At 48.8% G+C, this 57671-nt stretch carries 43 protein-coding genes and 1 pseudogene (1 of these 44 only partly in view); 33 read left to right on the top strand and 11 right to left on the bottom strand.

Annotated elements, in window-relative coordinates:
• Positions 1-230: 230 nt before the first annotated feature.
• Complete coding sequence (locus tag BWI97_RS23255; RefSeq protein WP_094812180.1) at positions 231-830, bottom strand: cysteine hydrolase family protein; 600 nt, start codon at positions 828-830, stop codon at positions 231-233.
• Between the two features lie 501 nt (positions 831-1331).
• On the opposite strand from BWI97_RS23255, the gene BWI97_RS23250 reads away from it, so the two are divergent.
• The gene (locus BWI97_RS23250) at positions 1332-2255 is read left to right on the top strand and encodes a hypothetical protein (RefSeq protein WP_233207976.1); all 924 of its coding nucleotides are present in this window, start codon (positions 1332-1334) and stop codon (positions 2253-2255) included.
• 103 nt (positions 2256-2358) lie between these two features.
• Here the strand turns inward: BWI97_RS23250 and BWI97_RS23245 are convergent, their stop codons facing one another.
• Together BWI97_RS23245 and BWI97_RS23235 are read right to left on the bottom strand one after the other, a co-directional pair.
• Positions 2359-2676, bottom strand: a complete 318-nt coding sequence (locus BWI97_RS23245; RefSeq protein WP_233207975.1) for a putative quinol monooxygenase — start codon at positions 2674-2676, stop codon at positions 2359-2361.
• Positions 2677-3015: 339 nt separating this feature from the next.
• A complete protein-coding gene (locus BWI97_RS23235; RefSeq protein WP_158242826.1) occupies positions 3016-4431 on the bottom strand; it encodes a glycosyltransferase in 1416 nt (471 codons plus the stop codon).
• Between the two features lie 1289 nt (positions 4432-5720).
• Here BWI97_RS23235 and BWI97_RS23230 point away from each other — a divergent pair.
• Positions 5721-6110: a hypothetical protein gene (locus BWI97_RS23230; protein ID WP_102203010.1), complete on the top strand. Its 390-nt coding sequence runs from the start codon at positions 5721-5723 to the stop codon at positions 6108-6110.
• Between the two features lie 68 nt (positions 6111-6178).
• Here the strand turns inward: BWI97_RS23230 and BWI97_RS23225 are convergent, their stop codons facing one another.
• Entirely contained in the window at positions 6179-6838 is a 660-nt protein-coding gene (locus BWI97_RS23225; protein WP_199182075.1) for a recombinase family protein, read from the bottom strand.
• 551 nt (positions 6839-7389) lie between these two features.
• Here BWI97_RS23225 and BWI97_RS23220 point away from each other — a divergent pair.
• The 7 genes from BWI97_RS23220 to BWI97_RS23190 all read left to right on the top strand — a co-directional run bounded on the left by BWI97_RS23220 (position 7390) and on the right by BWI97_RS23190 (position 21008).
• Complete coding sequence (locus tag BWI97_RS23220) at positions 7390-7977, top strand: Crp/Fnr family transcriptional regulator (protein ID WP_094812109.1); 588 nt, start codon at positions 7390-7392, stop codon at positions 7975-7977.
• Between the two features lie 137 nt (positions 7978-8114).
• Complete coding sequence (locus tag BWI97_RS23215; protein WP_102203009.1) at positions 8115-9182, top strand: SDR family oxidoreductase; 1068 nt, start codon at positions 8115-8117, stop codon at positions 9180-9182.
• Positions 9183-9822: 640 nt separating this feature from the next.
• Positions 9823-12879: a T9SS type A sorting domain-containing protein gene (locus tag BWI97_RS23210; RefSeq protein ID WP_102203008.1), complete on the top strand. Its 3057-nt coding sequence runs from the start codon at positions 9823-9825 to the stop codon at positions 12877-12879.
• A gap of 928 nt (positions 12880-13807) precedes the next feature.
• The gene (locus tag BWI97_RS23205; RefSeq protein WP_233207974.1) at positions 13808-16957 is read left to right on the top strand and encodes a TonB-dependent receptor; all 3150 of its coding nucleotides are present in this window, start codon (positions 13808-13810) and stop codon (positions 16955-16957) included.
• A 10-nt stretch (positions 16958-16967) separates the two neighbouring features.
• Complete coding sequence (locus BWI97_RS23200) at positions 16968-18923, top strand: RagB/SusD family nutrient uptake outer membrane protein (RefSeq protein ID WP_102203007.1); 1956 nt, start codon at positions 16968-16970, stop codon at positions 18921-18923.
• Positions 18924-19049: 126 nt separating this feature from the next.
• Positions 19050-19745, top strand: a complete 696-nt coding sequence (locus tag BWI97_RS23195) for a DUF1080 domain-containing protein (protein ID WP_102203006.1) — start codon at positions 19050-19052, stop codon at positions 19743-19745.
• Between the two features lie 174 nt (positions 19746-19919).
• Complete coding sequence (locus BWI97_RS23190) at positions 19920-21008, top strand: Gfo/Idh/MocA family protein (protein WP_102203005.1); 1089 nt, start codon at positions 19920-19922, stop codon at positions 21006-21008.
• A gap of 513 nt (positions 21009-21521) precedes the next feature.
• Here BWI97_RS23190 and BWI97_RS23180 read toward each other — a convergent pair.
• The gene (locus BWI97_RS23180; protein WP_102203003.1) at positions 21522-25586 is read right to left on the bottom strand and encodes a two-component regulator propeller domain-containing protein; all 4065 of its coding nucleotides are present in this window, start codon (positions 25584-25586) and stop codon (positions 21522-21524) included.
• 523 nt (positions 25587-26109) lie between these two features.
• On the opposite strand from BWI97_RS23180, the gene BWI97_RS23175 reads away from it, so the two are divergent.
• The 5 genes from BWI97_RS23175 (at position 26110) to BWI97_RS27765 (ending at position 32923) form a co-directional block, all read left to right on the top strand.
• On the top strand, positions 26110-28671 hold the full coding sequence (locus BWI97_RS23175) for a glycosyl hydrolase 115 family protein (RefSeq protein ID WP_102203002.1): 2562 nt from the start codon (positions 26110-26112) through the stop codon (positions 28669-28671).
• Between the two features lie 56 nt (positions 28672-28727).
• Entirely contained in the window at positions 28728-29795 is a 1068-nt protein-coding gene (locus BWI97_RS23170) for an endo-1,4-beta-xylanase (RefSeq protein WP_233207998.1), read from the top strand.
• Between the two features lie 20 nt (positions 29796-29815).
• Positions 29816-31309 (top strand): MFS transporter, encoded by a 1494-nt coding sequence (locus BWI97_RS23165; protein WP_102203000.1) that lies wholly within the window; start codon positions 29816-29818, stop codon positions 31307-31309.
• A gap of 1 nt (position 31310) precedes the next feature.
• Positions 31311-32327, top strand: coding sequence for a glycoside hydrolase family 43 protein (locus BWI97_RS23160; protein ID WP_102202999.1), 1017 nt, complete (start codon positions 31311-31313; stop codon positions 32325-32327).
• A gap of 446 nt (positions 32328-32773) precedes the next feature.
• Positions 32774-32923, top strand: a complete 150-nt coding sequence (locus BWI97_RS27765; RefSeq protein ID WP_158242825.1) for a hypothetical protein — start codon at positions 32774-32776, stop codon at positions 32921-32923.
• Here the strand turns inward: BWI97_RS27765 and BWI97_RS23155 are convergent.
• The 4 genes from BWI97_RS23155 to BWI97_RS23140 all read right to left on the bottom strand — a co-directional run bounded on the left by BWI97_RS23155 (position 32920) and on the right by BWI97_RS23140 (position 38790).
• The gene (locus BWI97_RS23155; protein ID WP_102202998.1) at positions 32920-35988 is read right to left on the bottom strand and encodes a lantibiotic dehydratase; all 3069 of its coding nucleotides are present in this window, start codon (positions 35986-35988) and stop codon (positions 32920-32922) included. The two genes, BWI97_RS27765 and BWI97_RS23155, sit on opposite strands and share 4 nt — an antisense overlap.
• Positions 35989-36175: 187 nt before the next feature.
• Positions 36176-36544: a hypothetical protein gene (locus BWI97_RS23150; protein ID WP_094812885.1), complete on the bottom strand. Its 369-nt coding sequence runs from the start codon at positions 36542-36544 to the stop codon at positions 36176-36178.
• Positions 36545-36838: 294 nt separating this feature from the next.
• Entirely contained in the window at positions 36839-38023 is a 1185-nt protein-coding gene (locus BWI97_RS23145; protein ID WP_094812887.1) for a sensor histidine kinase, read from the bottom strand.
• A gap of 2 nt (positions 38024-38025) precedes the next feature.
• Entirely contained in the window at positions 38026-38790 is a 765-nt protein-coding gene (locus tag BWI97_RS23140) for a LytTR family DNA-binding domain-containing protein (protein ID WP_102202997.1), read from the bottom strand.
• Positions 38791-38953: 163 nt separating this feature from the next.
• Between BWI97_RS23140 and BWI97_RS23135 the strand changes: the two genes are divergently transcribed.
• The 16 genes and pseudogenes from BWI97_RS23135 (at position 38954) to BWI97_RS23070 (ending at position 48937) form a co-directional block, all read left to right on the top strand.
• Complete coding sequence (locus BWI97_RS23135) at positions 38954-39247, top strand: helix-turn-helix domain-containing protein (RefSeq protein ID WP_094812891.1); 294 nt, start codon at positions 38954-38956, stop codon at positions 39245-39247.
• Between the two features lie 137 nt (positions 39248-39384).
• Positions 39385-39810 (top strand): hypothetical protein, encoded by a 426-nt coding sequence (locus tag BWI97_RS23130; RefSeq protein WP_146011005.1) that lies wholly within the window; start codon positions 39385-39387, stop codon positions 39808-39810.
• Positions 39811-40063: 253 nt separating this feature from the next.
• On the top strand, positions 40064-40333 hold the full coding sequence (locus tag BWI97_RS23125) for a hypothetical protein (protein WP_102202995.1): 270 nt from the start codon (positions 40064-40066) through the stop codon (positions 40331-40333).
• A 181-nt stretch (positions 40334-40514) separates the two neighbouring features.
• Positions 40515-40682, top strand: a complete 168-nt coding sequence (locus BWI97_RS27760; RefSeq protein ID WP_158242824.1) for a hypothetical protein — start codon at positions 40515-40517, stop codon at positions 40680-40682.
• 12 nt (positions 40683-40694) lie between these two features.
• Positions 40695-40901, top strand: a complete 207-nt coding sequence (locus BWI97_RS23120) for a hypothetical protein (RefSeq protein ID WP_102202994.1) — start codon at positions 40695-40697, stop codon at positions 40899-40901.
• Between the two features lie 4 nt (positions 40902-40905).
• Positions 40906-41028, top strand: a complete 123-nt coding sequence (locus BWI97_RS27755; RefSeq protein WP_158242823.1) for a ComC/BlpC family leader-containing pheromone/bacteriocin — start codon at positions 40906-40908, stop codon at positions 41026-41028.
• A 61-nt stretch (positions 41029-41089) separates the two neighbouring features.
• Entirely contained in the window at positions 41090-41227 is a 138-nt protein-coding gene (locus BWI97_RS23115; protein ID WP_094812899.1) for a class IIb bacteriocin, lactobin A/cerein 7B family, read from the top strand.
• Between the two features lie 73 nt (positions 41228-41300).
• Positions 41301-41438: a class IIb bacteriocin, lactobin A/cerein 7B family gene (locus BWI97_RS23110; RefSeq protein WP_094811999.1), complete on the top strand. Its 138-nt coding sequence runs from the start codon at positions 41301-41303 to the stop codon at positions 41436-41438.
• A 66-nt stretch (positions 41439-41504) separates the two neighbouring features.
• Positions 41505-41642 carry a class IIb bacteriocin, lactobin A/cerein 7B family gene (locus tag BWI97_RS23105; protein WP_102202993.1) on the top strand — a complete coding sequence of 46 codons (138 nt, stop codon included), beginning with the start codon at positions 41505-41507 and terminating at the stop codon, positions 41640-41642.
• Positions 41643-41824: 182 nt separating this feature from the next.
• Positions 41825-42370 (top strand): DUF3267 domain-containing protein, encoded by a 546-nt coding sequence (locus BWI97_RS23100; RefSeq protein ID WP_102202992.1) that lies wholly within the window; start codon positions 41825-41827, stop codon positions 42368-42370.
• Between the two features lie 305 nt (positions 42371-42675).
• Positions 42676-42813 (top strand): class IIb bacteriocin, lactobin A/cerein 7B family, encoded by a 138-nt coding sequence (locus BWI97_RS23095; RefSeq protein WP_094811999.1) that lies wholly within the window; start codon positions 42676-42678, stop codon positions 42811-42813.
• Positions 42814-42879: 66 nt separating this feature from the next.
• Entirely contained in the window at positions 42880-43020 is a 141-nt protein-coding gene (locus BWI97_RS23090; RefSeq protein WP_102202991.1) for a class IIb bacteriocin, lactobin A/cerein 7B family, read from the top strand.
• A 198-nt stretch (positions 43021-43218) separates the two neighbouring features.
• Entirely contained in the window at positions 43219-44397 is a 1179-nt protein-coding gene (locus BWI97_RS23085) for an HlyD family secretion protein (RefSeq protein ID WP_102202990.1), read from the top strand.
• Between the two features lie 44 nt (positions 44398-44441).
• Positions 44442-46705: pseudogene (locus BWI97_RS23080) on the top strand (peptidase domain-containing ABC transporter).
• Entirely contained in the window at positions 46686-48116 is a 1431-nt protein-coding gene (locus tag BWI97_RS23075) for a TolC family protein (RefSeq protein ID WP_102202989.1), read from the top strand. Before BWI97_RS23080 ends, BWI97_RS23075 begins: the two are co-directional and overlap by 20 nt.
• Before the next feature lie 404 nt (positions 48117-48520).
• Entirely contained in the window at positions 48521-48937 is a 417-nt protein-coding gene (locus BWI97_RS23070) for a response regulator (protein WP_094813761.1), read from the top strand.
• Between the two features lie 4 nt (positions 48938-48941).
• Here BWI97_RS23070 and BWI97_RS23065 read toward each other — a convergent pair whose 3' ends face one another.
• Complete coding sequence (locus BWI97_RS23065) at positions 48942-49370, bottom strand: response regulator (RefSeq protein ID WP_102203138.1); 429 nt, start codon at positions 49368-49370, stop codon at positions 48942-48944.
• Between the two features lie 265 nt (positions 49371-49635).
• Between BWI97_RS23065 and BWI97_RS23060 the strand changes: the two genes are divergently transcribed.
• Both BWI97_RS23060 and BWI97_RS23055 read left to right on the top strand, forming a co-directional pair.
• A complete protein-coding gene (locus BWI97_RS23060) occupies positions 49636-52794 on the top strand; it encodes a PAS domain S-box protein (protein WP_102202988.1) in 3159 nt (1052 codons plus the stop codon).
• Positions 52795-52900: 106 nt separating this feature from the next.
• Positions 52901-54469 carry an FAD-dependent oxidoreductase gene (locus BWI97_RS23055; RefSeq protein ID WP_102202987.1) on the top strand — a complete coding sequence of 523 codons (1569 nt, stop codon included), beginning with the start codon at positions 52901-52903 and terminating at the stop codon, positions 54467-54469.
• A gap of 130 nt (positions 54470-54599) precedes the next feature.
• On the opposite strand, the gene BWI97_RS23050 is transcribed toward BWI97_RS23055, so the two are convergent.
• On the bottom strand, positions 54600-56495 hold the full coding sequence (locus tag BWI97_RS23050) for an AAA domain-containing protein (protein WP_102202986.1): 1896 nt from the start codon (positions 56493-56495) through the stop codon (positions 54600-54602).
• A 135-nt stretch (positions 56496-56630) separates the two neighbouring features.
• Here BWI97_RS23050 and BWI97_RS23045 point away from each other — a divergent pair, with 135 nt between their 5' ends.
• Positions 56631-57671, top strand: the 5' portion of a protein-coding gene (locus BWI97_RS23045; protein ID WP_102202985.1) for a GNAT family N-acetyltransferase. The gene runs 15 nt beyond the window's last position; 1041 of the gene's 1056 nt are visible here — the first part of the coding sequence; its start codon is at positions 56631-56633; its stop codon lies beyond the right edge, outside the window.

Raw genomic sequence — 57671 nt, 5'->3', positions numbered from 1 at the left:
TAACGTAGCATTTCAGGTACCTTTTTCAGGTTTTTTGGAAAGTGCTCATGTTTCATAGCTCTTTATTCCTAAGGGAAAACCGAAAAAACAGGTACGAACAGAAACCCCGCCCGGTAGACCGGGCGGGGTTTCTGTTCGTAAAGAATGCTAATGGTAAAAAAACCTTGGTTGCCTGAAAAAAGGCCCTGGCAGTCAACGTAGACGTATATATGCCTTTACGTTCTTATGAATCACTGACGCAGCTTTCCCAGGTCCAGCTCAGTAGAGGGTGTTGTATCAGCCCGTACGCTGCGTTCGAGAAAATCCAGCGTAGTTTTCGTGAATTCTTCATTGCGAGCCGTCGTACAATCCGAAGGGACATATACTTCATAATCCCGCATATACGCATCCGAAGCAGTAAAGGCAATACAGGAATCCGTTGAAATACCGGTAAGGATTAAACGTTTGACCTGAAAATACTGCAAAAGCGTGGAAAGCGTAGTGGCGTAAAAAGCGGAATGTTTGGGCTTAAGGACAAAATAATCATCCTGATCCGGACGGAGCAGCTCGGCCAGCCGCTGGCCCCGCACCTGATCGTGGAGCACGTGCTCAATAACCTCGTTAAAGTCCGACCGCCAGCGTCCGAAGTTATCATTGGCGTAAATAACGGGAATCCGATGTTGCCGGGCCTGTTCCTTTAATCTTACAATATTGCGGGCTGCCTGCTCAGATGACTGAACGAATTCTTCTCCTTCGGGAAATTCCAGGTCATTGATCATGTCAATCACCAGTAAAGCAACGGGAGACTGTTCGAGGACATTGCCATGTAAATCGGCATTCTTTTCACTCATAAGGTTGGATGGATTGGTGGTAGAAATTACTCAAGGCCTAAATCAGGCGACTTGCGTGGTGTAAAACCGTTTGCTAACACTTTTTTGAACAAAAAGAATACCAGCCTGATTCATTTTCGTAGGTATGGCCGGAAGTATCAAAAAAGGGCCTGACGGAAACTGTTAGCCATTTTAAGGAGCAGGAGCAGAACGAGGCTGGGGAAAATAATACCTGCTCTTGGATCGGCTATACGTCAGCGAAACATTTGGTGAATCCCGATTACGGTTAGCTGTATACGACTCTGACTGTGTGCGTTTTGTATTTAGACTGGAAAGGCTAATGATAGGCGTACGTTGGCAGCTTCAGAAAACAGGTACAGTTTTTTAAAAAATATCATAAGTCAAACCTTCTTCAAATCAAATCTTCATCCGGTGTCTCTACACAATCAAGCAGTAACCGATCGAGGGTTGCTGAACCGTCGATCCTTTTTACAAAGGGCTAGCCTTTTAGGCTTGGGAAGTATGCTCCTGGATTCATGCCAGGTACTCGATGACGTATTTCCTAATAAACCGTCCAGTGTACCCCCACCAACCCAGATAGCGTGCTGGGGAGATTCACTAACCTTTGGCAAAGGAGGTACACCTTATCCAACGGTGCTGGCAAACGAATTACCCAATTATACCGTCAAGAATTTTGGAATTGATGGTCAGGTAAGTCGGGCTATTGTTGCCCGTCAGGGCGGAATTCCAGTCACGCTAAGCGTGGAAGGAAACGCATTTAACGGAGCAGGAGCCATAAAAGTAACCAAGCTATCGACGCAACTGCTGTCGACGGTTGCCAACAACCTGACCATGACATTAAAGGGTCGGGTAAACGAAGTGCCCTGTACACTGACCCGTACGGCGAAGGGCGGGGGAGAGGCTCAGGTAGAGAGCTACACCTTGACGCCCGCCGAAGCCAGTACCGTGTCCGTTCCCGCCGATTCGGTCTTTATTTCGGATGACGCCGTGGCTTATCAGTCGGCTCTTCAGGTCCTTTGGCTGGGAAGAAACGATGTACCCGATTTTGATGGGATTGTCAATCTGATCGACAATTGTATTAACTATCTGCCGAATCCTAAATTTTATCTGGTATTAGGCATTCTGATGAGTAATCAGGAAACGAAAGGTACGGCTGGTTACAAGCAGATTTCGGATTTCAATGCCTTACTCCAGCGACGTTACGGCAGCAACTTTGTGCCCATGACTCCGCCCACGGCCGACGAACTGAAAGCCGTAGGGTATACGCCAACTGCCCAAGATCAGGCTCAACTGGCTCAGGATATATTTCCAGCGGGCGTTCGCTCGGATTACCTGCACCTGAACTCGCTGGGCTATCAGATCATCGCCCGCCGAATCAAGGACAAGCTAGTAGCTAAAAACTGGTACGTTCAGCAGGCAAAATAGCTGAACTTTCAAAACAAGGTTTTAACACGAGCCCCTTCACAAGATCGTAAGGGGCTCGTGATTGTATGGTTATAAGAAGACAGAAGAAGCATCCGTCCAAGAATTACGCAAGTCCTTTTCCACCTAGTACGTTTACGGTCATGCCAGGTTCGGGGCGTTCGGCCAGCAAAGGCATGGCCCGCCCAATGAGTTCTCGTATGGCGGGTATCTGTAGAGAACGATCATGATCTTCCTTCGTATCCCAGACTTCAGTTATCCAAATCGTATCGGCATCTGTAACATCCGTACTGACCAAATACAACTGACAACCGGAGGCTGTATGCAGCAGCCGAGCCGCTTCCAGTAAAAAATCGGCTAGAGCTTGTCGCTGACCAGGCAGGGCTTTTAACTTTCCAAAAAGACCGTATTTCGTGATTGACATGTATAGGTAGATAAGTCAGCGGCCTGTGTAGCTCACTTTTGAATGTAAGTCCCTGGAAACATTTTTTTAAAATGGAAGGGAATACAGAAAAGCCGTTTGGAATCGTCCGTGGTATTACGTTTTCAACCATGAACATGAAGCGTACTAATCTGGCGGAAACCGAAGGCAATCCCGGCGATCAGATTAGTACACTTATCTTTCGTAATGTAGAGTGGATGGGGTACTCGGAAACTTTAAAAATAAGTATTGCAATGTTACATTTGAAAAGATAAAAGTAAACGCTACTGCTTTTGATGGTCAGTAACTATGTAAACTTTATCTTTTACTGAACATTGCTAGTTAGGGAAAGATTTCTTTATAAAAATCAGGCTTAAACAGCTTATAGAATAGTTTCCGGTACCATACGGAATAATACTTTCGTTTATACCGAAGAAAAGCGTGATGATTTTGCCGGTTCGCCCGGTATGAATCTAACAGGCGGGGAAGATCGAGGTGCATTTCACGGTATAAATCAATGTGTTTTTCGTAAATATAATGATAGTAAATAATGGATTTAGCGTGGAAATCGATATTATCCGTTAATGAATTTTTCTCGATGCGTTTACGATAATAATAAAGGGATTTATCAATTTTGTAAACATTTTTATTTTTTGATAACACCCGAATCCACAATTCCCAATCTTCAAGGCAAGGTAAATTTTCATCAAATTTCCCTGCCTTTTCGAAGGTTTCTGCACTAATCATAGCAAAAATGGGAATGGAATTCGAGATGAGTAAGTCATCCTTGTTGTAATCAATAATATGCCAGGGGCCAGTTCTTCCTTCGAAATATTCGGCGTTCGAATACACTAAATTGACATTCGGATGCTGAATAAAGGCGTTGAAATGTTCTTCAACAAATTCCTCGTGCAGCCTATCATCGCCGTCCAGAAACACAATAAACTGCCCGTTTGACCGATCAAAACCATAGTTGCGGGTAGCGGCCGGTCCGGAATTGGTTTTTGTATAAAGTTTGACGTTTTTGTTTGTACCCTGGATGTACTCAGAAATGATAGCGAAGGTTTGATCCGTAGAACCATCGTCTACTACAATGATTTCGACGTTTTTATAACTCTGTTTTTCAGCCGATTGAATGGCTTCTATAATGACCCGTTCGTTATTGTAACAGGGGATGATGATACTAATCAGGGGTTTAGTCGCTGTGTGGAACTGCCCGTGTGTATAATCCGTAATGGTGGCCAGCCAGTTCGTAAAGGAATATTTCGACCGGATTTTCTCGTCAATTTTTACGTAGGGACGAGCTAGAAAATCATCCAGTTCCTCCTTATTCTCTTCCGTTAAAATGAAGAAATTATTCGGATGATAAAAATCTTCGTCGACAACCGTAGCGTTCGTCGTAATTACTTTTTTCTGCAGCTTCAGTCCGTCAAAAATCCGGAAAGATAAGCCCTGGTGTTCATCAATGCGGAAATCCAGAATAATCTCCGTATTTTTTATCTGGACTAACTGATCTTCGTACGGATTAACTTTATGCAGGCAATGGAAGTTTTCTTTAACGTATAAAGGGACTTTATCTTCGTCGTATAAATTATAAACAAAATCGAATTGTACCGGACTTATCTTTCTGGTAATGAATTTGTGGAAATCGATAATCGCCTGGAGGCGGGAAGGATGGAATGAACTGATGTAATAGATTTTATTTTTGGTTTCAATATTGGGCAAATCGTCGGGATAATCGAAATAAAAGTTGGGCACGTATTGTACACCGTATTTCTGATATTTAACAACATCAGTTTTGTCAAAGGCGTAAAAACGATCGAATAAATGAACTTTAGGAAGAACTTCTGGATTCCTCGAAATACCGTCGTAATGAAATGAAATAAACTTATCACTCCTTTTTCTGGCTTCCAGTAGTAATTCTAAAGGGAAGAAATCCGCTCGGATTACTAATGTTACATCATAGTGATCGTACGTTTTTACGAGCGATAAACGCGTTTGTTGATTAAAATTATGCCGTAGGGTATTTTTATAGTTTCTATCTTTTAAGAAAGTCTTTCTAAAAAAGTTAGTCGTACGCTGACTGACATTTTTGTAGGTAAAAGGGTAAGAATTATTATGAATCACTACAACATCATACCCTAAGCTGATAAGATTTTTTTCAATCACCATGTATAATTGATAATCCCACGGTGCAATTAGTAAAAATCTTTTTTTTACGTTCATTTGAATGGGTGATAGGAATAAATGAGGATTTATATTTTCACTAATACCTGCGTATTAGTGAAAAATGAATTGAACTCCGGAAAATAAAGTAGCTACTAAGCGTATAGCATTACATAGAATACGTTGGGAGGAAAAGCGGAGTTGTAAGAGAACGTATCTGTTACTGGATAGGTCTTTTAGTAGCGAAATCATTTGTATGAGTAAAGTACGAAATACTTGCTTGAAATGAATTTTCCGAAGCGTTTCCCTGACGACACCTTTGCAAAAATGTATAAATTTATTTTTAGCCGCAAAACATTTGCATAAATAAGACCGGGCTTCAACCGATCAGTAGAATGCATGGAAGAAGAAGAAATCTGGCTGTACCTGTCTACTTAAAAAGGCTGGACAGGGTTTGTCTTTCAGTTGTTGCATCCTATTATAAATAGAGAAGGAGAGTTCTGGTAACTAGTGTTTCTATAACCTAACGCTTCGTAAGTCCCCACTATCGGTTCGCGTCATCCCACTTTTCCGCTCATCCTGACGAACACACCATTCATCCCTGAAATATTAAAAAACACGGCCCTGACTGCAACGCAGCCCTGATTCGCTGCATCCTTGGTGTGTAAATAAGGTCAGCCGTTTTGGAACGCAAACCCCGTCAAGCACCGCTCATCCAGCAACCAAGCCTTACATACTACTTTGTATTGCATAGTACCTGTTTTCAACCCAACTTTGAATCATCAATCAGGCCAGTCGCCTTTGATGAACGTACCCAAGCCATGATTTTCTAAACAACCGATTAGCTCACTTTTGCCTGTCAATCTCAATCGATAAAAGCCATGAAAACTTCCATTCAATCTCTGTTCGCTCTTGCTTTTGCTTTCGTTACCCTGAACAGCTTTGCTGCTCCTCGTCCAGCGGAAGATCCTAAGGAAACCGCAAGAACCTCCTATACCATGAATGTCTTTAAGGGACAGCAGGGTAAAGTCAACTTCATGCTGGAAAAAGTAGCGGGTAAGAAACTAACTGTTTCCCTGCGAAATGCCAAGGGCGATGTGCTTTTCAGTGAAAACATCAGTAAAAACGCTACCGGCTACGCCCGCCGTTTTGATATGAACGAACTGGCCGATGGTCAATACCACATTGAAGTGACTGATGGTGAAACTACCCTTAAAAAAGACATCAGCATCAATACCGATAAGCCCACTCGCATGGTATTTGTGAATTAATTCCCCCATACCTATTCGCTTACGTAAGTCCCGGGTTCTGAACCCGGGACTTTTACTTTCCGGGTGCTTCAGGCCTCGGGTCGCAGAATTAATCTGCGTACGGACATGGGGTGAAAAATCTGTCCCCTGCGGGTCCTGAATCCATTTGCATTAAGTTTTTCGGCAATGAGAGCGTAGGTGAGCCCCTGGTTTCGGTACAAACGAGCCAGTTCCGCTGCCTGCCGATTGGCCTGATGCATGCGGGCGTTAGCGATGCGTTGCTGACGGCCCTTATCAATCGCCTGCGAAGTCAGGTTCTCGGGTGAGCCCAGCGAATAGCCCTGACGTTTTTTTTGCTGAAGGGCATTGCGGGTTCGTTCCGAGATTAGCTCCCGTTCGTGTTGGGCCAGAACCGCCATAATTCCGATGGTAAGCGTATTGGCATCGGGAATATCGCAGGCCACAAAATCTACTTCCGCATTCCGAAGCGTAAAAATAAATTCGGCATTACGCGAGAGCCGGTCGAGTTTAGCGATCAACAATCGGGCCCGGTGTTGTTTGGCAAAAGCAATGGCTGCTTTTAACTGCGGTCGCTCCGATTTCTTACCCGATTCTACTTCCACAAATTCCTGAAGCAGTACTTCGCCTTCCCGAACGAAACGTCGTACAATTTCCTGCTGAGCGGCCAGACCCAACCCCGATTTTCCCTGAGCTAAGGTAGATACCCGGTAATAAGCAACGTACTGCATAAATCGATAAGAAAATCTGATGAGCGAAATAGTTGTAAAATTACGCATTTTTGCTTTTATAACCTTTTATAAACGGACGTTTATAAAAGGTTATTCATAAATCGATCATAATTAAATTCAATGATTTTTTGCTTCTCTTCAGATTAAGTAATGAAGATGGTTCCAAGGTTTGCTCCGCCCAGCATTTACTTGGCTTGCCACTTATGTAAGATTAGGGATCGTCGACTCATGAAGCAGTTAGTTTGATGCCACGGTTAAGCTGCTCTGCTCCCTGGGTAGCTGCGTTTAGAAAAGGGGTACAGCACTTGATTTTCGTAGGATAGGTACAGGAGATTTTCCAGCAAAGAAGTTTTTGCAGCTTTGGGTTGCAGGCGAGTAGGGGAACCTTAACCGAACCGTGCTGTTGATGGCTGAGTGTTCTGGACCGATACTATCGGACAGAAGCACGGAGGCGAAAGGGATCATTCTTCAGTAAATCGAACGAGAGCATCGCATCACCGTTCGTAAGAAACGGGGACGATTCAGGAAGGCAGATTCAAAACTGACAAGGCATGTTTGAAGTATTATTCGCTCATATCCAGGAAAAAGTAAAGCTAACCCCGGAGGAAAAGGAAGTCCTACAATCGTTCTTCGTGGTCAAAAAGCTACGAAAACGACAGTATCTACTTCAGGAAGGTCAGGTCTGTACGCATTTGTCTTTTGTAGTCAAAGGCTTGCTCCGCTCTTACAATGTGGACGAAAAGGGACATGAGCATATCAATCTTTTCGCTTGGGAAGGCTGGTGGGTATCAGATCTGGGAAGCTTTTTAAAAGGCGAAGCAGCTATACTCAACATTGATGCTCTGGAGAACAGTGAGTTATTAATGATTTCCCTGAACGACTACGAAGCTTTGATGACGAGCATTCCCAAGATGGAACGCTATTTCCGATTGCTTTATCAGAATAGTCTGGTTACGAAAGACCGACGTCTCATCAGTTCCATTACGCATACGGCCGAAGAAAAATACTGGCAACTGGCCGAAAACTTTCCCCAAATGATCCAACGCGTCCCCCAACACCTGATTGCTTCCTATCTGGGACTGGCTCCGGAGACTATCAGCCGTATTCGCAAAAACCGCATGATTCGGAGTCAGGACTAGTTGATCCAGATCAAGGCTATTTCTTGCCCAAGGTCAAGAGCCTGCTTTTTTACGAAAGGTACCTTTGTGGAAAATCTTTTCAGAGATGTGCAGAATTACGTGTCCGTCTCTGAAGCGAAACTAGCGGTATAACTAGCATGGAAAAGAAAGCATTGATTGTGGGCGTGAGTGGGATTACGGGAAGTAACCTGGCCCAGGAGCTGGTTGATCAGGGGTGGAACGTTTACGGGCTGGCACGCAACCCTTCCATAGGGGTAGAAAGCGTGGTGCCGGTGGCGGCGAATCTGTTGGATGAACAAGGCTTGGGTCAGGCGTTGGAAGGTATTTCGCCCACGCACGTTTTCATTACAACGTGGATGCGAAATGAAACCGAAGCTGAAAATATTCGGGTAAATGGAACTATGGTTCGTAACGTATTGAATGCCTTATCTGGAAAACAATCCGTTCAGCACGTTGCTTTGGTAACCGGGTTAAAGCATTACTTAGGGCCGTTTGAGGCTTATGCACAGGCGGGCAACTTACCAGAAACACCCTTGCGGGAGGAGCAGCCCCGATTGGCTTTTGACAACTTTTATTACGCTCAGGAAGACGAGGTTTTTGCCGCTGCGGCCCGAGATGGATTTACCTGGAGTGTGCACCGACCGCATACAGTGATTGGAAAGGCCGTTGGCAATTTAATGAATCTGGGGACTACGCTCGCCGTGTATGCGACCCTCTGTAAAGAAACAGGTCGTCCGTTTGTATGGCCGGGTTCGGAAGCTCAGTGGACGGGACTCTCTGACGTAACCGATGCCCGGATATTGGCTAAACAACTGGTTTGGGCGGCTACTACACCCGAAGCTTCTAATCAAGCCTATAACATTGTCAATGGCGATGTTTTCCGCTGGAGCTGGTTGTGGAAACAAATCGCGGACCATTTTACTATTGAAGCAGAAGGTTTTAACGGAAGTGTCCGGCCACTGGAGGCCGAAATGGCCGCGGATCGAGCGACCTGGGAAGCGATAGCCCAGCGGTATGGACTTCGCGAATCCAATTTGGACCGGTTGGCCTCGCCCTGGCATACGGACCTGGATTTAGGACGCCCCATTGAGGTAATGACTGATATGACCAGAAGTCGTACGCTGGGTTTTAACGCGTACCAGTCTACGCGAGCATCTTTCTTTGATTTATTTGAAGCCCTGAGAAAAGATCGGATCATACCCTGAAAAAATTTCGAGTACGTTTACTAAAAAAAGTCTGTAGTTGATCCCGGATCAGCTACAGACTTTTTTTAGTAAGCGTATGAACGTACTACTGGATAAATAACGGAAAACGGTGACCGAATGATGAATGTGTAGCTGTTCAGGCTGAGAACGGCGGTTGCAATCTGATCCGTCCAGAATGTAATGATATACCAGAGAACGTAATTGAACATTAAGACAATTCATTTGACGATTTGTAGCAGGCTTTTGCCGCTCAGGTCCGCTACATTTGTATCGATAAAATTATATTATTTATTGGTTCCATGCAGGTTTAATCGAGTGGTAACGTACCAGAAAGATTAAGCCACATGGATGAAAGCAGTTCCAATTACGTAAGGCCTCACTGAGCATCCGCTGGCAAAAGTGAATTAAAATTTTACCTAGACCAGACCGACCGTACCAAAGGGTACTGCACGGCAGAAGACCCCACCTTTCAAGCTAACACAATTCAAGCCAGGTCCGATGGCCTAAACGATGTGCCGGGAGGTTCACCTCCGGGTGTGGCGTGGTTTGCCCAAGCAACAACGAGCGTTCAGCGTTCTGAATGAACGGCCCCTGAACCATTAACCTCTGAGTACTAACAATTACTTACAATAAACCATCTATGAAAAAACCATTACTTGTTCTGGTGAGATCGCTTGTCTTGCTAGCCGTAGTCGCCATGTTTCACCATACCGTTCAGGCTCAGTCGAGAACGGCAACTGTGAAAGTAAACAAAGACCAGAAGTACCAGAAAATTACCGGTTTCGGGGGTTTTGTCAATAGTCCTCAGTTTGGTTACAACCACATGACCGAAGCTGAAATACGCAAGATGTGGGGAGCGGGCAGTGAGGCGGGCTACAACATCATGCGGATCTACATACCCATTGGCAAAGACAACTGGGGGCAGGCACTGGCAACGGCCCAACTGGCTCAGTCCCTGAATATTAAAATTTTTGCTTCGCCCTGGTCGATGCCCGCGGAGTGGAAAACCTACAATACCATTGCCTCCCGCTATCAGGATGCAAACGGAGCCTGGCAGCCGGTGTACCTAAAGCCGGAGCATTACGCCGACTACGCCAATTACCTCAACGACTTTGTCACGTATCTGCGGGAAAATGGCGTTGAACTGGAAGCCATCGCACTACAAAACGAGCCTGATTATCAGGTTGATTATGCCGGATGTATCTGGACTCCCGATCAGATGACCACCTTTCTTAAAAATCATAGGAATGTGATCAAGTGCAAAGTCCTGGCACCCGAGACGGTAGGTATTACCAATAATTACGCCAGTGCTTTCGCCAATGCAGAGGTGTTGCCGCACTTTGATATCTTCGCTGGTCACCAGTATGGGGGGATTCAGTCAGGTTTGCTGAATGTACAGGCTCAGGGCAAAGAGGTTTGGATGACTGAGTATCTCATTAACTGGAACACCAACGGAGTCTCCCGGGATTTCAACTGGTCCATTGACGGTTTTTCGTTTGCCAATGACTTAAATCAGGCCCTGCTGTCCAACGTCAATGCCTGGATTCATTATGCAACCAAACGGTATTACGGACCTCTGGGTGATGGAATATTTGGTACAACGACTGGAGTCATGACCAAACGGGGAAATATTCTTTCGCATTACGCCAAGTACGTTACCGGGTACACCCGCATTCAGAATAGCTGGAATGACAACACCAATGAGTTAAGAGGGTCTTCTTACCTTTCTGAAACGGGCGATAAAATCGTAGTTCAGGTCATTAATCCTTCTTCGAATACGTATAATCTGTCGGTGGATTTACCTTTTCTTTCCAACGAAGGCAAAGCCATCAGTACGACTCAGACGGAAAGTATGGTTGAAAGCAACGTGGATTTTACTCAGGAAACCAATCGGCCCAAGGTGACCGTCAAAGCCTCCAGTGTAACTACACTCGTTTTTTCCAAGAGCGGCGATTTCGAACCGTCTCAAATGACCAGTGAACTGATTAATTACGAGAAGCTTGACAACAAAACCCCCACTTCATCCGCGTTTGGTACCGGCTATAAGCTTAGTGGCAAGACCTTTACGTTCCTGAATTCATCACCATTGTTTAGTACCAATACGAATGCCAATAATGGGTATTTGCCGCTGGGAGGCAAGTTTAATCGGTTGGTATTTCAAGTAGAAAGCCTTTCCTCCAGCTTTAATTACTCTTCGAGCAACACGACGCTTTATTACGTAAACAAGCAGGGAGCTGTAAATTCCAAAAATTACGGCAGTATTGTTTTTGATAAAAGAAACGATTTCAACTGGGTGCTGAATATTTCCGAAGATGTACTGACCGATGGTTGTATGGGCATCATTGGGATTACCAGTGGCAATGCCACCTCCCGGCTGACCTTCAAATTCAAAGACGTATACGTGGCTTTGGGTACTGAGCGGGGCTACAAGTTCTCGGGCGTGTACAGTGCGGCAGATAGTTACTTGATGGATTGCCTGGAAGACATTACATATACCTCGCTTGATTTTACCAATGTAACCAATATTCCCGCTCAGACTGACTGGCACGCCTTGGCGGCCAATAAGAACAGTCTGTTTTATGTACAGACCAGTACCGTGAGTGATAAAACCAACGTAGTGAACGGACAAAGCTGTACGAAACTTGAACTCAGCGAAGGCAGAGGCGATTATTATGCTCCCCAGGGCTTTACGGCGATTTCGGCAACGTATCAGGGTACTTTGAACGGCGTGAAAATGCTGGTACTGCCCTTTGAAGCCGACATTCCGAACGGAGTCAAGGCCTATACGCTGGAATACACCGATTCTAAAGTGGTAGGAAGAGCGATTACCACCGGAAAAATTCCTGCCAATACACCCGTTCTGGTGAGTGGATCCGGAGCCATCGTATTTGAAGGCTCGGGTGCGATCGCTTCTTCAAAGCAACAGGCGGTAAACCCTTCACCCAACAAAAAAGAGGATCAACTGGCACTTGCCGTGCAGGCAGGCATCAGTACCGGCGTGTACGTGGGTATCCCGATTCCCCTGGGCAGTTACTACCTGACCAACACCAATGGGGTGGCCGCATTCAGTCGGGTTACGAGCGGTGCTCAACCCTCCGCAGCCGCTTTCAACGGGTACCTGAGCCCAGGCTTACCGACCACGGCAGCGAGTCTGGAACTGGAACTGATTGATCAGCCACTGCCCGTCAGCCTGGGTAGATTTACGGCTAAAGCGGTTGAAAACGGAATCCAGCTGGATTGGACAACCTATGCCGAAAAGAACAACTTTGGCTTTGAGGTACTGAGAAGTGAGGATGGAAAAACGTTCGAAAAAATCGGCTTCGTTGCTGGTAATGGTACCAGCGTACGGGAACTGAATTATCGACTGGTTGACCCGTCTCTTCTGGCAGGTACCCGTTATTACCGCCTCAAGCAAATCGATCTGGACGGAGCGTATCAGTACTCCGTGATTCGGTCCGTGCAACAGGCAACGCTAACATCCGTGAAAGTATATCCTAATCCGGTAAAGGATTTTCTAACCATTGATTTCAACGGAAATAAAGTAACCGGACAGCTCGTCATCATCGATGCAGTAGGACGAACCGTTTTGCAATCTTCGCTGGATCAAACCGATCAAAAGATTATTAACGTATCAAACCTGGCTCCGGGAATGTACCATTACCAGGCGAATCATTTGAAAGGAAAATTCATTAAATAAAGTGTAATAAAGGAATGTATAAAAAAGGGTAGGGCGATTCAATTATGAAAAGTCCTGCCCTTTTTTTTATTGTTTATTACAGAATCACGAGGAATTAAACAAACGAATGTAATCCTTCACAGTTGCTGATACTTTGGAAGCTAGTAGGTAAAAAACTTAATGCATATTCTGTGCCTGAAATTCAAAACTCTAATTCAGGTGAATGCTCTGAAACGTGAATGAGCTTTGGATATTCCGTCAGAAACTTCGCTGGTGTATACCATGCCATTACTGTGATTAGGGTATCGACCCCTTGGATGAGGGGCTTTTCGTTTCAGGTTCGTTTTTGGAAGATGCTAGTACGAAGTGAGAATTTTTACGACGATACCATAATTCAGGCGGCCTGACTGGTGATGTGGTACCGTATCGTCCAATTTTATAGTCTATTTTTTATGAAAATGACCACTTTTGAACATTTGTAGCATTTATTTTCACAAATCTTCTCCTGCAAAACTTCCGGATAGAACTACATTTGTTCAATGATTAGTTAAAAATTATATCAGAAAAGTTATGAAGTTCCCGGTGTGTTTAGCGGGGACATTCATTGCAAAAAATAAATTGTCATTTTGACAAATAATAGTGGGATTGATCAGAAGTCCCTGTAAGAATACATAAAATCAACGCAACCTATCCATCACTTTTATTTCGTGCTTATTAGTTACGTATACCGATGAAAGTTTTCGATTTAACCTGTACGAACGTATTAACTAAACCCATTGCTTCGATGAAATAATCTCGCTTTACCGCATTCATTGGGAGAGATAGCTACACAACGCTTTACTTTTTACCCGCACCTTTTACTGACGTTACAGAGACATTTTAACGAATGGAATGGCAGGGGAGATTTTGCTCTTTTAATCTGATGTGAACTAATTAAATCGTAAAAACTATGCATCATTTTTCTACAATTCATAATACCCGCAGCTGGAATATAAAAACCCTGGTGCTGCGAGTATTATTGATGGTTTTGCTGGCCCAGGTCAGTATGGCCGAACCCAATAGTCCAACGTATTTCAAGGTTACGCCTTTGCGTAAAAATACCGTAGATAGAGAAATCAGAGGAAAGATTACGGGTGACACGGGCGAAGGATTACCCGGCGTAAACGTGTTGATTAAAGGAACTACCCGCGGCACCACCACGGATCAGGACGGAAATTTTAAGCTCACGCTCCGGGACGGAGACACGGCCCTGATTTTCTCCCTGGTAGGCTATGCCACCAAAGAAGTTGCGGTCGGATCGCAGACTGTGGTGGATGTAATACTGTCGAATGACGATAAGGTACTGGACGAGGTGGTTGTAGTTGGCTACGGTACGCAGCGTCAGGAAGCGGTGACCGGTTCGGTAGTTTCAGTGACCGGTAATGTGATGCGGGAAGTACCCGCGGCCAACCTGACGCAGGCCTTACAGGGCCGAGTCGTAGGGGTAGAGATTTCACAGACCTCCACTAAACCCGGAGCTGCGATGGAAATCCTCATCCGTGGTCAGCGGTCTTTGCGAGCAGATAACGCTCCTCTGATCGTTCTGGACGGCATTCCTTTCTCAGGATCGATTACGGATATTAATGCAAACAACATCAAAAGCATTGATATTCTGAAGGACGCTTCCGCAACGGCCATTTACGGTTCCCGCGGAGCCAATGGCGTTATTCTGATCACGACCAATACGGGCAAACGGGGTCAGAAAGCCATGTTTTCCTACAATGGATTTCATGGCCCGAAAACCGTTTTTTCAAAATATCCGATGATGAATGGCCCGGAGTTTGCTGCTCTGCGGGCGGCGAGTCTTCAGCGATTTCAGAACACGATTGATGAATCCAACGACGTGAATACCGACTGGCAGGACAAGGTGTACCGAACCGGCCTTATGTCCAGCCACGATATTAACGTTTCAGGTGGCTCTGAAAAAGGGAGCTACTCCTTTGGCTTGGGTTATTACCGGGAAAACGCCGTAGTTCCGCTTCAGGATTTTTCGCGTTATTCGCTGCAGGCTTCGATCAATCAGGATATTAACAAATATTTCCGGGTTGGATTTTCAACCAATTCCAACTTTACGGTCAGCAACGGCAACAACAGCCCTGCCGTAGGTATGGCCCTGGGCAGAACGCCGATTGCAAATCCGTACAATGCGGATGGTACGATGAAAACCATCATTCAGGAGCAAACTTCCGGACCACAGTGGGTGCCTTCGCTGGAGCGATTCAACGCGTTAGGCGACCGCTATATTGATCAGACCCGGGCGTATGGTTCTTACAATACCCTTTTTGCAGAAGTACAGATTCCGGGTGTAACCGGACTGAAATACCGGGCGAACCTGGGTTTGAACTACCGGCAAAGCACCAGCGGTAACTATACCGGAGAGGGCGTTTTCAGTGGTAACCCCCTCAACGTATCGACGGCGGGTATTGGCAATTCGCATACGCTCAACTGGGCCATTGAAAACCTGCTAAGCTACGATCGCAAGTTCGGCAAACACGAGATCAATGCGGTCGGTTTGTACTCTGCTCAGCAGAATACCTTCAATTCCTCTTCCGTGGGTGCCCGGGATATTCCTTCCGACGCCTTCCAGTTTTATAACCTGGGCCGGGCTGACGGAATCATCACGGTAAACCCTGCCAATCAGGGCTATAACCAATGGGGATTATTGTCGTACATGGGACGCGTCATGTACTCCTTCGATGATCGTTACATGCTGAGTGTTACCTTCCGGGCGGATGGTTCCTCACGTTTGGCCAAAGGACACCAGTGGAATGCGTATCCAGCTATTTCGGCCGGATGGAACATTTCCAAGGAGCAATTCATGGCTGGCGTTACTAAAATCAACCAGTTGAAACTTCGGGTCGGTTACGGTCAAACCTCAAATCAGGCCGTAAACCCTTACGAAACGCTGGGACTTTTGTCCACCCGGCCTTACAACTTTGGCAATTCCAATTACGCTACGGGTTTCTACGTGTCTAATGCTCCGAACCCACGGTTAGGCTGGGAATTTTCCAACACGATCAACCTGGGTCTGGATTTCAAAGCATTCAACAATCGTTTGTCCGGTACGATCGAGTTTTACGAGCAGCAGACTAAAAATGTACTCTTGGGCGTAGGTTTGCCACCGACCTCAGGCGTAGGCGGCTATACGGCCAACATCGGTCAGACGCAGAATAAAGGTTTTGAATTCAATTTGAATGGTACAGTTCTGGAAAATGTAAATGGCTGGACCTGGGATGTTGGATTTAACGTGTACGCCAACCGGAACAAGCTGGTTTCTCTGGCTTCGGGTCAGCAACGGGATGAAGGAAACTGGTGGTTTGTGGGTCATCCGATCAACGTAATTTATGATTACGAAAAAATTGGACTTTGGCAGGAAAACGATCAATTCCGTAATATTTATGAACCCGGTGGCAATGCGGGTATGATCCGCGTAAAATACACGGGCGAATACAATTCAGATGGAGCACCCACCCGGGCCATCAATGCATCCGATCGGCAGATTCTGGATATGCAACCCAATTTCCAGGGTGGTTTCAATACCCGCGTCGCCTACAAAGGGTTTGACCTGAACATCGTTGGCGTTTTCAAAAATGGTGGCTTGCTGAATAGTACGCTTTACGGATCATCAGGTTATTTGAACAACCTGAATGCCCGGGCTGGTAACAACGTTCGCGTTGACTACTGGACACCAGAAAACACGGACGCCAAATATCCTGCTCCGGGTGGTATCGGCGGTGATAACCCGAAATACGGCAGCACGCTGGGCTACTTTGACGCTTCTTTCCTGAAAATTCGCACCATGACGCTGGGCTATAACGTGAGCAACAAAGTCCTGGGAAGAGTAGGTATGAGTACACTTCGTCTCTACTTCACTGCCCAGAACCCGTTTGTGATGTTCTCTCCGTATAACCGCGAGTCAGGGATGGATCCGGAAACCAACTCGTACGGTAACGAAAATGCGGCGGTACCCTTGTCCTCGGCACTGCGTCGTATCCTGACCATCGGCACGAACACGCCGTCTACCCGAAACTATATCGTAGGTGTCAATCTGACTTTTTAAAAAACTTACTATGAAACGTTTACGTATAAAAAATCTGAAGACAGTAGCGGCCTTGACGCTGTTGCTTTCAAGCTGCACTAAAATATTAGACGAAAAACCCCGGGCTATTTACACGCCTGAATACTTTAAAACCGAGAAAGGCGTATACGGAGGTTTGACGGGCATGTATGCTCACTTACGGTGGATTTTCGGAAACGCCTACTTCTACAATTCCTGCATGACGGGTACTGACGAAGCGACCTGGGGTGCCAGCGGCGGCGGCAGTGGCTTCCAGACGCATGATCTTTCGGGTACTCAGCTCATTACGCCCCAGGCGAGTGATGCCAGCAACATCTGGTACAATGCCTTCCCGAACATCAATACGGCTAACGGTGTCATTGAAAATGCGACAGCCGTAGGGATTTCTGAAGCACTCATCGCGGAGGCCCGGTTTTTCAGAGCGTTTGATTACTTTATGCTGGTGCAGACCTTCGGCGGTGTACCGCTCGATCTGGGCTCGGGTGAATTGGCGTTCAACATCTCTACGCTGCGGACTTCCAAACGCAATACCGTGCCCGAGGTGTATACCAAAGTAATTTTCCCGGATCTGGTAAAGGCGGTAAACGACCTTCCCGTAAGCGGTCGGGTGATTGGCGGCGTAACCAAAACGCTGGCGAGCCTCTACCTGTCCAAAGCGTATTTGACGTACGGATGGTGGCTGCAAAACCCCAACAACATTCCCACGTATCCGGCAACCAACCGGACGGATCCGGATGGTCACGATGCTCAATGGTATTTCCAGAAAGCCTACGACGTAGCGACGCAGGCCATTGCTAATCCGGGACCTTTTCGATTGCAGGAAACGTATTATGACGTAAACGTGGGTACGAACGATCGGAACAGTGAAATTCTTCTGTACGCTGACCATACCGAAACCAGCGAGCTTTTCAATGGCTCCAGCCTGACGTATGCCGGTGGTGGTGATGCGGATAACTTCGCCAGCTGGATGCTAACCTGGAATTATACCAGCATTACCAGCTCAAAAACCAACTGGAGTTCTCCCAGCACCGTTAACTCCGTTCAGCGGGAAGCGGCTCAGGCCCTGGGTCGTCCCTGGGTACGGATGGCCCCGCCGCATGAAGTATTTAACAAGACGTTTGCGGATAAAACCAACGACTCCCGTTATGATGGTACGTTCACAACGGCTTACCGGGGTAACTGGCCCAAAGCCGGGGTTACCAATGAATTTCTGTACAACGCCAATAACCTGCAGGTTCGTCCCGGCGATGCCATCCTGACCTTCCTGGATCAGGATCCTGGTACACCCATCGATTATTTGAATTCGGTGTACAAAAGCAGCGTGGGCGTGGGCGTATTGCCGGGTCGGGCTGATTACGTAGTAGCCCCCAGTGGGATCAGTCGCCTGGTGTATCCGGGCCTTTGGAAGCTGGGACCGTACCGTACCGATAATGGCAGCGGATTAGGCCAGCCCAATGCTGCCAGCACGCGTCCGTTCAACATTGCCAAATTCTCGGAGCTTTACTTTGTTGCGGCGGAAGCAGCGGTAAAAGGAGCAACGACGCAGGGCGGAAAAACGGCCCGGGATCTCATGAATGTAATCCGGTCACGGGCGGGCAAGTGGCGTTGGAGTAACCAGGGCAATGTGGCTAAAGTAGTAGACAACAGTGCAGCCATGATTGCAGCGACTCCCGCAACGATTGACCTCAACTACATTTTGGCCGAGCGTTCGAGAGAATACTACGGCGAAGGCTACCGGTGGTATGATCTGGTCCGGACGCAGAGTTGGAAAGAAATCGCCGCTAGTTACACGATCTGTGGACCTAATGTGGGCGATCACACACCCGTGAAATTCACCCGGAAAATCGAAAATTATCACTTCCTGAGACCCATTCCTCAGGGACAGATTGATAACATGGATATGCCGGCTGCTGACAAAGCTGCCTACCAGAATCCCGGTTATTTATAAGCTTAGGTTCCAATCCGCGAAAGCCCGTCCGCAGGGACGGGACGAAGAAAGAGGGGTATCCCTCTTTCTTCGTTTAAAAGCATTCAATCTAAGATGTTCATTTGTTTGGTAGCAAGGAGTTGACGTATGAAAAAGTATGGCTGTATAGTGATGGTGTGGTGTAGCATTGGCACCGCATCCTGGGCTCAAAATTCTGATAACGCTTTAACCCGGCAGGAAGTGGCAGAGGGGTGGCAGTTGTTGTGGGACGGCAAAACGACCACTGGCTGGAAAAGCTCCGGCTCCGACGCTTTTCCAGCCAAAGGCTGGAACGTAGAAGAGGGGGTACTGAAAGTACTCAAGGATGGTAAAGGCGGTGATATTATCACGACCAAAACCTACAAAAACTTTACTTTCAAGGCTGATTTTAAACTAACTGAAGGAGCCAACAGTGGCATTAAGTATTTTGTCAATCGGGGTGGTATTGGCTGTGAATATCAGATACTTGATGACGTCAGACATCCCGACGCGAAGGCCGGGGTGGCCGGAAACCGGACCCTGGGTTCGTTATACGATCTGATTGCGGCCCCCACTACCAAACCGTACCGTCCGCAGGAATTCAACACGGCAATGATTGTGGTACAGGGCAATCATGTTGAACATTGGCTGAACGGGGTCAAAATCATTGAATACGAGCGTAATAATCAGATGTGGCGAGCATTGGTCAATTACAGCAAATACAAAGGATTCCCTGATTTCGGGGATGCCGCTCAGGGACACCTGTTGTTGCAGGATCACGGCGATGAGGTCTGGTTCAAAAATATCAAGATACTTGAAAAGTAAAAGAGAGATAGCGTTTTGCTGAATGCTGCTTAATCTGGACGGAGATTCGGCTTATGTAGTCGTTTACGTCAATTTTTTTAACTTCATACGTAACTTTCGCACCAATCTAAACCGAAGGCATGTAGGGCAAGGCGTAGACCGGAAAGCTCTGCATCACAATCACTCAAAACCGTTATGCAAATCGAAAGACGGCAGTTCTTAACGACCGTATCCCTGGCGGGTGCGGCTACTTTGTTTTCCGGAAATCCGCTTCTGGCGGCAACGGCACCTAAAAAAGAAAAACTGGGCATCGCTCTGGTGGGTCTGGGGTACTACAGCACAGACTTACTGGCCCCGGCCCTTCAAATGACCGAAAAATGTTATCTGGCTGGCATCGTAACCGGAACGCCGGCCAAGGCCCAGCAATGGAAAGCGAAGTATAACCTGGCGGATAAGAACATCTATAACTACCAGAACTTCGATCAAATTGCCAATAACCCCGACATCGATATCGTCTACGTCGTGCTGCCTCCGTCCATGCACCGGGAATTTGTCGTCAGAGCTGCCAAAGCGGGCAAACACGTGTTTTGTGAAAAACCTATGGCTCCCTCCGTGGCGGATTGTGAAGCCATGATTAAAGCCTGTGCCGACAATAAAGTAAAACTGGCCATTGGCTATCGCTGTCAGCACGATCCTAATATTCAGGCAGTCATGAAAGTAGCCAAAGAGCAAAAGTTCGGTAAGGTAAAAATGATCAACAGTGCTGCGGGGTACTTTGATGCCCGAACGGACCACTGGAAACAGAACAAGGCACTTGGCGGTGGGGTGATGGGCGATATGGGCGTGTATGCCTTACAGGGAGCCAGACTCGCGACGGGCGAAGAGCCCATTAGCGTCATTGCCCAAGCTTCCACGACGCGGCCCGATATTTACAAGGAAGTTGAAGAAACGATGATGTTCATGCTGGATTTTCCGAGTGGAGCACGGGCGGCCTGCCAAACCAGCTTTGGCATCAACATGAACTATCTGCAGGTGAATTACGAGAAAGGCTGGCTGAAACTCGAACCCCAGTCCGGTTATCTGGGCAATAAAGGAAGCATGTCGGACGGAACGAAGATCGACTTTCCTATCAAAAATCAGCAGGCAAAACAACTCGACGAGGATTGCCTGGCTATCCTGAACAATACGGCCCTGATTGCTCCCGGCGAAGAAGGATTGCGGGACATCAGAGTCGTCGAAGCCATCTATAAATCAGTAGCGTCCGGCAAAAGTGTTAAAATTTAAGGGTTTCTGCTTTTTGGAATGAGTAAGGACGGATTAGAGAAGGTAATGTTCTACACAATGATTTATTGATAACAGTTTAATAAGTAGGTATTTGTCTTACTCAGGCGGCTGGTTTTTTAGTCCGTATCGCGAACACCGCTCTTTTTATCCTGCTCAAGGCCACCGCTTTGCGGATAAAAAAGGCGGCTTTTCGCGATAGGACGGGGCTCGGTTTTATGTCGTCCATGTCGTCTTTTGCTTGTATTCCAACAACTAACAAATAATTACCTTCAGAAAATGAAAACCTCTCCCGCCCAGAAGCCATTCCATGGGGCCAACTGAACGACCTACGACAGCCGCAATGCGGTGGACTAAAGCGGGCGGTCGCCGCCATGGGATGGCCCCCATGGAATGGTTGGTCATGGAGAGGTGCAGCCTGGAAGGCTTTTGGGCTACCGAACAGCCCTATCTGAAGTACTGAATCCGATCTAGGTTAATAACAAAATAAGATACCCAACAGGCACGAATTAGCCTCTAATTCGACAGATTCTTCGCATTCCGATACTCCGACGGCAGCATATTAAACTGACTTTTAAAAGACTTGGTGAAGTAGTTTGCATTCGGGAATCCTACGGAATAAGCTATCTGCGAAATATTCAGATCACTCTTCTCCAGCAGCGTTGCGGACTTCTCCAGCTTAACCGATCGAATGTATTCCACGGGCGTTTTTCCAGTCAGTTCCAGCAATTTACTGTAGAGCGATCCCCGGCTCATACCCACGTGTTTACTCAGGTTTTCTACGCTTAGTACAGAACTATTAATATGCTCGTCAATGAAAAAGGCGATGTCTTTCAGGAGTTTTTCATTCGCTGATTCTACTTCAACCTCGGGAGAAACCAGGTTAATTCGTTTGGAGTAATAGCCCTTCGAAACGCGATTTAACGCCAGAAGATTATTTACTTTCGCATTCAAAATCTCATAGTTGAACGGCTTCGTCAGGTAGTCATTCGCCCCGGATAAAAGCCCCCGGAGTTGCTGCTGATCTCCCGTGGAGGCCGTTAATAAAATCAAGGGGATATGGCTGGTTCGCTTGTCTGATTTTACCTTCTGACTGAATTCAATCCCATCCACGTGTGGCATGGCGATGTCGCTGATAATCAGCGTCGGATGGGTAGAAAGCGTTTTCTGCCAGCCTTCCCGACCATCGGCGGCTTCAAAAACATTGTACTGTCCTTTGAGGCGTTCGACCAGAAAATGCCGGAATTCTTCGTTGTCTTCCACCACCAGGATGCGGTCCGCCGTATCAATTCCACTCGGTCCCAGGGCCTGTTTGCCCGGTGGCAAGGGTTTGGGTTCCACGATTTCTTCGGGTAAAAACACCTTTTGGGAGGCCTCAGCTAGGGGCAGGTAAATAATGAACGTGCTTCCTTTACCCGGCTCACTATCCACGGATAGCTTTCCGCCGTGCATCAATACAAATTCCTGAGCAATCGATAAGCCAATGCCACTGCCCTGATTGATGAAACCTTTGGATTCTTCCTGATAGAATCGTTCAAAAATGTGCAGGTGCTTATCCTGGGAAATGCCAATGCCCGTATCCGATACGGCAATACAGAACCAGTGCTGGTCCGGATTACGATCGTCTACCTGAGAAAAGACTTTGAGTTTAATTTTTCCACCCTTGGGCGTGAATTTGAAGGCATTGGAAAGTAAGTTGTACAGTACGCGTTCAATCTTATCAAAGTCCAGCGTAAGATCCAGATCGGGTACAAAACTCTGGAATACAAAATCAATGTGTTTTTTCTCCGACAGATCCTGGAAGGAGTCGCAGGTTTCTTTGGCAAAAGCGACCACATTTCGGGTAGAGACCTGTAGCGTCTGTTCCTGTTGTTCAATTTGCTTGAAATCCAGCAACTGATTTACCAGGTTAAGCAGACGTTTGGAGTTTCGATCGATGGTCTGCAACTGGGAGTCAATGGCGGACTCGTGTTTCTTGGCTAAAATACCTTCCAGCGGAGCCAGAATCAGGGAAATGGGGGTACGGAACTCATGGCTCAGGTTGGTAAGAAACTTGATTTTCATTTGATCCAGATCCCGAATTCGCTGTACTTCCCGCTGCTGCTGCTCTTCCGCGAATTTCTTTTTGATCTTCCGAATCCCCCGACGACGGAGCGACCAGATCGTGAAGCCCGCTGCCAGAATGTAAAAAGCAAACGCGTAGTAGGTGAGATAAAAGGGTGGGTTGACCACAATTTTTATCGAGGCTCCGTTCGGGTTCCAGACGTTGCCGTGAATAGTAGTCTGTACTTCGAAAGTGTATTCGCCGGGATTTAAGTTCGTATAATGAGCGACGGTCGTGGTGCCCGCATAGTACCATTCTTCCTGGTAGCCTTTTAACCGATACCGATAGATATTCTGATGAGCATTGGTATAATTGAGAGAGGCGTAGCTGATGGAAAAATTCTGTTTGTAATCCAGATGAATGGACTTGGCCAGTGAGATGTGCTCGGAGGTAATACTGGAATCCGCGGCAGTAATGGTTTTGTTTCCTACTTTCAGGTCCGTAAATAAAATGGGGTGTGACAGAGCACTTTGCTTGATATTGCCAGTAGTCAGGAAATTGAATCCGTGGATCCCGCCAAAAAATAAAGTATTGTCCGACGTACGAATACCCGAGCCAAACGCAAAGATGTCGTCCTGAAGTCCATTGTGCGAGGTGTAATTGGTAAACCGGTTGGCTCCCTGTTGCAGGCTACTGATGCCTTTATTGGTAGTCACCCAGATTCTACCTTCCTGATCTTCAAGAATTTTGTTTACGATGCTGCTGGGCAATCCTTTTTCTGCCCCATACCGCACAAACGAATGGGAAGCCGAATCAAACCGGGCGAGTCCTCCGCCATTCGTTCCGACCCACATGTTTCCCTTTCGGTCGTAATGAAGGGCCGTGATTCGGTTACTGGGAAGATGACTGTTTCCCTTGTCGTAACGGAAGACTTTCTGGGTCAACGGATTATATACCGCAACCCCCGTTCCCAGCGATCCAATCCAGAGGTTACCGTGGCTATCTTCTTCAACAGCCCGGATGTACCCATTCAGTGGAATGAGGGAAGGGTTGGATTTGGAGGGCGGATTCAGGTACGTAAACTCCTTTCGGACGGGGTCATAACAGTTCAGTCCCCCGCCGTTCGTGCCGATCCATACCTTGCCCCGCCGGTCCGTTTTCACGCAGAAAATATCATTGTGATTGAGGTGGGTGGGGGAAGGACCCATCTTGAATTGTTGGCTTTTTCCGGTATTGGCGTCCAACAAAAATAGCCCTTCCTGAAATGTGCCAATCCAGACTTGCTGACGGGGAGCCTGCGTCATACAGAGAATGGCCAGGTTGGGCAAGGGCGTACCTTCGCTTGAATACAGATTAACCCGATTAAAGTGATTGGTTTTGCGGTTGTATAGATTCAATCCGCCGCCGTCCGTTCCGATAAACAGATCTCCGTTGGCTTTTTCAGCAAAAGATGTAACAAAAGGGGCACTCAAACTGGCGTTATCGCCGGGGCGACTCCGTTGTAAACCAAACAGGGTCAGGTTTTTATCGTACTTATTGACGCCACCCTGATACGTGCCCAGCCAGGTAATACCCCTGGGATCAATCAACAGGCATTTGACGGATTTATTGGCCAGGCTATACGGGCTGTTCGGGTTCGGCAGGTATCGCTCCGCTTGGCCTGTTTCAATGTCCAGGATATTTAACCCCATCTCCGTACAAATCCACAACTTATGATTCTCATCAGCCGCGATGGCGTAAATGATGTTATTACTGATGGATTTGGGATCTTCTTTTTTGAAACGAAAGGTTTCAAAGCCACTGCCATCGGGTAATAGCCGGTTAAGTCCGTTTTGGGTACCTACCCACAGATTTCCCCGTTTGTCCTGAGCAAGCGACATGATCGTACTGCTGGTCAGACTTTTAGGATTTTGAGGATCGTTAAAAAATGCTTTTACCTGATTGGTTTGTTTTTGATAGACATACAGGCCATCATTGGTGGCAATCCAGATTCGGTTTTGCTGGTCTTCAAAGACACGACGGCAGGGTTTTCCATCACCTAATGCGTAGCCATTCACGCTGGGAGTCGTGATTTTTAGCGTTTTAGGATCGATATTGAAAACGCCCGAGTGCGTACCAACCCAGATCATTCCCTGCTGATCACTACAAATCGAATACACATTTAGTCCGACATTAATCCGGATGAATGAATCCTTCTTTCGGTCGTACAGATGAAGCGACCCCTCAATGGAACCTACCCAGAGACGACCTTCCCGATCCTCATGCAAAGCGGATACATCATTGGAGCCTAAGCTGGTAGGGTCCGCGTCGCTATGGCGGTAGACGGTGAAATTGGAACCGTTGTATTTATTGAGTCCATCTTCCGTAGCAAACCAGAGCAGACCGTACCGATCTTTCAGAATGGCAGCGACGGTGTTTGAAGAAAGCCCATCTTTCGTAGTAAGCGTGGTAAACATCAACGGCTGGGATTCCCCAAACGCCTTGAATTGGGAAAGGATAAGGAGCGTACTCAGTAAAATTTTGTAAAGGATGTTCATGAACCTCAGTTAATCGTCTATAGTAAACTCCCAGCTTATCGCAGGCGGTGTCCTTATGTAGCATCCATAAGTTAAAAACAGGCTTGGCAGAGTATAAGACAAATATAATTATTTATTAGTATAATCATGAAAATAGCTTAAGTAAGATAGCATGAGTTAAACTAATTATGGAATCCGTGAAAATGATCAGCAAAAGCCAGAAGGTGTAAAATACCCGTCTTCCTAGTAGGCGAATGCGTAATGGAAAGGATTATTTGCCACAGCATTCTTTTCACGGTTGAATCCATACGTAGGGGTGTCTGAATAAACGTATAAGTAGTTAAGTTAGGCCTTTTTAAACATTTGTATCACTCTTTTATACATCTGTTCTCACAGGTGCGGAGCCTTACTGGATACTTTTGTTAAACTAATTCTTTAAAAAGTCATGGTTTTAGGCTTCATGGATAAGTCTGTAAACTACGAATGCTTTCCTAACGACTTAGCCTACCTAAACCAGCGTTCATTGATTGGATAAAAAGCAGACATGAACATTAGAATACTTATTGCCATAGGAGTGCTTTGGTTATCAACGGCACACGCTCAGCAGATCGTATCGACCAAACCTACCCCTTTCGCGATTACCCAGTCGGTCATTTATGTTGATGCCAACGATGCCGAGCTGGTGCAGACGTCGGCCCAACTGCTGCAAAAAGACATTGAACTCGTGACGGGCCGTCAGCTACCCATTGTTCATACCCTGGACAAGGTTAAACAAAACGTAATTGCGATTGGTACGCCTGGACAATCTGCCTGGATAAAGCAACTCATAGCCGGGAAGAAGCTCAATCCTTCCAAGCTGCAAAGGGCCTGGGAGACGTACCATCTTCAAACGCTGCAAAAACCGACGCCTGCGATTGCTCAGGCCTTGGTCATTAGTGGAAGTGATCGACGAGGCGTAGCGTACGGGGTTTTCGAACTTTCCCGTCAACTGGGCGTGTCTCCCTGGCATTGGTGGGCCGATGTACCGGTAAAAAAACAAAGCGAAATCTACCTGCTTAACAATGTAGTCGTTAGCGACGCTCCCCAGGTAAAATATCGAGGCATCTTTCTGAATGACGAAGCTCCGGCCCTGTCTGGCTGGACGAAGGAGAAATTCGGGGGCTTCAATCACAAGTTTTACGAAAAAGTATTCGAACTCATTCTTCGGTTGAAGGGCAATTATCTCTGGCCAGCGATGTGGGGCAACGCCTTCTACGCGGATGATTCGCTCAACATACGAATGGCTGAGAAGTACGGAATCGTAATCGGTACCTCCCATCATGAACCCCTGATGCGGGCTCACGATGAGTGGCGTCGATTCGGGAAAGGTCCCTGGAATTACGAGCAAAATAAGCAGGAATTGAGTCGGTTTTGGCGGGAAGGTATGCAGCGGGCCACGAATGAGAAAATCGTGAGTGTCGGCATGCGGGGCGACGGCGACGAACCTATGTCCCGGGAAACCGCAACGGCTTTACTCGAACAAATTGTCAAAGATCAGCGGGAAATTATCTCGGAAGTAACGGGAAAAGGAGCCGAGCAAACCCCACAACTATGGGCCTTGTACAAAGAAGTGCAGGACTACTACGACAAGGGGATGCGAGTACCGGAGGACGTGACTCTGCTGCTGTGTGATGATAACTGGGGCAACCTTCGCAAGCTTCCGGCTCCGACTGCCAAAGCCCGCAAAGGTGGTTACGGCATTTATTACCATTTTGACTACGTAGGCGGTCCCAGAAATTACAAATGGCTGAATACCAATCCACTGCCCCGGATTTGGGAACAGATGCACCTGGCCTGGCAGCATGACGTTAAAAATATCTGGATTGTGAACGTGGGCGACTTAAAACCCATGGAGTTTCCGATCTCCTTCTTCCTGGATTATGCCTGGAACCCGGATCGGATTGGAGCCGACCAGCTACAATCGTATACGGAAACCTGGGCAGCGGCTCAGTTTGGCGAGACGCACGCCCGCGACATTGCCTTTCTGTTAGCCCGGTACGCCAAGTACAATGCCCGGAGAAAACCCGAATTGCTGGATGCCAAAACTTACTCGCTGGAAACCGGCGAATGGGCGAAAGTGGTTGCGGATTATAACCAGTTGTTAGCCAAAGCAGAAGCTTTAAACCAGCAAATTCCGACGCAATACCGGGATGCTTTTTTTCAACTGGTACTGCACCCCATCCAGGCCTGTGCCAACCTCAATGCGATGTATTATTACGTTGCTCTCAATACCGAGGCCTACCAGCAAAAGTGGAAGCAGACCAATGCGTACGCTGACAAAGTCCAGGAGTTGTACGCCAACGATTCGCTCATTACACAACGGTATCATCAGCTCAACAACGGAAAATGGAATCACTTGATGAGTCAGACGCACATTGGCTACACCAGCTGGCAGCAGCCCAACGTGCAGCGAATGCCGAAAGTGATGCGTTTAGCCGCGAATGAAGGTACCGAGAAGCCATTGCCCCAACCCCAAACGAATCAGCAAACGAAAGGGCAGGCAAAGACTTCAGGACATGCGTTTTATCAGGATGAAAAACGGGGTGTCTCCATCGAAGCCGACCATTTCTCAAGAGCGATTCATTCCAACACAATAACCTGGAAGGTGTTACCCGACCACGGTCGAACGGGTTCGGCCCTTACGGCTTTTCCGGTGACAGCCCCGGAGCAAAAACCCGAAGGCAACGCCCCTCACGTGGAATACGATGTCGATACGTACTCCGCTGGCGAAGCCACCATTCACGCCTACTTTTCCCCCAGTCTAAATTTCTATAGTTCGGAGAAGGGCTTGCAGTACGCCATTTCCGTAGACGATGCACCTGCCCAAATTTTTAGTATCAACCAGGAGGACAAAACTAGCGACCGCGGCATCTGGAATAAGTGGGCGGGCAGCAATATCATTATCAAAACCAGCAAACACGTTTTTGACAAGCCGGGGAAACATACGCTGAAGTTCTGGCTGGTGAGTCCGGGCGTGGTGCTTCAAAAACTGGTGGTTGATTTTGGCGGCGTTGAACAAAGCTATTTAGGTCCGGAAGAGACCATCTATCAAACGAAAACTAACTAATCTGTATGCGATTTAAATATACACCCCTTTTCCTACTGGGGCTGACCAGTTTGGCGATGACGCATTTCAAGCCGGAAACCAGGCCAGCAATGTCAGTAAACCTGCCCTCTCTTAAAGAGGTGTATAAAGATTATTTCCTGATCGGGACGGCTTTGAATGCGGGTCAGATTGACGAGAAAAACCCCAAAGAAATTCAATTAGTTACCGAACAATTCAACGCGGCTACGCCCGAAAACATCATGAAGGCGGAAGTGATCCATCCGCGTTGGGATCAGTATGACTTCACCTATGCCGACAAGCTGGTGGAATTTGGTAAGAAAAACAAACTGGCCATCAATGCCCATACCTTGATCTGGCACAGCCAGTTACCCGGCTTCGTACGGAAAATTAAAAGCAATGATTCCCTTCAATTGTTTTTCAGGAATCATATTCAGACGGTAGCTGGTCGCTATCGGGGGAAAGTACAATCCTGGGATGTGGTGAACGAGGCCTTAAACGAGGATGGAACGCTTCGGAAATCCATTTTCCTCAACCGGCTGGGTGAAAATTATATTACGGAAGCCTTCAAACTGGCTCAGGAAGCTTCGCCTGAAACCGACCTGTATTACAACGATTACAACAACGAACAACCGGCTAAACGGGCGGGCTGTATCGCCATCATCAAAAAAATCCAGGCAGCGGGCGTCCGGATTGACGGCGTAGGCATTCAGGGCCATTGGCACGCGGGTAAAATTTCCTTACAGCACATTGAAGAGAGTATTCTACAGTATTCGGCCCTGGGCATCAAAGTGGCGATTACCGAGCTTGACATCGAGGTACTGAAACGCGATTTTCAGGGAGCCGAAGTGAGTCAGCAAATGAAAAACGACAAAGGCCTGAATCCCTACCCAAACGCCTTGCCGGATTCCCTTCAACAGAAACTCGCCAGCGATTACGAGGCCTTGTTCAAGTTATTCATCAAGCATAAAGACAAGATTTCACGCGTGACGTTCTGGGGCGTTCATGACGGACAAAGCTGGCTGAATGGCTGGCCCGTACGGGGGCGGACCAACTACCCCCTGTTGTTTGACCGTCAGTACAACCCCAAGCCAGCCTTCTACAAAGTAATTCAGGCGAACCAATAGTAAACCCCGCACCTAATCGTATGGAACCGCACGTATCCACCAAATTAACAGTCCTCGAAAAAATAGGGTACAGCCTGGGCGATCTGGCCGCAAACCTGATTTTTCAGACCCTGATGGCTTTTCTTACGTTTTTCTATACGGATGTCTACAAAATATCCCCCGGAAGTGCCAGCTTTATCATGCTGACCGGTGGGGTGATTGGGGCCGTATTCAATCTGGCGATGGGAGCCATTGCCGACCGGACCAATACCCGGTGGGGCAAGTTTCGTCCTTGGGTGCTGTGGACTTCCGTACCTTTCGGTATTATTGCGTTGCTGGCCTTTTCCACTCCTTCGTTCAATGAGAGCGGTAAAATTGCTTACGCCTTCGTTACGTACGTGATTCTGGTGGTGGTATATTCAGCCAATAACCTGCCGTATTCTGCTTTAAGTGGTGTCATGACCGGCGATATGAAAGATAGAAACAGTCTGTCTTCGTACCGTTTCGTGGCCGTGATGATTGCCCAGTTTACGGTACAGGTATTATTATTGCCCCTGGTGATTTCGATTGGTCAGGGCGACAAAGCGGCTGGATTCGAGCAGGTTATGAAAGTATTCGCCATTACCGGAGTGATCTGTTTTCTGATCACCTTTCTAACCACCAAAGAACGCGTATCACCTCCCAAAGAACAAAAGACGCCCTTATTGCAGGATTTATCGGATTTGGTCAACAATCGACCCTGGTTAATTATGCTGGGACTAACGGTACTGATTTTCATCACGCTGGCGATTAAAGGCGGTATGAATATCTTTTACTTCAAGTATTACCTCACGGTGGGTAGTCAGGTGGCCTTTCTGGAAAACCTGGGCTTTAGTAATTGGCTCAATCAACTGGAAAGCATTACCGGAGAAGCAGCCCTGGCGGAATTTCGCAAGCCCGGCAGTGCTCCGTATGCTACCGCCAGTGTGGTAAGTGCGGCGAGTACCCTGGCGATGATTGCTGGCATTATCTGCTCAAAGCCGCTGGCTGATAAAGTGGGTAAACGTAATATCTACGCCCTTTTTGTGGCTTTGTCAGGAGCTAGTTTGATTGTCATCAATTTTCTGCCTCAAACGGCTGTATCGACTGTTTTTGCCTTACAGACGTTACATGGCTTCCTGTACGGCATCACGATTCCCCTGCTCTGGGCAATGATTGCGGACGTGGCGGATTACAGCGAATGGAAAAATAACCGGCGAGCAACGGCGATCATATTTTCCGCCATGATTTTTGGATTGAAAGTGGGCCTGAGCTTTGGCGGAGCCATTTCGGCCTGGTTGCTGAGCGTATTCGGCTACGATGCGGATGCGACGGTACAGACGGAAAGTGCCGTAGAAGGGATTCGGTTCCTGGTGAGCGTGGTGCCGGGCCTGATTTTCATCGGCGGAGCCACGCTGCTGCTGGGTTATGGAATTGACAAGAAAATGGAAGACAAACTCGAAAGGGAACTGCAGGCCAGACGCAGTCCCGTATTAAACACCCCTAACGAAGCCTAGTATGCCAGAAGATTCAATTGAACACATTGATTTTGAGGAATTAAACAAAAAGGCCATTTCCCAGCCTCTGGTGACAGACCTGTATACAGCAGATCCGTCGGCTCACGTGTTTGAAGGGAAAATTTATATCTATCCCTCGCACGACATAGAGGCGGGTATCCCCTTTGATGATCTGGGAAGTCATTTTGCGATGGAAGATTACCACGTTTTTTCCATGGAAACGCCGGAATCTGCCGTTGTCGATCATGGACTGGCTTTGCACGTGAACGATGTTCCCTGGGCTGAAAAGCAAATGTGGGCTCCGGATGCCGCGTCTAAAGACGGAAAATACTATCTCTACTTCCCAGCCAAAAAAGCCGACGGGATTTTCCAGATTGGCGTAGCCGTTAGCGATTCTCCCGCGGGTCCTTTCACGCCCGAGGCGGAACCGATTCAGGATAGTTATTCGATTGACCCCGCCGTTTTTGTCGATGATGACGGAGCGGCGTATCTATACTTCGGCGGTTTGTGGGGCGGACAACTACAGTCGTATCGAAATAATACCTTCGATGCCGCCCACCAGGAGCCGGTCGGTGATGAACCCGCTCTGGGGCCTCGGGTTGCCCGGCTGACGGAGGATATGCTGTCTTTTGCCGAAGAGGTCAGAGAGATTGTGCTGACGGATGAGAACGGCGAAGTATTAACCGCCGGAGATAACGACCGCCGCTTTTTTGAGGCGAGTTGGGTACATAAGTATCAGGACAAATATTATTTCTCGTATTCTACCGGCGATACGCATTACATCTGCTACGCCATCGGAGACAGTCCCTACGGACCTTTTACCTACGCGGGAAGGATTCTGGAACCCGTAGTCGGCTGGACGTCCCATCACTCCATTTGTGAATTCAATGGGCAGTGGTATTTGTTTTACCATGATTCCAGTTTATCCAAAGGAGTGACGCATTTACGGAGTATAAAAGTGACTCCGTTGCTCCATGATGAAAAGGGGCATATTCAGACTATTCATCCGTACCGATAGTTCGAGTGCCTTTTGATATAGTTAGCCCAGAGTCTGTTTAGGCTCTGGGTTTTTTGTATTAATGTCCATTGTTAGGTGTATAAACTGAGTTTGGTGCCGACGGTAGGAGGCATAGGAGTTTAAAAGATTGGCTCGTTATTCACCTAGACTAGATTTGGTCCTTATACCTGACTGTTCAGTAGCCCCATGGAATGTATAGGGACTAAATGATCAGCCGTGCCTGCGGGGCGAAAGAGTGACTCAATAGCGAACCAAGTTTCCGGGTAAAATACCTGGGGACTAAAATACCAGCCGTATCTGCGGAACGCAAGGCTTCACTAGTAAACGGTTAGGTCAAACAAAGGCTCATGTAAGATCGGAAAAATTCGCATAAACCATTCCCGTACGTTATTGATCCACTGTTCATTATCACTCACTTTTGTTGAGTAAACACGGACCAAACGATCATGAAAAACAAAGAACAAGTACTTCTGCATCATTCCCTGGGCCTGGATCAATGGGACGACGAAGAAATCGGTTACGACGACAACTGGATGGTTTCTGCCACCGATCTGTTCCGAACCTTCGAGTACCTGCCCGATGAATCCCTCGACTAGTCGAGGGTCGGTACCATTCGCTGTTTGGCCCGGGCCGAGTCGTAATACTTGGTCAGGGAAGCGTACACAATCAATTCATAGGCCCGCTGCTTGGTTGGGAAAATGCGGTTAATCATCATGTGAATAAAACTCGCCAGGAGGTGATACCGTTGGTCTTTGCCCGAAAAGGAAACGTTCAAGTGCGTAAGCACGTCCGTCAAACCGGAAGGAGCGGCTTCTCGGGGGGCATTCAGTTGCTGTTCAATCAAAGGCCGGTACAGGCGGTATTTGTCATTCAGCTGTTTGCGTAACGTGGGATTTCCGCTGAATTCCTGAAAAAACTGGCCATTTAGATGGCTCATGAGTTCGTGCCTTTCGGCAATGGTCAAGCCCGCTTCGGTGAGTAACTGATCGATCTGACGGGTGGCAAACACGAATCGCAGGCTTTCATCGGCGGCAATGCCCGCTTCTTCCAGAAAGGAAAGGGTCGTCAGGCTGTCGTAATGAAAGATCGTTTCGCAATGTTCCATGTGCTGCATGCCGTAGCGTTCGAGTTCCCGCTGATACGTGTCGGTCTGAATGCGGTGCACTAGTCCCGTCTGAACGTGGGGTCGCAGTACCTGCTCAATGGCCCGAATGACGTGGTGATAAAACTCCAGGTGCGGATTTCCCAGAAACCGGAACCGCAGGTGCGGATCGGGATCTTTGTAGCGAACAAAGAAAAACTGGCGGATGATGTGATTACCTAAAAGCTGGCGTATCACCGGATACAAGCTTTGGATCAGGATTAAATCCGAAGACTTCTCGCCGATGTACACCTTCAGGTACAGCCATTCGCTGCCAATCGAAAAGCGACGCTGCGGTACTTCGGAAGTCTTATGTGACAGCCCCGGAATGGGCGATACGGCCGTATTGTAAAAAGGCAGGATGAGTTCGTGCGTAAACTTCAGGCCCCGGGCTGAAACCGGGCATTGCTCGGGCGTCGACAGAAATTCCAGTAATTGAAGCGTACCCTGTTTGCGTAATTCCAGCCAGAGTAGCTGTAAGGAAGGAGCATCCTGGGCGTTGATCAGCAGTTCATTATCTCCCGAAGCCAGTACAAAAAAATCCGGTAAGCCTTTCTGTTTTAGTACGCTGGATAGTTGATCGGCTGACGCACACTCTTCACTGCGTAAAGCCCACCTGGCCCGGCTGATGATGATGTTTTCGTAGCTAACCCGTGGTAAAAAGGCCTGTTTCTTCAATAAACTCCAGTCCCAGTGCAGGAGAAAAGGCGTATCCTGCGACTGTAAATCGCACAAGAAGCGGTACAGCGGCAGGCTATTTTGGTAATTATGAGCATTTGAAAGCCGGGGGATAACGCGTTTATTAAGCCGCTGCGAGCGTAAAATTACCTGCTGGTTTTGCAGCGATACCCGCAAATCTTCCAGCGGAATCTGATAAGCGGGGTCCAGTGATGATTGGCCCATGTACGGAATCTCGTACGTATGCAACGCGGGTCTGGTCAGGATGTTACCGGCTCTGGAATCGGGGCAGTAGACGATTTCGGCGAAAATGACATCGGCGTGAAAACGCTCTTCTTCGGCCACACACGCCCGTACCTGCTCCGTCAGGGTTGCACTTCCTTCACAAAACCGACTCAGCAAATTCACCGCAGAAGGGCCACTACAGGCCGCCATGCTGAACTGAAAATCTCCCTGATCTAAGGCTTGTTCCGAAGCAGCAAGCAGACTGCCCAACACATAAAAGCTATGAGCCATGCGTGGCGAAGGAAGCTGATGCTGACCAATCCAGGCCAGATCGTCGTTACTGAGCTGAATTTCCCGTTGATGCGTACTGAGGCAATGACTGAACTTTTCCAATAGAAAATCCTGCCACCAACTGGGCCGGGCTTCCGTGTCTTCGGGGGTTACGCTGGGCAATGACAGATCATCCACCATCGGGGCGTACCCCATGCCCAAAGGTGACTGCTGACCGTATCCTACGCCAATTTCGTGATCCAGGGCCAAGGCCAGCGGGACTTCTTCATCTTCGTAGCGATTGTAAAAGCGACGTTTAAAAGCTTCCAGTTCGGGGTTTTTATAGGGCCGATGCAGGACCATCAGGCGGGAGAGTTGCTTCGTAATTTTCTCCACCACCGAAGTCTGTAGCTGATTCACCGCCAGCGAATGAAAAGCATCTACCTGAATGATGTCGGGTTTGGACGTGGCCTGATCATACTGATCGAGCCAGCGGCGGGTTGCTTCATACGTCAGGCGGAGATCCGTGCTGGACCGTAGTAAGCCCTGAAGCTGGCTCAAAATAACGACCAGGGGTTGCGTACTAGCAAGCGTTTGCAATCGTTCGATCAGGTAGTTTAAGTAATCCGTACCCGTTAGCGTAGGCTCAATTTCAAACACCAGTAAGTGATTGCTCAGCAATTCATCCAGATATTCCTCGGCCTCGGCTGGTTCGATACCTAATTCACTTAGGCCATGCATTAATTCAGGAAGCGTAGCTCCCTGGCGAGCCTGCTCGAAAATCAGGTCCAGAAACTCATTCTTTTCCACGGCACTGATAAAATACTGCCGTTGCTGCTGTACCCGCAGCGGCTCAACGTAGCGGTACGAATCGCCCACCGTATACAATGACGTACATGGATACACGCGAAGTTGCGAGCGGAGCACGGGCTGCTGGGTAAGCCAGTCTTTCAGAGCAAACAGACACTCCACATCCAGACGGGTATGCGTTTGCAGCCGCTCCCGATCAACCCCTTCCCAGTGCGTGGTCGAAGCAATTTGTCCGACCGAACAACCCGCAAACAATCCATACGGCGTGCATCGGGTACTCATGCGGATGGCGTATTTATACAAAGCGTATATAAACTTGTCGCCTTCGGGTAATTCGGCTCCCGCAAACCACTGCTGAAATCGCTCGTACAAAGCCGGAGAAGCCAGACATAAGGCCTGTTGGGCCAATGGACTGGCGTACCAGGATCTTAGCTGAGCGGCTAGGGGAATGGAAGAGGCGTTTTGCTGAAGTTGGAGAAGTTCGTCAATTGACCAGTGCGGTTGGCGGAGGAGGTAAAATCCAAACGGGTGGAGCATTGGATATCAGGGGGCTGGTTGGCTAGCTAAATGTAAGCTTTCGGCCCCTGTACTCCGTTGCCAGGCAGGAGAATTTTTCGTTTCGACCGATTAATATTGATGTAAATCAATACTTGTCAATACATTGAAAATGAGATATTTAAATATTACTTAACCTGGACTGAGTATTTGTAAACTTGAGATGAAGCTAATAACCCGATTCCGCCAGTGCAATGTATTTTTCAATGGCCTGTTGAAACTGTTGGGCGGGGAAGGGTTCAGTAAGAAAATGAAGGCGTTCGAGCTGATAGTGAGCATATAAGTGCTCCGGGTACAGCGAAGACAGGATGAGTGACTTACAGTGACGTAAGGTCGTAACCAGGGGTTCGGGAAGAAGCGAATGGGGTTCGGGAAGACTGACAAAAACCAGATCGTACTTCCCCGACCGTATTTCCTGAACCGCTTCGCTGGAATACGAACCGGTCCAGGTTAAGTCCAGACAGCCCGTCCGCCGGATGTAATGTTCCAGCAGGGTGTTGGTTAAATACGATCGGTGAAGTAAGAGGCAGTTAAACATGGATTAGCGGCCGTAAGTGATGGTAAACATTTCGCAGAGCCGTGAGGAAACCGTTAATTCAGAGCGTCCACCGGTAGAAGCATGCAGCGATACCAGGCGTTCTTTTTTAAGGACTAAGCGGTTAGCGGAAGTAGAGGGCGTTTTCATAAGCGGTAGAGCGAAATGGTTGGTTTGTGTACCTCTCTGGGCGAGGAGGACATGACAAAGGTAAAACGCCGGATTAGGGAGATTCAAGAAATTTAGCCGGACACGACGCTACCTTCGACGAATGAAAAGCTGGCATCGTCGAATGCATTAGTCGAGTGAAGAATGCGACTGTTGTTCCAACTGAAGGATTAGCTCGGCGGTGTACGTTTGCTCGCTGGCGTGCAGGGAAAGCTGGTGCTGGGCAGGATATAGCAAGTCGAGCCGTTTACGGGTATTCACCAATCCGACGCCGCCGGAGTTGGGTTTTTGCGGAGCTGGATTCGAGAGCGAACTGACGCTGTTTTCCACCCGAAACGTAAAGGTTGATGCTTCCAGATGGGCTTCTACCCGGACGAAGGCTTTATCGCGGGTTTTACTGGCTCCGTGTTTGAACGCGTTTTCAACCAGTGAAATCAGGAGCAAGGGAGCAATCTGATGGTGTTGAAAATCACCAGTTTCAGTATAGCTGATTTCTACCCGCTGTCCGTGGCGGGCCCGTTCCAGCAGTAAGTAGTTCTGAATGAATTCCAGTTCCTTGGCAACCGTAATGCGTTCGACGTTCGATTCATACAGATTATACCGCATCAGGTCCGAAAGCTTGAGAACGATTTCGGCGGCCTCATCATCAAGATCTACCACCCGTACGTAAAGACTGTTGAGCGTATTGAAAAGAAAATGCGGGTTGATCTGGGAGCGGAGAAAATCCAGCTCCAGAGCCAGATTGTTCTTTTCCAGTAGCAGTTGTTTTCGGTCGGACTCGTATTTATCCCGTTCCAGTCGCAAAGCCCGGTTGCGGTATTGAGTAATGTCTTTAATTCCCTTGAAAAAGAGGATGATGGTAGGAATAAACAGCGACCAGGAGTAACTCCAGAAAGCCGTCGGCAGGTGCGTAAAGCAGCCCAGTAAGCCGTGAGGCTTGAGAAATTGATGCCAGATTTTTTCTACGTAGGATACCTTGGCAAGGCCGTAACCATCCGAATAGGGTTGTACCCACTGAAAACTATAATAGTTGATCAGGTAAGTGACCTGAAAAACCAGCAAAATCGCCCCAATCAGATAGGGGATGCGACGGGTATACAGGTAGCGGGGAAAAACAAAATGGCCCAGCCCGTAGTACACACTGATATCCACCAGCCAGGTAATCAGCGAAAGACGGGAAACGACTTCGGTATTGTCCTGTACGAGCCGGGGAGCAAAATAATTCCGGTCTAGAAAGTACAGCAACAGCCAGGCCAGCAAATGCAGACCTGCGTTCTTCAGCGTGCTTCGGTGGTGGCGATCAAAAATAGTCAAGACTAGCTACGGTTTTTGCGTAAGGTTTCCATAACCGACTCCCGAAAGGTGACGCCAATGGGCACTTTCTTGCCGTCCGTCGTCGTAATGACGTTGCCATCAATTTCCTGAATGGCTCGTTTGCGAACGATGTACGACCGATTGACCCGCAGAAACAGGGCGGCAGGCAGCATGGCTTCGATCTTCAGCATGGTCATGTGCGTGACGAGTACCCGGCCCGGCAGGTGAATTTTCAGGTAGTCTTTCATGCCTTCAATAAAGACGATTTCTTCGGGCACGACCTTGATCAGCTTCTTGTCTTCCTTGATCAGGATGAAATCCGTATGCTCCGGAGCTGGTTCAGGACTGGGGGCCACTATCGGTGGAGCGGGGGTAGGGGCTTCCTGCGAAAACGACCGGTTCCCCGTGGCTTTGTTGATGGCCCGCATGAAGCGTTCAAAGGAGACGGGTTTTAATAAATAGTCTGTTACCTGATGCTCAAAACCTTCCACGGCATAATGCGGAAAGGCCGTTACCATGATTACTTCCGGCTTGGGCGTGGGGAGCAGGCGTAAAAACTCAAATCCGGTCATTTCCGGCATTTCGACATCCAGAAAAATAAGCGAGGGCTGGAGTTGCTGTACCTGAAACAAGGCATCCACGGCATTGTCACACGTACCAATGAGTTCCAGAAAGGGCACCCGGCTAACGAACTTTTCGATCAGCTGACGGGCGGGTAATTCATCATCAATAATAAAGCAACGAACAGGGGATAGCGGAGCAGTCATAGTTTCATAAGCTGAGCCCTGGCAATATACGCGGAAATTATTGATGTGCTGGCCCTCTTCATTCGTCGAACGCTTTCTTTCACTGGTCTAAAAAGTTTTTAAAACGGAAGTGGCCCGGCGTATTTCGATTCGTCAAACGACTCAAACCTAAACGAACTCAACGATGACGACTACGAACACAGTACCTGCTATTGAATTGCTGACGACGCGTGCGATTAGTCTTAAAATCCGGAAGCTACGGGAAATCTACAGTTACTCGCAGGAGTACGTGGCTTTTCAGATGGGCATCAGTCAGGCCGCGTATTCGAAGAAAGAATCCGGTCGTACGGAATTATCCCTGCTGTGTCTGGGCAAACTCTCCGAAATCTATCAGGTTTCACTGATGGACCTCATCGGCCTGAGTACTCAGGAATTACTGATGAAAGTGCTGCAAACCAATGCCAGTCTGGCTGCCTGACCCACGTTTCGGACCCTGCGGCATGAAGTATTCTCCACCCGCATAGTCTATAACGAAGCATTATTGAAAAACCGGAAGGCCCGCCGCAACTTTGTATTGTCAATGAAGGGACAGCGGCCCGTTCCAAACCCAAAAAGATGATGGAATCGAGCAAATCATGTCCGAGCTACATTGCTAAACCTGGAGCCGAATTATTCGGAATCGTAACGGGCGAAGGGCAGGTAGCCTATCTGGAAGAGTCCATTAAGATTGACAAAACGTTCGTTGAAAAAGCCGCCGAGCACGAAGCCCGTACCGGGCAGGCTGCCGAGGACCGCTTCCGATTTTCGGGGAAATGCATCCAGGGCGGCTGCGGCCAGTGGGATCACGAACATTCGGCCTGTAGCCTGGTCGGACGCATCCGCGAAGCCCTGGAGAAAAAAGCCGAAGCCGCCCTGTCACCCTGTGCGATCCGGTCGAGTTGCCGCTGGTATTTTCAAGGTGGAGCCGACGCCTGTGGGCACTGTAACGAAGTGGTCCGGAGTGTAGAAAAACAACGCCTCGACGCTCTGGTCACCGAATAACCGAATCGAATAAAGTACAACAGCGGGTTGTTGAAAAAGTAACGAAACCCGCCCACCTTTGTCAAGGAAATTGAAACGAAGCAGAGCGGCAATCCAGCCATCCCACGTACCTGAAGCCTATAACAAAAACGAATAAAGTATAGAGTTAAGTTTTTGTAAATCAATAGTTTAGTGAAGAAATTTGTATCAATGATTACAGTCATCCCTTAGAAGTTCTCTACCGCATTTAGTAAACGTCTAAAACAATAACACGATGAAAATCAACTATTTGTTCGCCCTGGCCGTGGCGGGGTTACTTACCGCCTGCCAGAAAGAAGAGGTGACCCCTGAGACCCAAACGGTTCAGGCACCGAAACAGACCCCAGCGGACCCGCTAACGACGCCCTGGCAGAAGACCCTGGTGGAGCCACAGGATATTATATACCTGAAAAGCCCCCTGCCGCGTCCCATCATCGAACGCCCGATTATCATATACCCAGGCCCCATCCGTACACTGCCGGTACAACCCATCACGGTATATTAGTCAGTTTTCATAGAAGCGTATAGATAAAAGCGTTAGATATAGCCCATCGTTTAAGATACAGTTCATCATATTAGATAGATCCTATAAAAATGGGGGGCGTGCCGGGCATCCGATAGACGCATCATACCAGACAGACCCAAGCCTGTGGCGGCTCCCCAACGCAACCGTAATCTGTTAAAACATGGAAAACCAACCCCTCAGTACACAGGAACTGCTGGAAACGCAGGGAGGACTCTCCGTCATTGGACCGATTCGCGGACCGATCATTCTGCCGCCCATCACGTTTCCACCCATCATTAAACCCATTGGCCCCATTCTGGTGCCGTATCCGCTACCTCCACTCGTATAAACGCAAACTCCAATGAAAAAGGACCTCACTCAACAGATCAAGGATCTGAAAGCATCGGCGACTTCCAAAGAAGACCTGATGAGCCAGCTGGCCAGCCTGGAAACGGGCGAAATTTCTCCCGAAACCCTACAAAAGGTAAACGGCGGTCTCAACGTCAAACCCGCGTTTCCCGGGACTGTACTGGGCTTGATCATTCCTCCCACTTTTCCTGAACTGTAGGCTTATGCAAACGCCAGACTTTACCGAACTCACCGTTGAAGAAACTCACCAGATACAGGGCGGCAGCTCCTGGCTCGAAACGGTAGCCGCATGGATTTTGAAAGAAATCAACCGGGACGTGATTTAGTCCTTCTGACCAAGCGTATTTTCTACTAATCTAGCTATAACATTCTAAAAAAAACAGACCTATGAACACGTTAGCAAATGTAACCGAACTCAATAGCCAGGAGCTGGCCGAACTCAACGGTGGAATCGTCCCCATCTTCCTGGCAGGTGTTGCCCTGGGTGCCGGTGCCATGTATGTGTACGACCACTACATCAAATAGTCCGCATCACCTAAGTTTCTGATTTATATACAGTTCTACAACCAAAGAGTTAAACAACCAACCAAACAAATAGATGAACAACAACTTCGAATTTGCCGGCCTGACGACGCTTGATCAAACTGAAATGATGGAAGTAGAAGGAGGCATCGTGCCCTTCCTGATTGGTGCCGCCATCGGCGTAACGGTGGCTCACTACATCGCTACGCACTAAGAGCGAATCGCTTCCTAATTTTCTCTGATACTCCACTTAGTTACACACATTTAAACACACAAACTCATGAACGCAGTAGCCTTACAAAACGCAGAACTGGTAGCTTTAGATCAAAACGAATTGATGGAAGTAGAAGGCGGTATCGTACCCGCTCTACTCCTGGGATACATTGCCGGTGTAGCTCTCTACGCTGCTCTTTCCTAAGCGTGATCTGAATTAGAGTCGCAGGAAGGCACGGCCTTCAGCAAGTCGTGTCTTCCTGCTGATTTCATGAGGAGTAAGTACAGGAGTGGAGCGGTGATCCCGCTGTAGTAATCTTTGAAATTGAGAAACCACGCAAACCGACTTCATTGGGAAGAAGGCTATCGCGTAAGACATGAATTACTATGAATTTTATGAATCAGGAATTGACCATTTCATCCGGTAAAGCTCAGATTTTTGGCCTGGGAGCCAGTTTGCTGGGTGTACTGTTGCTGTGGACGCCGTACCAGTATCTCTGGGGGGGGAGTCTGCTCGACCTCGGGAAACTCTCCAGTTCGGTGTGGTTCGGCTGGCTGGGTGTACTATTGGTAGGAGCCCTAATTCACGAAGGCATCCATGCCCTGACGGCCGTTTACTACGGAAAAATCCAATGGAGCCAGACCAAATTCGGCATTCAGTGGAAAAGCCTGACGCCCTATTTTCATCCTACCGTAGCCATGCCCGTTGAAAAATACCGCGTGGTGGTTATGATGCCGCTACTGGTCATGGGCTTGTTTCCGTACGCACTGGCTTTAGTACTGGGTAACGGTTGGGTACTAGCTTTTGGCATCAGCTTCACCGTAGCAGCCTTTGGCGACCTGCTCATTCTATGGATGATGCGGAACTTACGCCAGGGCCAGCCCGTACAGGATCATCCTTCCAAAGTAGGACTGGTCATACCTATGCCGTAATAACCTGCTTTTAAAAAAACGCTGAGGCGTAAGCTTAAGGTAGGCCTTAACCAGCTTTTTCCTATCAGGTAATTAAGCACTATTCATAGATCATTTCCATCCACATTTAACAAACCGACCAATGAACAATCTAGCTAACGTAACCGAACTTACTGCCCAGGAACTAACCTCTGTACAAGGTGGTATTCCGCTACTGGCCCTACCGCTGGCAGCCTTCCTGATCCCAACTGTGTAAGCATTACCTAAGTTTCTGATTTATATACAGTTCTACAATCAAAGAGTTAAACAACCAAACAAACAAACAGATGAACAACAACTTCGAATTTGCCGGCCTGACGACGCTTGATCAAACTGAAATGATGGAAGTAGAAGGAGGCATCGTGCCCTTCCTGATTGGTGCCGCCATCGGCGTAACGGTGGCTCACTACATCGCTACGCACTAAGAGCGAATCGCTTCCTAATTTTCTCTGATACTCCACTTAGTTACACACATTTAAACACACAAACTCATGAACGCAGTAGCCTTACAAAACGCAGAACTGGTAGCTTTAGATCAAAACGAATTGATGGAAGTAGAAGGCGGTATCGTACCCGCTCTGATCGCCGGATACATTGCTGGTGTGGCCCTCTACGCCTGGGTTTCTAAGTAGTAGTTCCGCCAGGCAAGACCCTGCTCCTGGTAGCAGGGTCTCTGCTTTTCGCCCGCGGGAATGCCATTCGTTCCGTCCGTAGCCCGCTACGGACGGAATTGCTGATTATAGCCTCCCGTTATAAAGCAAAACCTAACGTTGTTGAGCTAGTGGGCTGATTGATAGACCTTTGACCTAAGAAGTTAAACGTCGAAAATCATGAGCCAACAACTGCATCCGGCTGAAGTCATTGAGCACACGACTGAAGCCTACTTACCCCAAGTATCCGCTCGCGGGCAGGTGATCTACCTGACGATTCTGGCGGCGGTTTTCGTGGCCCTGGGTAGTTTACCCTTTATCCGCACGGAGGTATCAGTACAAAGTTCGGGTGTAGTGCGTCCCCGGGCCGAACGCAATGAAATTCGCCCCCTCATTGCGGGTACACTTACCGAAGTACTGGTTCGGGAAAACCAACCCGTAACGGTCGGTCAGCCTCTGTTTCGTATGCAAACGGACGTACTCGACAGCAAATTACGTCTGATTCGCCTCCAGCAGCAGGAAAAAGAAGGCTATATCCGCGATTTGACCCTGCTGGTTTCTACGCCGCTTTCCCAGGCTCCGGCTTCCCTCTCGCTGCGTTCGCCGCTGTATCGCCAGCAATACGAACAGTTTCGCTATCAGCAGGTGGAGCTGGCCGAAACCCTTCGCAAACGCCAACGCGAACTCCAGACCAATCAGAAATTACTCAGTGAAAAACTCATCGCCCAGCAGGAACTTGAAGACAAGGAATTTGCCCAAAAGACGGCTCAGGCTCAGTACCAAACCCTGACCGAGCGTCAGATGAGCGATTGGCAAACGGCCCTGGCCCAGTACCGCCGCGATGTGGTCGAACTACAGGCTCAGCAGCAGCAATTGCAACGCGAACGCGATTTGTACCTCATCAAAGCTCCCGTGGCGGGGAGCGTGGGGCAGCTGGTAGGCAAGTACGTGGGCAGTTACGTTCAGGCCGGAGAAGTCATGGGAGTCATTTCACCGGATTCCAATCTGCTGGCCGAGTGCTACGTCTCACCCAAAGACATTGGCCTCCTTCAAAAGGGGATGAAAGCCCGCCTGCAGGTGGATGCCTTCGACTACAACCAGTGGGGCCTGGCCGAAGGCGAGATTGCCGACATCGCCAATGACATCACGGTTACGGATCAGCAGACTTACTTCCGGGTGAAGTGTAAACTCAGCCGTAATCACCTCACGCTCCGGCAGGGCGTCAAAGGATACCTGAAAAAAGGAATGTCCCTGCGGGCTCATTTTGTGGTCACCGAACGCAGCCTTTTTGATCTGCTCTACGATAAAGTCGACGACTGGTTGAATCCCAAAACCAATCCCGGACTGGCTTCCCGCTAAGTGTTTCAACTCCTTCCTGTGTACCTCCTTAATGAAATTGAGCAATGTTTACCCGTAAGAAAATATGCATCAAGCAGCATGACATCACCGATTGTGGTGCCGCCTGCCTGGCTTCGGTAGCCGCCCATTATGAATTACTCATGCCCATTGCCCGCATCCGGCAGTATGCCTCGACCGATCAGAAAGGGACTAACGTACTGGGCATGATCGAAGCCGCCCAGCGACTGGGTTTTCAGGCCAAAGGCGTACGCGGTACGTTTGAGAGCCTCTCGAAGATTCCCATGCCCACGGTGGCCCATATTGTCGTCAAGGAAGTGCTGCACCATTTTGTCGTCATCTATCAGGTGACCGATACCCACGTAGTCGTAATGGATCCCGGTCCGGGCAAAATGGAAAAATATACGCACGAAGCGTTTCAGAAGGTGTGGACGGGTGTACTGGTGTTGTTGTTACCCGGTGAAAGCTTCGAAACGGGGAACAATAAAAATCGATTACGGGCCGATTCTGGAATCTGGTCCGCCCGCACCGCTCGGTGATGATGCAGGCACTGGTTGGGGCGTTGGTGTATACGGTGCTGGGCCTGTCCACGTCGATTTACATGCAGAAAATCGTAGATCACGTATTGGTGGAAGGCAACCGGAATCTGTTGAATCTGCTCAGCGTGGCGATGATTCTGATTCTGGGACTGCAACTCTTCATCGGGTCCATGAAAAGCATTTTTGCCCTGAAAACGGGACAGCAGATTGATGCTCATTTGATTCTGGGTTATTACAAACACCTGCTCAAACTACCCCAACAGTTTTTCGATACCATGCGGGTAGGGGAGATCATCTCGCGGGTGAATGACGCCGTAAAAATCCGGGCATTCATCAATGATACGGCCCTGACGTTGGTGGTCAACGTATTTATCGTCCTGTTTTCCTTCGGTATGATGTTCACCTACGACTGGAAACTAGCCCTGATCATGCTGGCGGTCATTCCCTTTTACGCCCTGATTTACTGGGGAGTAAACCGGGTCAACAAAAAAGGACAGCGAACCCTGATGGAAAATTCCGCCGATCTGGAATCGCAACTGGTGGAATCACTCAATTCGGTAGGGACCATCAAACGCTTCGGGCTGGAGGGCTTTTCGAACGTGAAAACCGAAACCCGCTTCGTCAAACTGCTCCGCAGCATCTATACCTCGGCTTCCGTGTCCATCTGGGCGGGTAGCGGTTCGGAGCTGGTATCGCGGTTGTTTACCATCATTTTACTCTGGGTGGGTTCGGGCTTTGTCATCGACAACGCGATTACCCCCGGGGAACTCCTCTCGTTTTACGCCCTCATTGGCTATTTCACGGGTCCGGCCAGCAGCCTGATCACGGCCAACCGCGTGGTACAGGAAGCCCTGATTGCCGCCGACCGTCTTTTTGAAATCATGGATCTGGAACGCGAGGCTACGGAGAATAAAATCGAACTCCGTCCGGAAATGATTGGGGACATTACCTTCCGCCAGATGTCTTTCCGCTACGGCTCCCGCGTACAGGTCTTCCAGAACCTGAATCTGACGATTCCCAAGGGTAAAGTGACAGCTGTAGTAGGCGAAAGCGGATCGGGAAAATCTACCCTGCTCTCGCTGTTACAGAATCTCTACTCCCTGCAAACTGGGTCCATTTACATCGGTGATTACGACATCAAGCACATTCATAATGAGAGCCTGCGTCGGCAGGTGAGCGTAGTACCGCAGCAGGTGGACCTATTCGCCGGGAATGTCATCGACAACATCGCCGTCGGGGAGTACCAGCCCGATATGCAGCGGATTCTGGGGCTCTGTCAGTTGCTGGGTATTTCCGAATTCATCGAAAAATTACCCAACGGTTTTCATACCTACCTGGGCGAAAACGGAGCCAGTCTGTCGGGCGGTCAGAAACAGCGGCTGGCGATTGCCCGGGCTCTGTACCGTAATCCCCAGATTATCATTCTGGATGAAGCGACCTCATCGCTCGATTCCGTATCCGAACGAGCCGTACAACATACAATTGAACAATTGCGTCAGGCGGGCAAAACCATCATCATCATTGCTCACCGCCTGAGTACGATCATGAATGCCGATAAGATTGTCGTGATTGAAGAAGGCAAGTTGGTCGAAGAAGGTTCGCATGCCGAATTGCTCGACTATCACCAGGCCTACTATAAACTCTGGGCTTCGCAGTATCTGGTCAGTACCCCGGAAACGGCTCTGGATCGGGCTAGTCTGCTGAATGTGAGTGCCAACGGTACGGAATCCACCCCTACAAACGCCAGCCACCATGTTTCGATTCAATCCTAAACTCGTCGCAGCCTTTCTGCTGGGCGTTGGATGCCTGACGCCCGGCCTGGCCCAGACCCGTATTTCACTCCAGGAATGCATTCAGCAGGCCATCAAGGAAAACCTGCAGATTAAAGATGCGGAGTTGCAGCAGGAGTCAACAATCAACACCTATCAGCAATCCCGACGCGACCGAATGCCTGCCGTATCCGGCGTATTTAATCCGGGCTATTCACTGGGTCGTTCCATTGATCCGTATACCAACAGCATTACGACCGATCACCTGGGAACGAACAATCTGGGCATAACGGCCAGCTGGGCGGTCTACAACGGCAATCAGTTGCAAAGTATTCAGAAGCAGAATGCCCTGAATCTATCCGCAGGTCAGTACGATTTGCAAGCGGCTAAAAATACGATTACCCTGAAGGTATTGCAGGCCTATTTGCAGGTGCTTGTGACGCAGGAACTCCTACAGGTGGCCCTGAAACAGGCCGAGGCGACGCAACTGCAACTCGACCGCATGACCCGGCAGGTGCAGCTTCAGGTCGTGGCTGAAGCGAACCTCTACAACCTGCAATCGCAGCGAGCGAATGATGACTTACAGATTACCAACGCTCGAAACGAGGTTCGTACGGCCCAGATGGCTTTGAGCCAGCTACTCAACTGGCCCGCGGATCAAAACTACGAACTCGAAGCCATCGCCAGGGAAGTGACGGCGGCTCCGGTGGAGCCCTGGCAGCAGGTGTACCGCTCGTCGCTGACGATTCTGCCCGAAAGTAAATCCGCGGATTTACGCATTCAGTCCGCCCGAAGGGGTATGGACGCAGCCCGGGGGTTGCGACTACCCACGTTAACGCTCAATAGTTCGCTGGGAACCTCGTATTCATCGGCGGCCAAGAAATACGTCGCCGGCGATTCGTACCGCGAAGAGCCGCTCAATGCCTTTGTAACGGTGAATAATGAACGCTACCAGCTCAGTTCGATCAGCCAGACTACCCGTACGCAGAACATGGGTTACCTGGAACAATTGGGCAACAACCCGGTATGGGCGGTGAGTCTGTCTTTGCGTATTCCCATCTTCAATGCCAATCAGGCTTCGTACCGGATTCAGGAAGCGAAGATCCAGCAATTGCGGGCTGATAATCAGCGAAAACAGGTCCATCTGCAACTGCGACAGCAAATTGAACAGGCGTTTGTTCTCTATAAAAATGCCCTGGAACGCCAGCAGACGCACCAGCGGCAGGTAGAAGTACTCGAAAAGACTTTACACGCGGCTCAGGTACGTCTGGAAGCAGGGGTGGTAAACGTACTTGATTATACGCTAGCCAAAACGAACCTTGACCGGGCTCGGGCCAGTCTCATACAGGCAACGTACGAATGTGCGTTCCGCCAGCAAATTATTGGGTTTTACCAGTCAGGTACCCTCGATTAATGTGTTGCTCAATTTCGACTATTCACACACGTATCGGCTGCTGGCTGGTGCGTGTGTTGCTGTTTCACGGAGGATCGAGGGGCTCAGGGGGTATAAAAAACTCCTGATCATCAGTGATGACAGGAGTTTTTACTTCAGTGTTTCAGAAAAGTTCCGCCAAGACCTTCTCTGAAACAGTACGGTTGAATTATTCCTCATAGGTAAGATTTTTCTTTGGATTGAAAAAGGATTTTTGTAAGAATTTTTATTGATATAGCAGGTAGTGGTACGAAGGTTTAGGCGTAAAAAAAGCTTTGGATTTGAGCGTTGGTTTTCTCTGGAAAACGCAGCAATCTGAGCATGATAAATCTTGCGTATGTATGACCGACTGACGAATACAGATTCGTTTTATAACCCACGATTCAATGCCCGTAAAGCCTGTTTTTTTAGTAGTTGAAGATGATGAAGATGATCGCGATTTTTTAATGATGGCCTGTCAGGAAGGAGCGTACTTCTGTGATCTGGTTTTTGCTCACGACGGGGCCCATGCCCTGGATTTACTGGAACATCATATTCCCACGCCTAGTCTCATCATTCTCGACATCAATATGCCAAAGATGAATGGCATGCAACTGCTGGAAAAACTTAAAGAATCTTCCCAGTGGAAACATCTGCCTATTATTATGCTGACCACCTCGCAGGACCTGCAGATGATTCAGGACGCCTACCAGCTCGGGGCGAATTCCTACCTTGTAAAACCTTATTCCTATCAAAAAGTATCCGAACTCTTCGACGGCCTGTATAGCTACTGGATTCGGACGGTACAACTGCCGAAAAAGTAAAAGCCTAACGTAGCGTAGAACCGGGAAGCAGACAGTTTTGCCAGTATTCGACGATGGTTTTCAATTGTTCCTTGAACGTGGAATAATCGCTTGCTTTTTTATAAAAACCCTGAATGGAGCCCTGATATGCCTGATTGACCAGGGTCGGATTGGCCGCGGTCGTCAGGTAAATGAAGGGGATAAACTTTTTTTGAAGATCCATATGCTGCTGCATCTGCTGGCGAAGCTCCAGTCCATTCATCAACGGCATATTCACATCGCACAGAATAAGAAAGGGCTCCTCACTGGTGCTCGTCAGATACTCCATGACCGGAATGCCATTGGAAAAGAAAAGCAAAGCATTGCTGATTCCCAGTTCTTCCAGCGTAGCACGCAGTAAAAATTGATCATCTTCGTCGTCTTCAACGCAAAGGATAGGGCCGTGTAAAGCCATAGGCAGCAAAAGTAAATAACTGTAAGAAAAACTACCGGCAAACGTCTGCAAGAAGCATTCTTTTGGGATAAACACAAAAAATAGCTTCTGGTTTAAAATCCGTCTCTTTTCTAACTGGCTGGCCCGGACTTTTATTACTTAAATCCGAGAAAGAAAGACTGGGCCAAATTTGCTACATTGCAGAATTCACACCCCGGAATGTTTTTAAACAGTCGGGTCTATTCCTCAGTTACCTGAATAAACGAAGTACCTGGCTAAGCTATCCATGAGTAATGATTTGTTAACCCCCGAACCTAACCACTACCAGCACGATCGGTATGTATTTGCACTAACTTCTGCGGGGCTGGGAACCTGGGATCTGGATCCCCTGAATCACATTGTTGCGTGGGATGACCTTTGCAAGCAGTTCTACGGATTTTCTAAAGACGATGTCGTAGGCTACGATGAGGTACTTCGTTGCATCCACGCCGAGGATCGCGAACGGGTTGATCAGGCCGTTACTTGGGCCCTTAATCCTGCTTCAGGGGGACTGTATGAAATCTCTTTTCGAACCATTGGGGCAGAAGATGGCCTCCTTCGGTGGTTGCACTGCAAAGGCAAAGCTTATTTTAATGAGAACGGAGAAGCCTACCGATTTTCCGGGACCGCTCAGGACGTTTCTTCCCACCGGGAAGCCCAGCAGAAAGTACAGGCCGCCGAAAATTTAGCCCAGCTTGCTCTGGAAAGCTCCAAAGCGGGTTCCTTTTATATTTTACTGGCAACAGATGCCATTTCCTATACGCCGCGGCTGGCAGAAATACTAACGGGTGAACCACGTTCACAACTGAACCGCCAGAACTTTATTGCGAGTCTACATCCTCAGGATGAGCATATTCGGGATGAGGCTTACCAGATCGCCAACCAGACAGGCCACCTGCAATACGAAGCTCGCTTTGTCTGGAGAGATGGCTCTGTACACTGGGCCCGTGTCATTGGTACCTTCGCTTTCGATACTGACGGTACGCCTTTATCACTGGCGGGCATCGTTCAGGAAATCACCGATGAGGTGATTCACCAGCAGGAGGATGAACGCCTGAAAGCCCTGGTGAACGGTAGCGAAGAGTGCATGGGTATTGCGGATATGAACGGCAACCTGCTCTTTGTGAACCCCTATGGACTACAGCTGACGGGCCTGACTCTTGCTCAGGTAAAACGGATGAACCTGCTGGAATTCTGCTCAGCGGATGCCTACCGGTTGTTGACGCAGGAAATTTTACCCACGCTGAAGCAGGAAGGTCGCTGGGCGGGGAATGTACCTTTCCGGAGTTTTCCCTCGGGCAAAGCCATTCCCGTTCACATGAAAGCTTCGTATCTCAAGGATAAGAGCGGCCATGTCCTGAACCTGCTTTTTACGGCTCATGACCTCCGGGCGGAGCTGGCTTCGCGTCAGTCCCTGCAAGAAAGTGAGGCGTTGTTTCGTAATATAACCACGGCCTCAACGGCGGCTCTCTGGATTACGGATGCCCAACTGCACATTACGTATGTGAGTCAGCGGTGGATTGACTGGACCGGCGAACCCCTGAATCAGCATGTAGGTTTTGGCTGGCTGGATTTCGTAGTTGAACAGGATCGAGCTCAGACGGCGGAACGCTTTCTGGCTGATTTTCACGCAAAGCGTAACCATAAAAATCAGTTCCGGATTTTTCATACCGACGGTACGATCCGCTGGGTAGACTGCTCGGGAAGTCCGCAGTTTAATGAACAGGGTAACTTTACCGGCTATATCGGGGCTATTCTTGATGTGACGAGTACCGTTGAGGCTCAGCACCAGCTCCTCAATAGCCAGGATCGCCTGCAATCCATTATTCTTCAGGCTCCCGTGGCCATTAGTCTGTTAATGGGGCGGTCGATGGTCATCGAAACGGCTAACGACCGGATTCTTGAACTCTGGGGTAAAACGGAAGCCGTAATTGGGCTGCCGCTGACCCAGGCCCTGCCCGAACTGGAAGGGCAACCGTTTATGCAATTGCTGGAAGGCGTCTACGACACCGGGCAGGCTCATTATGGAATCAGTACGCTGGCCCGACTCGAACGCGGTGGCGTATTGCAGGATTGTTACTTCGATTTTGTCTATGCTCCCCTTCGCGAAGCTGAGGGGCATATTAGTGGTGTGATGGTGATCGCTACGGAAGTGACCGAACAGGTCCGCATTCGATTAGCCCTCGAAGCCAGTGAACGGCGTTTCCGTAAACTCATTGAAGAAGCTCCCATGGCTACGGGTCTTTACAAAGGTCGTGAACTACAGGTAGAACTGGTCAATGAAGCGATGATTAAGCTTTGGGGCAAAGATAAAAGCGTACTGAACAAGAAACTACCGGAAGCCTTACCCGAACTGGAAGGACAACCGTTTCTGCAAATTCTGGACGACGTATTTACCTCCGGGAAAGCCTACCATGCTCAGGCCGACCCGGTGGATCTGGTCATTGATGGTCGGATGCAACGGGGCTACTATAACTTTACCTACAAACCCCTGCGAAACGAATTCGGGGAGGTGTACGCCATTTTGAATATGGCCGTAGATGTTACCCAGCAAATGACGTCTCAGAAAGCTCTGGAGAAAAGTCAGAAACAGTATCAGTTACTAGCCAGCCAGCTTGAAGAACGGGTGGCCGAACGTACCCTGGAACTTGATCAGCTCAACCAGGAATTAACTCTGACCAATAATAATCTTCAGCAATTTGCTTATGCTGCCAGTCACGATTTACAGGAGCCGTTAAGGAAAATACAGACCTTCAGCTCCATTCTGGCGGAACGGCACACGGCTGGACTCACGGAAAGTGGTCTGAACTTACTGCATCGCATTCAGTCTACGGCGGATCGTATGTCAATGCTGGTGAAGGATGTTCTCGATTATTCCCGGCTGACGACCACCCAGGGATTGGAACAAAAAGCCGTAGAGCTTCGGGAGTTACTCGACGGCGTCTTACTTGATTTGGAAATGCCCCTGCAGGAAGAAAAGGTAGAACTCGTCATTAGCCCTTTACCGACGGTTTGGGGCAATGCTCGTCAGCTCACGCAATTGTTGCAAAATCTGCTTTCCAACGCTATTAAATTCCATAAGCCGGGAGAACATCCCCGGGTTGAAATCCGGACGCAGAAGGCCACTGCTGAAGAAATGGCCATGTTGCCTCAGCTTTCTCCCTTCAGAACCTACATTCGGCTGGACGTCAGCGATAACGGAATTGGTTTCGAAGAGGAATACAAAGAGCAGATTTTCCAGATTTTTCAGCGACTCAATAGCCGGGACAATTACCTGGGTACGGGTATCGGGCTGGCCCTGTGCCGGAAAGTTGCCGAAAACCACCAGGGCTATATTACCGCTCAGAGTCAACCGGGGCAGGGAGCTACCTTTCAGGTGTTTTTGCCGGACAGTCCACCCGTATAGTCTGATACGGTAAACAGAATGGTTAGTCCTGGGGCTGCCGTATACCTCGCAAAAGTGGTATGGTTTTATTGAGCTAGAGCTTATCTAACCACTAATCCACGAAGTCATGACTGTGATCGAGCTCACAAAAAACGAGGTATTTACGGCCCCCCGAGACGGGGCGAACGAAAGTCTCTGGCAATCGAAATTACACGCCGGCACCGAGTCTCCTGCCTTCAACGAATCAACCGTATACGACACGCTCATTGTGGGCGGGGGCATTACCGGCCTTACCGCCGCTGTATTGTTACAGCAACAGGGACAGAAATGCCTGCTCGTCGATGCCCATAGCCTGGGTTATGGCACGACCGGAGGAACCACGGCCCACATCAATACCTTTGCCGACACCACGTACGCGGAAGTAGAAAATGATTTTGGGGCCGAGGCGGCCCAGCAATTTGCCAATGATATTGCCGGGGCTGTGTCCACGATTCAGGATTGGGTCCAGACGTATAAAATTGACTGTGATTTTGAACGCAAGCAGGGCTTTGTGTACGCCGATGAAGAAAAGCAGCTCAAGGAACTCGACAGCCTGTTTCAAAGTGCGGTGAAAGTAGGAGTGAAGGCCCGTCTGGCTCCTAAAGCTCCCGTTCCCATACCGACGGTGAAGGTCATTACCATCGACGATCAGGCTCAGTTTCATCCCTTAAAATACCTGATGGGTTTACGCGAAGTGTTTGTTAAAGCTGGCGGCGTTATTCTGGAAAACACCCGGATCGAACAAACGACACAGAAGGACGGCTACCACGAAGCCGAGTCCGAAGGCCGTATTCTGAAAGCCAAGCAAATCATTTACGCTACGCATATTCCGCCTGGTGGTGTGAATCCCCTACATTTTGAAGCAGCACCGTACCGGAGTTATGTACTGGCCGTTACCCTGAAAGACAAAGCCTACCCCGACGCCCTGGTGTACGATATGCAGGACCCCTACCACTACTTCCGTTCGCACGTAGTCGAGGGCCAAAAGTATCTGGTTGTGGGTGGAGCGGACCATAAAACCGGTCACGGCGATCCTGAAGCTTCCTTTGCTGAGCTGGAAGCCTACGTGCGGCAGTACTACGAGGTGGATTCGGTAGCTTATCGCTGGTCGGCCCAGTACTACATGCCCGTGGACGGACTGCCTTATATTGGTAAACTGCCCGGCTTTTCGGAAGGAATTTTTACGGGGACGGGTTACAACGGAAACGGAATGATTCTGGGTACGCTAGCAGGAAAAATTCTGAGTGATCTCGTGCTGGGGAAAGAAAATCCGTCGGCAGCTCTGTATGATCCGGGTCGGGTAAAACCCCTGGCCGCCGCTTCCGAATTCATCAAGGAAAACGCCGATGTCGCTTACCGCTTCGTCGCTGATCGTTTTTCTACCGAAGAATTGGATTCACTCGATCAGCTTCAAAATGACTGTGGGATGGTGGCTGAATTTTCGGGAGAAAAAGTGGCCGTCTATAAAGACCCATCGGGAGACATTCACGCGGTTAGTCCGGTGTGTACGCATACGCACTGCATTGTCAACTGGAATAACTCCGAAAAAAGCTGGGATTGTCCCTGCCACGGAGCCCGCTTTGATACGGATGGAACGGTACTGACCGGCCCCGCCCGGCGAAATCTGGAACCGGTAGATTTGAAAGGCAAGGCTTAAGCTTAAGGCCAGATTGTTTATAGAGAAACTAAAAAGAGCGGATGAAAGGTTAACTTTCATCCGCTCTTTTTCTACGAAATGCCTCAAGTGTTTATGTAGCGAAAATGATACAAACACCTGAAAATGAAAACTACTCCATAAATTCCCAGGCACTTTGATACGCTTCATGACTTTCCGCATACGCGATGAAGTCCGCGTAAAAGGGAAGTTGCGAAAGCGTAGCACTATCGCCAATCACGACCAGCTTTTTACGAGCCCGGGTCATGGCTACGTTCATGCGACGGATGTCGGAAAGAAAACCGATCTCACCTTCACTATTACTGCGGGTCATGCTGATGTAAACCACATCCCGTTCCTGCCCCTGAAAACTATCAATGGTATTAATGGAAATGTACTCAGCTACGGCTTGCAAAGATTCCGTGTGCTGAAACTGTTCCTGTAACACGCTGATTTGTTGCTTATAGGGTGAAATAACCGCAATGCTGGGGAAGTCGCCGCCTCTGGACCGTACCTGTTCCACCAGTTGAGCCAGATGCCGCATGAGAAAGGCCGCTTCTTCGGGGTTGGTCGAACTGGTCCCTTCCAGTTTTTCTTCGAACCCGCAGCCCGCTGTATCAATGAAAGCCAGCGGGGCATCGCCAGGAAACAAGAGCCGATGAGCTACCGAAGCATGAGCGATGAGCCGATCCTGATAGAATAGTTTCGAGGAAAAACCCATGATTTGTTCGTGCATGCGATACTGTTCCTCAAGCAGTACCACGGCTTCCGGATGGAGAGCAACGGATTTTTCAAGCAATGTGGTACTCAGTCCCTGACGGGCGGCTTCTTTGGACTTTACCGTGGGCGGCAACTGGCAATGGTCGCCCGCCAGTACTACCTTTTGAGCTTTGAGAATGGGAATCCAGCAGGCGGGTTCCAGAGCCTGTCCGGCTTCGTCGATGACTACCGTATGAAAGGTTTGATTGCGAACGGTGTAATGATTGGCTCCCACAAGCGTTGCCGTAATCACCTGCGTACGCCCCACCAGATCGTCAATGATGTATTGTTCGCTCTGATCGACCTCTTTCATAATACGATGAGCCTCGTCAAAGAGAGCCTTGCGTTGGTCGCGTTCACCTTTCCCAAAGTTTCGCTTGTAGGTATGGGCCATGCGTTTGTATTCCTGAGCCTGCTTCTTCAGGTTTTTGATTTCTTTCGTGCGGGCATGCTCGGTCATTTTCTGATCAAGCGTCAGGGACATCAACCGCTGTGATACGCGGGCTGGATTGCCTACTCGTAGTACGTTGAGGCCTTCTTCACTTAGTTTTTCACTGAGCAAATCGACGGCCGTATTGCTGGGAGCCACCACCAGAATTTTCTGGTGCGTTTGTTGCCAGAGGGCTTTAATGGCCTGGACGAGTGTGGTCGTTTTACCCGTACCCGGCGGGCCGTGAACGATAGCCAGTTCATTAGCCGCCAGGATTTTTTCAACGGCCTGTTGCTGAAAGGGATTCAGTCGCGGCAAAGAAACCGGCGTAACGTCGGTACGAAAGGTGGGAGAAGCCGAGCCCGTCAACAGTCGAATCAATTGACCATCGGGTTTGTCGCTCCGCTGATCCGCCACTTTCAGGGCATTCTGCATTTCCTCGTAGCTGTTGTCATCAAACAGCAGGTCAATGCCCAGTTTGCCCTGACGGGACCATTCGGGCAGCTCATCCGTCCGCAACGTTAAACGAAGACGGTTGCCACTTTGGTGGGCAACAATGCCCTCCACGCGATCCTCCTTGGGATCATGGTTGGAAAACAGTACCGCTGGCATACCGAAGCGGAACTGATGAGGTATATCCTGATGCGTGGTTCGCTCTAGTTCCACCGTCAAATAATCGCCGCGACTCATTTCTGAACCCCGGATGGCCAGTGGGTACCAGCTCAGGCCGGCAGCTCTCCGCTCGCTGACGGAGGTAGATTCGGTCAGTTTTAAATACGACTGCCGATCTTCTTCCCGCTCGATCTGGAGTAATTCCAGTAGCTTTTTAAAATAATCCATACACAAAGGTAGCCGCTGGTTCACAGAAATGAGGAATTCCTCCGAAAACCAAAGGGACAGCCTGTCACTTTGGAAGCAAAAACTACCGAGTGTAGAGCGGCACGTGTAGCTTTGCCGCGTCCAATCACGTACCGAATGCCTGCGATCTCTGCCCCCGAAACTACTGAAATCTATCGTGAAGCGTCCCTTTCGCTAGTAGTTAAACCCCAGGCTGATGCGGCGGCCTTGAGCCTGCTCAAAGACACGGTTTATGGTACCAAAGGCGTTCGGTATCGGCAAACCAATCAGGAAGAGCGGTTGCGGGAACTCTACAATCCCTTCTTTTTTCACCTGTATGAAGAGGAAACCCTGTTGGGCGTGTACTGCCTGGATCATCGGGTCGTTGAAGTGCCCTGGGGATGGGTAGACAGCTTTTATGGGCGGTATCTGGCCGTAACCTCAGTCGCTCAGGGGCGGGGCTATGGTCGTTTGCTGAAAACGCAGGCCGTTGCTTACCTTTTTCAGCAAATCCCGGCTCCGTTTCTGGTGTATTCGTTTATTGAAGCCAGGAATACGCGTTCGGTAGCCGTTTCTCAAACGCTTCAATTTGAGTGCATTGCCCAGCTACAATTGTACCTGTTCCGTCGCTTGAACCCTAAAAAAGACTCCCGATTCAGAGCCTTGACGCCGGAAGAAGAAGCACGGCTACTGCCTTTCCTGCAAGCCAGCTATCAACCGTACGCTTTTAAAACCTGGACGAAAACGCAGGGAAATTTTTATGGTCTTTGGGAAGGAAATCAAATTGTCGCTGCCGTTGCCGCCCGGCGGGTTCGCTGGCAGTTCAGGCACATGCCGGGTGCGGGGGGCTGGTTTTTGATGCATGGACTTCGTTACGTACCAGTACTGAAGAATCTTTTCCAGCCGGATTACGCCTTTGTCGCCCTTGAGGCTGTCTACCTGAAGGCGGGTTTCGAGTCACTTTTACCCACGCTGCTGGAAAGCCTGCTGGCTCATAGGGAAAGATATACGGCTCTCTGGCAACTCGATGAACGCCGTACCGAATGGACCCGTCTACCGGATATGGGCTTTTTTAGCGGCTTTCAGACGGGAGTGTCTACGCAGGTATGGGTACAGGGGAAAGGCCTGTCCGAAGAGCAGTGGCAACAGCTCCGGCAAAGTCCGGTGTATGTTTCTTCA

The organism is Siphonobacter sp. BAB-5405, from assembly GCF_002872335.1.
In the GTDB taxonomy this organism is placed as follows: Bacteria; Bacteroidota; Bacteroidia; order Cytophagales; family Spirosomataceae; genus Siphonobacter.
This window is presented reverse-complemented; position numbering and strand designations above follow the sequence as displayed.

Coding starts and splice junctions, on each gene's coding strand:
- BWI97_RS23255 (WP_094812180.1), bottom strand. CDS start 830: ATGAGTGAAAAGAATGCCGATTTACATGGCAATGTCCTCGAACAGTCT.
- BWI97_RS23250 (WP_233207976.1), top strand. CDS start 1,332: ATGCTCCTGGATTCATGCCAGGTACTCGATGACGTATTTCCTAATAAA.
- BWI97_RS23245 (WP_233207975.1), bottom strand. CDS start 2,676: ATGTCAATCACGAAATACGGTCTTTTTGGAAAGTTAAAAGCCCTGCCT.
- BWI97_RS23230 (WP_102203010.1), top strand. CDS start 5,721: ATGAAAACTTCCATTCAATCTCTGTTCGCTCTTGCTTTTGCTTTCGTT.
- BWI97_RS23225 (WP_199182075.1), bottom strand. CDS start 6,838: ATGCAGTACGTTGCTTATTACCGGGTATCTACCTTAGCTCAGGGAAAA.
- BWI97_RS23220 (WP_094812109.1), top strand. CDS start 7,390: ATGTTTGAAGTATTATTCGCTCATATCCAGGAAAAAGTAAAGCTAACC.
- BWI97_RS23215 (WP_102203009.1), top strand. CDS start 8,115: ATGGAAAAGAAAGCATTGATTGTGGGCGTGAGTGGGATTACGGGAAGT.
- BWI97_RS23210 (WP_102203008.1), top strand. CDS start 9,823: ATGAAAAAACCATTACTTGTTCTGGTGAGATCGCTTGTCTTGCTAGCC.
- BWI97_RS23205 (WP_233207974.1), top strand. CDS start 13,808: ATGCATCATTTTTCTACAATTCATAATACCCGCAGCTGGAATATAAAA.
- BWI97_RS23200 (WP_102203007.1), top strand. CDS start 16,968: ATGAAACGTTTACGTATAAAAAATCTGAAGACAGTAGCGGCCTTGACG.
- BWI97_RS23195 (WP_102203006.1), top strand. CDS start 19,050: ATGAAAAAGTATGGCTGTATAGTGATGGTGTGGTGTAGCATTGGCACC.
- BWI97_RS23190 (WP_102203005.1), top strand. CDS start 19,920: ATGCAAATCGAAAGACGGCAGTTCTTAACGACCGTATCCCTGGCGGGT.
- BWI97_RS23180 (WP_102203003.1), bottom strand. CDS start 25,586: ATGAACATCCTTTACAAAATTTTACTGAGTACGCTCCTTATCCTTTCC.
- BWI97_RS23175 (WP_102203002.1), top strand. CDS start 26,110: ATGAACATTAGAATACTTATTGCCATAGGAGTGCTTTGGTTATCAACG.
- BWI97_RS23170 (WP_233207998.1), top strand. CDS start 28,728: ATGACGCATTTCAAGCCGGAAACCAGGCCAGCAATGTCAGTAAACCTG.
- BWI97_RS23165 (WP_102203000.1), top strand. CDS start 29,816: ATGGAACCGCACGTATCCACCAAATTAACAGTCCTCGAAAAAATAGGG.
- BWI97_RS23160 (WP_102202999.1), top strand. CDS start 31,311: ATGCCAGAAGATTCAATTGAACACATTGATTTTGAGGAATTAAACAAA.
- BWI97_RS27765 (WP_158242825.1), top strand. CDS start 32,774: ATGAAAAACAAAGAACAAGTACTTCTGCATCATTCCCTGGGCCTGGAT.
- BWI97_RS23155 (WP_102202998.1), bottom strand. CDS start 35,988: ATGCTCCACCCGTTTGGATTTTACCTCCTCCGCCAACCGCACTGGTCA.
- BWI97_RS23150 (WP_094812885.1), bottom strand. CDS start 36,544: ATGTTTAACTGCCTCTTACTTCACCGATCGTATTTAACCAACACCCTG.
- BWI97_RS23140 (WP_102202997.1), bottom strand. CDS start 38,790: ATGACTGCTCCGCTATCCCCTGTTCGTTGCTTTATTATTGATGATGAA.
- BWI97_RS23135 (WP_094812891.1), top strand. CDS start 38,954: ATGACGACTACGAACACAGTACCTGCTATTGAATTGCTGACGACGCGT.
- BWI97_RS23130 (WP_146011005.1), top strand. CDS start 39,385: ATGATGGAATCGAGCAAATCATGTCCGAGCTACATTGCTAAACCTGGA.
- BWI97_RS23125 (WP_102202995.1), top strand. CDS start 40,064: ATGAAAATCAACTATTTGTTCGCCCTGGCCGTGGCGGGGTTACTTACC.
- BWI97_RS27760 (WP_158242824.1), top strand. CDS start 40,515: ATGGAAAACCAACCCCTCAGTACACAGGAACTGCTGGAAACGCAGGGA.
- BWI97_RS23120 (WP_102202994.1), top strand. CDS start 40,695: ATGAAAAAGGACCTCACTCAACAGATCAAGGATCTGAAAGCATCGGCG.
- BWI97_RS27755 (WP_158242823.1), top strand. CDS start 40,906: ATGCAAACGCCAGACTTTACCGAACTCACCGTTGAAGAAACTCACCAG.
- BWI97_RS23115 (WP_094812899.1), top strand. CDS start 41,090: ATGAACACGTTAGCAAATGTAACCGAACTCAATAGCCAGGAGCTGGCC.
- BWI97_RS23110 (WP_094811999.1), top strand. CDS start 41,301: ATGAACAACAACTTCGAATTTGCCGGCCTGACGACGCTTGATCAAACT.
- BWI97_RS23105 (WP_102202993.1), top strand. CDS start 41,505: ATGAACGCAGTAGCCTTACAAAACGCAGAACTGGTAGCTTTAGATCAA.
- BWI97_RS23100 (WP_102202992.1), top strand. CDS start 41,825: ATGAATTTTATGAATCAGGAATTGACCATTTCATCCGGTAAAGCTCAG.
- BWI97_RS23095 (WP_094811999.1), top strand. CDS start 42,676: ATGAACAACAACTTCGAATTTGCCGGCCTGACGACGCTTGATCAAACT.
- BWI97_RS23090 (WP_102202991.1), top strand. CDS start 42,880: ATGAACGCAGTAGCCTTACAAAACGCAGAACTGGTAGCTTTAGATCAA.
- BWI97_RS23085 (WP_102202990.1), top strand. CDS start 43,219: ATGAGCCAACAACTGCATCCGGCTGAAGTCATTGAGCACACGACTGAA.
- BWI97_RS23075 (WP_102202989.1), top strand. CDS start 46,686: ATGTTTCGATTCAATCCTAAACTCGTCGCAGCCTTTCTGCTGGGCGTT.
- BWI97_RS23070 (WP_094813761.1), top strand. CDS start 48,521: ATGCCCGTAAAGCCTGTTTTTTTAGTAGTTGAAGATGATGAAGATGAT.
- BWI97_RS23065 (WP_102203138.1), bottom strand. CDS start 49,370: ATGGCTTTACACGGCCCTATCCTTTGCGTTGAAGACGACGAAGATGAT.
- BWI97_RS23060 (WP_102202988.1), top strand. CDS start 49,636: ATGAGTAATGATTTGTTAACCCCCGAACCTAACCACTACCAGCACGAT.
- BWI97_RS23055 (WP_102202987.1), top strand. CDS start 52,901: ATGACTGTGATCGAGCTCACAAAAAACGAGGTATTTACGGCCCCCCGA.
- BWI97_RS23050 (WP_102202986.1), bottom strand. CDS start 56,495: ATGGATTATTTTAAAAAGCTACTGGAATTACTCCAGATCGAGCGGGAA.